The organism is Bradyrhizobium sp. 482_C4_N1_8 (genome assembly GCF_052075965.1).
Classification (GTDB): Bacteria; Pseudomonadota; Alphaproteobacteria; order Rhizobiales; family Xanthobacteraceae; genus Bradyrhizobium; species Bradyrhizobium barranii.
The window spans coordinates 7,204,706-7,261,252 of sequence record NZ_CP197231.1; the positions used below are offsets into that span (position 1 = coordinate 7,204,706).

Here is a 56,547-nt window from a genome sequence, read left to right on the forward strand (position 1 = left end):
ACAGCGCTGCCGTGACAAAGCTCGACACCGGCCGCGCCAGCATGATGCCCAGCATCAATCCGGTCGAGACATTGCCGACGACGCGGCCGCGAATGGCTTCCGGCGCAAGGTGTGCAGCGTAGGGAATGATGATCTGCACGGCGACCGAGCCGAGGCCGATGAACAGCGCGGCGATCAGGAACGGCAGCGCGTGGGTGGCGAACGCGGCGGCCAGAAGCGCCGCGGCGCCGAGCGTGATGACAGAGCAGATCAGCGCGCGGTTCTCGACGAGGTCGCCGAGCGGCACGATGAAGAGAAGCCCCACGCCGTAGCCGATCTGCGTCATGGTGACGATCAGCCCGGCCGCCGCATGCGAGAGGCCGAGCGCGGCGCTGATCGGGGCGATCAGCGGCTGGGCGTAGTAGATGTTGGCGGCGACCATGCCGCAGGCCGCGGCAAGCACGAAGGTCAGTCGCTGCGACACCGCATCCGGCCCGGGTGCGGTCTCGATCGTGGCATTCATCGTCATTCCAACAGACTCCAGATATCGGGAATGATCATTCCCTAATATGACACAAATTCAGTCGAGCAGTTTCATCGCGACGCCGACCAGGCGCTCGCCGTCGAGCGGCAGGCGCGCCTTGCCGACGACGCGCATTCCCTGCGTGATGCAGATCATCAGCCGCGCGGTGTCGTCGGTCGCAACATGGGCGGGAATCGAGCCATCGGCCTGGCCCTCGCGAATGAGGCCGGCGATGAAGGCCTCGTTGGTCTCGAGCTGGGCGTTGACGCGGGCACGGACGTCCGGATCGAGCGCGGCGAGCTCGACCGCGCCGCCGACCACGATGCAGCCGCGACGGCCCTCGATCCCCTGGGAGTGCTCGACATAGGACAGCAACATATGGCGCAGTCGCTCGCGACCGTTGGCGCCGCGCGCCGCCGCGCTGCGGGTCTGCTCCCGGCGCACCGCGGCATAGCGCTCGAAAGCGGCCAGGAACACGGCCTGCTTGTCGCGAAACGCCTTGTAGACACTGCCGGTGGCAAGCCGCATCGCGGCTGTCAGGTCGCCGATCGAGGTGGCATGATAGCCCCGCTCGCAAAATACGCGTACGGCGCGGTCGAGCGCGGTGTCCATGTCGAATTCCCGGGGACGGCCGGGTGGACGGGCAGCAGGCTGGGGACGGCGCGCGGCTTTTTGCATTGCGGGATAATAGGGAATGATTGTTCCCGAATCAAGGCACGGAGTTGTGAATGGGGGGTGGATGGAAGGCACGCTCTCTCCGCATCGTCATTGCGAGCGTAGCGACTTGTCCGCCGAAGCTTCAGCGAAGGCGGAAGCAATCCAGAATCCCTCCGCGGAAAGGCTCTGGATTGCTTCGCTGCGCCCGCAATGACGGAGCAAGGGGCATCGGCGTCGTCCTCCAAGTACCACAGTCATTCCCCGCGACCCGGCTACGCCAAGGCTTCGCCGGGGCTGAGGTCCAGGGCCGCCGAAGCTTTAGCGTAGGCGGCAAGCGGGGAATCCAGTACGCCGCGGCCTCTCGGCTCAATCACAGCCGTCTCTGCAATGCTGGATCGCCCGGTCAAGCCGGGCGACGACAGCGAGTGCCTGGTCGCAGACACGCCTTCGCATCCTCGCGGCCCAATTCGCCCGAGCTTTGCTTGGTCGCTCCACCCTCTCTAAGCCAAGAGGGCGCAGGGAAGGCCGGGTGCTGACCTCGCACCCGCGGTCCGCTGCGCGAAGATGGTGCGCAGGGAAACCGCACAGCAGCAGGTGGTGCCAATCACTCGGCCTTCCCTGCGCGATGGTTGGACGGCTTATGCCGTGCTCTCCCGGGAGCCGAATTCCTTCTGGCCTCCCTCACGCCTGCGAAAGTCACCAGCACCGCGCCGGTTGACGCGACTGCCGCATTCGCAAAGCACTTGACCGTAGCAACGACGGCCAGGACCACACGGTTTTGCCGTACGCACGGCCCGCCATTTCGCCGCAGTTTTTCCAGCCCTGTCGACGGAGCCGGAAACTTGCAGACGAGACGAACCTGACAGCGCCGCTCATCCGGCACGAAGTCTTGGGCTCACGGAGAGCAATCCGCCCTGCCCTTGGCCTCTCGCGCCCGACGCTGCCGCGTCCACCGCAAGCCCGGCTCGCGACAGTGACGACACAAGATCGCCCCTCTTGGTGAGCCGGGATGGGCGACACATACGCCAATTCCGAATTTCGGTAAAGTGGAATATTCTTGCAAGCGCAACTTGACACCGGCGCAGATCGGAATGACCCGGTGTTTTGCCCGACGGCCGGGGTCAGCGGGGCGTGACTGGCAGCACGCCTGTGCGAAGTGGCGGCGGCATGCCCCACCGCATCAACACCATCCTGCGTCTGTGTTGCGGACGACCGGCGCAGGATAGTCGGGAAACACGCCGGGCATCGGTGCGAGGTTGCCGACGTATCGGTTGGCGACGCGAAACAGTGCGGCGACGCAGCTTGGTTCGTCGCGATGCTGTAGAGGTTGCACATGCGGTTCGCGGGCTAACGCTTTTTAAAGTCCGTTAGCTTGCGCAGGTAGTAGCCTTGTCGCTGAACGGCGAGCTTAATGTTCTCACTGACGCTCGCTACTTTTTTCTTCTTATGCCATCTGCCTGACGCGTCGGGAAGCGGAATTGGCAAACCATTTCGCACAACCAACAGATCTCGCCTGGTGTTAAGATACACATCGAACATTCTAAGGCCCCCAGCCGATTGTCAGAGTATCGCGGGGAGCAGAAATAGCAAACAACTCCGCCCGGCCTACGATGGACTAGCACGCCGCTACAGATTGCGGTGGATGGCGTGCCGGCACGCCGGCACAACGGAGGCGACGTAGGACCTGTGTCGCGACTTGAGCGGCGGTCATCATGTGTCGTCATCCAGTGGCGGCTCACCTCACTTGTCGGCCATCTCCTGTTAGACCTTGGCAATCTCTGTGCGCACCTCGAACACACATGCTCGATGGCGCGCCGGGCCGCAAGATCGCTACGTCGCGCACCGTGCAGGATAGATGCCATCAAAACGGTGCCAGCAATGCCGCTTTAGCCACACTTACCGGTGAGGACCTGATCTTGAAACGTAGGAGAGTACGTCATTCCGCTGACCGATCAGTCGCGAAATTATGTTGGCGAACTGAACGAGAGAAAAAATTGCGAGGAATTCCAAAATCATTTCGAAAAGCCTCCGGGTTCGAAAATTCGCTGTCGTAAAACACGCCCCAGCCCGGAGACCGCAAATCTAAAACTGTTTGTTGCGGCGTAAACGCAAAATGGAACAGTTCAACGAAGAAACAATAAATCAGTTGCCTTTCGGCAACAGCATGAGGAGATTGCAGCGTTCTCGAAAACACGCTGTCATTGCCGCGCCGTGCGCAGCATCGGCTTCACTGCGCGACGATTGCCGCCGCTCGCGCCGCAGGTATCGCAGATAAGCGACGCGGCTCTGATCGAGCGGGAAGCCGTCACCTTGCCGCTGGATTACGCCTTCGGCTTCGAGCTTGCCGATGTAGGTCCGGCTGCAATCGAGGTGCTGCGCCAGCGCCGACGCGCTGACGGTCTCGGCGCTTCTGGATCGCGGTCGAGGAACAGGCTTGGCGACGGGCGCGACGGTTTCGGTCATCAGCGTCATTCCTGCTGCATCGCAGCGGGATAGCTCACTTTCGCTTCCGGCGGCAGAGCGGACCATATCCAGATTTGCTGCTGGTCGACCTTGGGCGCGATTGCGCCTAACCGGACCTTGCCATGCGGTCTTGAACTCATTCGTTGACGAGGGCGTGTATTGCCCCGTGACCCAAATCCCTTATGTTTATTCGTAGCAGTGATCGGAGCCGGCCCATGTTTCCGTTAATTGTTGCTGCAATCCTTTATCTCAGCCTCATCTCTGCGTGCGGGCACTATACTGCGAACTATGCCGAACAGAGGGGACGCTCTAGGGCCGCCTGGTTCATCTGGGGCGGATTGCTTTATCCACTCCCCTACATTGCGTTGGCACTCTTACCGCCAGTCCGCCGGGAGACGCCGGTCTAAGTCCGCCTCGCTTGGCGGCTTTTCTTGAGTGTCGCCTTTGGGCCCATCGCGTCATTTCGCTGCAAAGCGCTCGCTGCTCGCTATCGGCGCATAGCGAACGTTCCGGCGTCCCCTGCAACTGCAACCACGCATTTTCTCGCACCAGATATTCTCAATAGGTGCGGTGGCGCGGTCCCCGCGTTTCTTTTTGCCCTCTGAAGAACCCTGACGACCGATTGCGGAGGGACCGCCCATCCTTCGACGGTCGCCGCCAGCCATTGCGGGCATCACGTCATCACCACGACACGGTGCGAGCCATCGACGATGCCGCGTTCGGGGCCGACATTCGCTGGCTTTCTGACCCAAAACAACCGTAGGCATTATTCCGAGAACCGTGTAGCCTCCCCGCACCGTCACGCTCTTTGCTTGCCGGAAGCTGCTGCCCACAAAACGGAGAAACGCCGAACTCTCCGCTTCTCTTCAAATTGCAGCCTTGGTGCCATTGGCAGGCGCGATCTTCAGAACCAGCCATTCACAGATCACCAGCGTGCGCGTCGCATAGGCGCGCCCGACTGGCGGACACGATCAGATCAAAGAGGGCAAAGTCATGAGCAAAAGCTTATCGCTGCTGCTGGTGCTGTTGTTCGTCACTATCGGCCATGCGCGGGCGGACCCGCTCAATGAGGACATGACGAAACTCAATGCGCAATGGGATGCAGCGATCAACGATCCAAATTTCGATGCCTTGCTGCCAATGTATGCCACCGATGCCAGTCTAATCCCGCCCGGCGCACCGCCCGTTTCGGGTGCGACTGCGATACGCGACTTCTTTGCCAAAAGGGGAACGAGCGTCAGAAATCACAAGCTTGAACTTGTTGAGGTTTTGCCAATGGGGAACTACGCATACGTGACCTCCCGCTTCAAAGCTTCCTTGGTCAAAGGCGAGGAAACGACCAAGCTGTCCGGAAGCACCGTTAAGCTTTACGAACACCAGTCCAACGGCGAATGGAAGGTTAAGTCCCACATTTTCGTTCGGGAATAGCCAGCCAAACATTACGAGCCGAATGAGCCGGGATGGGCTACACATACGCCATTTCCGAAATTCGGTAAAGTGGAATATTTGGCGCGATTGGGTTGACAGCAAAGCGAAACACCCGGGCATGCCACCGTCATTCCGGAGCGCGGCGAAGCGGCGAGCTATGATGCGCAATTGCGCATCTGAGATCCCATGTCGCCGCGCAACTGCGGCCCGATGGATTCCGGGCTCAATGCTGCACATCGCCCCGGAATGACGAAGGGGAGAGTGTCACCGCTTCGGCCGCCCGGCAGGCCTTCGCCCTCAGCCGACGCGCTGGCACTCTCCTTGCTGCTCGCCCGCCAATCCCTCAGACCCGCAGTGGGTCTGTTTCATAGTGAGGCGATCCCATGCAATCGACGTCCCGTTTCGAAGCGACCATCCCGACACAGCTCCACGTCCTGATCTCCGATCTGCGTTGGCGCACGCAAATGCTCGACGCCGACATTCAGGAGGAAGAGCGGAGGGCCGGAATCTCCGATCCAAACAATCTCGCCTACCCGATGCTCGCGCAGAACCTGAGAGCCCGGCGCGACAATCTCCAGGTGAGCATCGCGATCCTGGAAAGCCGCATCGAAAAGCGATCAACCGAGTGGCCGAGCGCCGCCTGACGCGGATCGTGCCGGGCCCGACCAGGCACCGCGACGGCATCTACAGAAGGGCGCGGGCGATGGGCGATAGCCCTGTCCGCGCCGGTCAACGCGCAGGAACCCGCGTTGCCCTTTTGCAACGGTTCCCCGCCGTCTGAAGCCGGACAAAAGAAACTCCCATTCCAGCCACGAACCCCGCTCACAACGCCGTGAGACTAGCAGGGGAACTACGATGCGTGCACAGCGCGTTTGGAAAGTGAATGGGGCCGCCAGCATCGGGCAGCTCCAATCGAGACTGGATGACCTGAACAAGCGTCTCGGTCAGCTCGAAAGCCAGCATCCGGCGAACTGGAGGCTCGAAGAACTGAGATCCAGCGCGCTGAGCCTGTCGCGCGAGATCGACGACATCCGCTGCGCCGAGGCGACGGCGGCCTTGAGCGAGCTCTTGCGGAAGTAGAGCTTCGGGCGATTCGAGCGACGCGCAAGGAACCAACCTTCCTCGACGCCATTGCCATGCTGAGCATGGAGCAGAATCATGACCAGGCACCTGACGCGAGCCCATCTCGCGCGCGGGGTGGCCGGCGCGGTGTCCACGCTGGTCCTGTGCGCGACGGCAGCATTCACCATCGCGCACCACTTCGCGCTGTGAGGGATTTTGCATGACATCCGATCCCGAGGAGTCGGTGAGGCTGCAAGGTTTTGGTGAGATGACGTTGCGCACTGCTGTCGCGACGCTGATGGCGCTGGCGCCGCGCGAGCGATCCGACGCCGCCATCTTCCGTGTCCGCGACGACGTGCGTTTGGCCTCGAGCGAGATCGCCGAACTTGCCTCGGACTGGGGCATGACACCGATGGCTGAAGTCAGGTCTCCAAGCCTCGTCCCGGAGCAGCACTGGCCGGACATCGTTCGCGGCATGGTGCGCGAGGCGCCACTGCCGGCACTGATGGTGGCGTTCCTGGTGGGCGTGCTGGTGGCGCGGCGGTAGTCTACTGACCTACTGTCCAGCATCGGACCATCGGCCGGCGAATGTAGAGCCATGCCGCCGCGGCAGATGCCCCTGCCCAACCAAATCGGCCGTGGACCCGCCCCGAAAATCGTTGCAAAAAGGCACTCCCGAGGCGCTGGCGGCCGGTCCGCCAAGCCTCTGGAAAACGTCGACTTTTGGAAGAATGGTCGGAGTGGCAGGATTCGAACCTGCGACCCCTGCGTCCCGAACGCAGTGCTCTACCGGGCTGAGCCACACTCCGACAAGAAGGCGGCTTATAGCGTCGGGTTTGACGCACCGCAAGCGGCCGGCATGAGGAATTTTGTCCCTGTGAAAACGGGTCTTGAAACGCTGATTTTACCGGCCGGCGCGGCCGGCGCGGAAGCTGCCGCCCGGATTTTGGCCGCCGGCGGGCTGGTCGCGTTTCCGACCGAGACGGTCTACGGGCTCGGGGCGGACGCCGCCAATGCCACCGCGATCGCCCATCTTTACGCCGCCAAGGGGCGGCCGGCCTTCAACCCGCTGATCGCCCATGTCGCCGATCTCGCCGCCGCGCGCCGGATCGGGCGGTTCGACGCGCGTGCGTTGAGGCTTGCGGAAGCGTTCTGGCCGGGGCCCCTGACGCTCGTGGTCCCGAAAACGGACGACTGTCCGGTGGCCGAGTTGGCCACCGCCGGGCTCGACACGGTCGCGATCCGCATTCCCGCCCATCCGGTGGCGGAGGCGATCCTGCGCGCCTTCGGCGGGGCCGTGGTGGCGCCGTCGGCCAACATCTCCGGCCATGTCTCGCCGACACTGGCAGCCCATGTCGAAAGCGACCTTGCCGGGCGGATCGACCTGATCGTCGACGGCGGACCTGTTACGGTCGGCGTCGAATCGACCATCGTCGGCTGTTTCGACGCCCCGATGCTGCTGCGCCCCGGCGGGCTGTCGCGCGAGCGGATCGAGGCCGTGCTCGGCGCGCCGCTGGCGCGGCCGCCTGTAGAGGCCGAGAGCGACGACAGCCAGCCGCTGGCGCCGGGCATGCTGGCCTCGCACTACGCGCCGCGCGCCAGCGTGCGGCTCAATGCGCGTGATGTGGCCGCGGGCGAAGCGCTGCTCGCGTTCGGCCCCGATCGCCTGCCGGGCCTGGAGGCCGCCGCCGCTGTCATGAATTTGTCGCCCGCGGCTGATCTCGATGAAGCCGCCACCAATCTGTTCGGCTATCTTCGCGCCCTCGATGCGACGAGCCCGCGAGCGATCGCGGTGATGGCGGTGCCGGAAGAAGGACTTGGCGAGGCCATCAACGACCGGCTGCGCCGGGCCGCGGTCGCCCGATAGCGCATGATCCGGAAAAGTATGCAGCGGTTTTCCGATAAGATCATGCGCAAGAGATAAGAGCGAAGAAGAGACAAGAGCATGAACGTCAATAAATCTGCCACCCCGCCGCTTGCGCCAGAGCTGATCGAACAATTCCGCAAGATCGTCGGCGACCGACATGCCATCACCGACGCGGCCGACATCGAGGCCTACGTTACCGAGGAGCGCAACCTGTTTCACGGCCGCTCGCCGCTGGTCCTGCGCCCGGGCTCGACGGCGGAGGTCTCGGCGATCTGCAAGCTCGCCTCCGCGCACGGAATCGCGCTGGTGCCGCAGGGCGGCAACACCGGGCTCGTCGGCGGCCAGACGCCCCACAACGGCGAAGTGGTGGTGTCGCTGCGCCGGCTCGACAAGATCCGCGAGGTCGACACCGCCTCCAACACCATGACCTGCGAGGCCGGCGTCGTGCTCCAGGTCGCGCAGCAGAAGGCGGCCGACGTGGACCGGCTGTTTCCACTCTCGCTCGGCGCCGAAGGAAGCTGCACCATCGGCGGCAATCTCTCGACCAATGCCGGCGGCACCGCCGCGCTCGCCTATGGCGTGGCGCGCGAGATGGCGCTGGGGCTCGAGGTGGTGCTCGCCGACGGTCGCGTGCTCAACGTGTTGTCGAAGCTGAAGAAGGACAACACCGGCTACAATCTGCACAACCTCTTCATCGGCGCGGAAGGCACGCTCGGCATCATCACCGCGGCCACGCTCAAGCTGTTTCCGAAGCCGCGGGCGGTCGAGACCGCGTTCGTCGGGCTAAAATCGCCGGCGGCGGCGCTGAAGCTGCTGACCATCGCGCAAGGCGAAGCTGCGAACGCGCTGACGAGCTTCGAGTTGCTGTCGGAGATGGCGGTCGACTTCTCGGTCCGCCACGGCATCGACGTGCGCGATCCGCTCGAAGCAAAACATCCCTGGTACGTGCTGATGGAATTGTCCTCGCCCGGCGATGATGCCCGCACGCCGCTGGAGACGATCCTGACGCGCGCCATGGAAGACGAGATCGTCGACGACGCCGTGATCGCGGCCAACCTCACCCAGCGCAACGGCTTCTGGAAGCTGCGCGAGGAAATGTCGTCGGCGCAGAAGCCGGAGGGCGGCTCGATCAAGCATGACATCTCCGTGCCGGTCGCCGCCGTGCCCGCCTTCATCGACGAAGCCAATGCCGCCGTCGTGAAACTGATCCCCGGCGCACGGCCGGTGCCGTTCGGCCATCTCGGCGACGGCAATCTGCATTACAATGTCAGCGAGCCCATCGGCGCCAACACCGCGGACTATCTGGCGCGCTGGCATGAGATGAATGCGGTCGTGTTCGAGATCGTGCTGCGCATGGGCGGCTCGATCTCGGCCGAGCACGGCATCGGCGTGCTCAAGCGCGACGAACTGCCCGAGGTGAAGGACAAGACCGCGATCGAGCTGATGCGCGCGATCAAGGCGATGCTGGATCCGCAGGGCATCATGAATCCGGGGAAGGTGCTGTGAGCGTCTCCCTTACGATCGATGCGATCGATGATGCCGATGTCGAGCCCGTCGTCGCGCTGTGGCAACGCTGCGGCCTGACGCGCCCCTGGAACGATCCGCATGCCGACATCGCGCTGGCGCGGCGGCGCGACAATTCGACCGTTCTGATCGGCCGCGATGGCGGCACGATCGTCGCCACCGCCATGGTCGGCCATGACGGCCATCGCGGCTGGGTCTATTACGTCGCGGTCGATCCCGATGGGCGCAAACGCGGTTATGGCCGCGTCATCATGGCCGCGGCCGAGGACTGGCTGCGCCAGGCCGGCATTTTGAAGCTGCAGCTGCTGGTCCGCCGCGAGAACGCGCAAGCCAATGCGTTCTACCAGTCGCTGGGTTTCGAGGAATCGACCTCGGTGATGTTCCAGAAGTGGCTCGACGGCCGCGCTTCCACAACGTAGCCGGAAAACAGCAATGACCGTATCCGACCGCGTCCGCATCAAGGACGTCCGCGTGCTCTCGGACGGCTGGACCACGCTGAAGACCACGACGTTCGAGTACCGGCGCGCCAATGGCGAGTGGCAGACGCAGCACCGGGAAACCTATGAGCGCGACAACGCCGCCGCCGTGCTGCCGTATAATCGCGCACGGCGTACGGTGATCCTGGTACGCCAGTTCCGCCTGCCGGCCTTTATCCGCGGCTACGACGATCTCCTGATCGAAGCGGCCGCCGGCGTGCTGGACGATGCCTCCCCCGAGGTGCGCATCCGCGCCGAGGCCGAGGAGGAGACCGGCTATCGCCTGCACCACGTCCACAAAGTGTTCGAGGCCTTCATGAGCCCCGGCGCCATCACCGAGAAGCTGCATTTCTTCGTCGCCGAATACGAGCCGGAGATGCGGGTCAGCGACGGCGGCGGCCTCGAGCACGAAGGCGAGGACATCGAGGTGCTGGAGCTCTCGATCGACGAGGCCTTGGCAATGATCGCGGACGGCCGCATCATCGACGCCAAGGCGATCATGCTGCTGCAGTACGCGGCGCTGCATATTTTCAGGTGAGTTACGCTTTCTTCCTTCTCCCCCTGTGGGAGAAGGTGGCGCGAAGCGCCGGATGAGGGGTACGCGTCCGCAAATTCAGAAAGAGCGGACTCGCGGAGAGATACCCCTCACCCGTCTCGCCGCTCCGCGGCGAGCCACCCTCTCCCGCAAGGGGAGAGGGGAAGACAGCGCAATCGGCTCCACTAAGCCTGCAATTCTGCCCTGCGCCGCCCCGCCCCGGTTGAGCAACACCAAAACTATCTCTAGTCTGGCGCGAACCAAGAACCAGGAGACGCGCCCCATGTCCGCTTCGCGCGACGACGAATTCGGCTTTGCGCCCGACTACGACTCCCCCGTCCCCTATATGCAGCGCACGCGCGAATATTACACCGCGATCGGCTACACCACGCCGTATCGCTGGGCGCATTACACGCAGGCGCCGTTCCAGCCGCTGAAGAAACCGTTGGCAAAATCGCGCGTGACGATCATCACCACGGCCGCGCCTTACGATCCCACCAAGGGCGACCAGGGGCCGGGCGCGGCGTATAATGGCGGGGCGAAATTCTACCAGGTCTATGACGGCGACACCTCGAAGCAGCACGATCTGCGCATCTCGCACATCGGCTACGACCGCAAGCACACCACGGCGACCGACAACGGCACCTGGTTTCCGCTGCCGCAGCTCTTGAAGGCATCTGCCGTAGGCCGCATCGGCGAGGTGAGCCAGCGTTTCTTCGGCGCGCCGACCAACCGGAGCCATCGCGTCACGCTCGACACCGACGCGCCGGAAATCCTGGCGCGCTGCCTCGCTGACAAGGTCGATGTCGCCGTGCTGGTGCCGAACTGCCCGGTCTGCCACCAGACCACCGCACTGGTGGCGCGGCATCTCGAGGCCAACGGCATTCCGACCGTGGTGATGGGCTGCGCCAAGGACATCATCGAGCATGCCGCCGTGCCGCGCTTCTTGTTCTCGGATTTCCCGCTCGGCAATTCCGCCGGCAAGCCACACGACGTCGCCTCGCAGGCACAGACGCTGGAGCTCGCGCTGACGCTGCTGGAAAGCGCGAGCGGTCCGCAAACCACGATGCAGTCGCCGCTGCGCTGGAGCGAGGACGCCTCCTGGAAGCTCGACTACAACAACGTCGCACAGCTCTCGCCTGAAGAGCTGGCGCGCCGCCGCGCCGAATTCGACAAGCAGAAGGAGATCGCGCGCGGCAACCGCGCCGCCTGACGTCCTCCGACAACAACAAACTAAGGGGAGAGCGACGTGACGCGACCGTTCGAGGGCGTGAAGATCCTGGACTTCACGCAGGTGCTGGCCGGCCCCTATGCGAGCTACCAGCTCGCGCTTCTGGGGGCCGACGTGATCAAGGTCGAACGGCGCGAGGGCGAGGACATGCGCCGCACACCGCTCAGCCGCGAATGGGCCGAGCGCGGACTCGCGCCGGCGTTCCAGGCCATCAACGGCAACAAGCGCAGCCTGACGCTCGATTTGCAAAAGCCCGACGCGATCGCGATCGTGAAGAAGCTCGTGGCGCAAGTCGACGTCGTCATGGAGAACTTTCGCCCGGGCGTGATGGACAAGCTCGGCATCGGCTACGAGGCACTCTCCGCGATCAATCCAAAGCTGATCTATTGCGCCGTGTCCGGCTTCGGCCAGACCGGCCCGGACCGCCTGAGGCCCGGCTATGACGGCAAGATGCAGGCGCTGTCGGGCATCATGGCGATCACGGGACATCCCGAGACGGGGCCAACGCGCGCGGGTTTTGCGGTGTGCGACGTGCTGTCGGGCGCGACGGCCGCGTTCGGCGTGTCGAGCGCGCTGTACCAGCGCGACCGTACCGGCAAGGGACAGCTGATTGACGTCTCGATGCTTGAGGCGACGATGGCGTTTCTCTCGGGGCAGATCGCGGACTGGTCGGTCGCCGGCCATCGCCAGCAGCTGTCGGGCAACCAGGCCGTCAGCCGTCGGACCACGGCAAATCTGTTCAGATGCGGCGACGGCCACATCCTGCTCGCCGTCAACAACGAGAAGCAGTACCGCGCGCTGATGTCCGCGCTCGGCCGCGAGGACACGCTGTCAGACCCGCGCTTCGCCGACTGGTTCGCGCGCAACGAGAACGAGGGCGCATTGCGCGCCATCATCGAGGAGGCGCTGGCGGCCAGGCCTGCGCGCGAGTGGGAGACAATCCTGGAAGATGCCGGCGCGCCCTGCGCCAGCATCTGGAAGGTCGAGGAGGTCATCGATCATCCGCAAATCAAGGCGCGCGGCGCGATCCAGGAGCTGGATACGCCCTACGGCCGCCTGCGCTTTGCCGGCAGCGGCTTCAAGCTCGGCCATGGCGGCGGCCGGCTGGACCGGATGGCGCCGGAATTGGGTGCGGATACGGATGCGGTGCTGGGCGAGCTGGGGTTCGATGCAGCGGAGATCGCGGCGCTCAGGGCAAAAGAGATCGTGTAGATTGCGTAGGGTGGGCAAAGGCGCAACGCGCCGTGCCCACCGTCTACCCACTTGCTTGAAACACGATGGTGGGCACGCTTCGCTTTGCCCACCCTACGGCACCGCCGCCTAAAACAACGACCCCTGCCCGTCATCTGACGAGCTAGCAGCGACCTTCCGGGCCGCCTTCTTCGGTTTCGCCGCCTCAGCTTCCGCCTCCATCTCCTCCGCGCTGATCGGCAACACGAGCTGATCGTCGTCATTGGCGACGCGGTTGACGCGGGTGGAGACCGGGTGCCAGGCGAATTCACCGATGCGCGGGGTGGACATCAGCGGCAACACGGCATCGACATCGTCGCCGCGGCTGTCGAGCCAGCGCTCGAAATCGCGCGGGCTGATGGTGACGGGCACGCGGTCATGCAGCGCGGCGAGATCCTCGCCCGCCGCCGCCGTGACGATCGCGACGGTGTCGAGCTCCTCACCGTTCGGCCCGACCCAGGTCTCGAATACCGCAGCAAAGCCGAGCGGCTCGCTATCGGCGCGGTGGATGAAGAAGGGCTGCTTGCGGCCACCCTCCGCCTTCCATTCATAATAGCCGTCGGCCGGGATCAGGCCGCGGCGCCTCCGAATCGCGTTCTTGAAGGCGGGCTTTTCCAGCACCGTCTCGGAGCGCGCGTTGATCAGGAGCGTAAATCCCTTGGGATCCTTGACCCAGCTCGGCAACAATCCCCAGCGCATCAAGCGGAAATGGCGCGCGCCATTCTCGAGCAGCACGACCGGAATCGGTTGTGTCGGCGCGACGTTGTACCGTGACGGGAAATTCGGCTGCTCGATGTAGCCGAACAGTTGCCGTAAAGCCGCGGGGGCCGAAGTTATGACGAAGCGTCCACACATCCTTGGGGGCCTATATAGGGTCCGTTCAGGTCCTTTTAACCCCGAACGTTAACACTGCGGCAGATGAGCTCAACGGCCTCCCAACCCGCGCGGACGCATGTACAGACGGGCCCCGAGGCCGCCGCCTGGGCCGAGCGGCTGCGCGTGGCCAACATCAACCCGCGAACCGGGCTTGCCACCGACTATCTCAACCATTTCAATGAAGCCGTGATGCTGCTGGAAATGGTCCCGGACATGCCGGAATGCGCCGAAGATTTTTTGACCTGGTCGCCGCTGTCCTATGCCGAGCATTTCACCGCGTCGAATTTCAAGGCACGGGATCTGGCCATCGAAGCCTATGAGAAGGCCGATCCGAATGTGCGCGCCCAGTTCGACCACATCACTGATACCATGACCTCGATCCTGACAGCGGTCGGCTCGGCCATGCGCGAGGTCGAGAAGGACACGACCCGCGTCCGCCTCGCCGAGCAGGCCACGCTCTGGGTCAAGCCGCTGATCGCGGCCTGCGGCGGCATCATCAATGGCGGCGCGGAAGCCGACGTCGACACCATCATGGCGAATTGAGCCAAGGGCTGTTGAAGGGTTGTTGAAGATATGTCTGCGGTCATCCAGCCCACCCACCCCCAGATCGCGGTCAGCGCCGCCATCTTCCGCGACGGCAAGGTACTTCTGACCCGCCGCGCCCGCTCGCCCGCCAAGGGGTTCTATTCGCTGCCCGGCGGCCGGGTCGAGTTCGGCGAATCGCTGCACCAGGCGCTGGCGCGCGAGGTCGACGAGGAGACCGGGCTCGCCATCGAGATCATTGGCCTCGCCGGCTGGCGCGAGGTGTTGCCGGCCGCAGCCGGCGCCGGCCATTACCTGATCATGTCCTTTGCCGCCCGCTGGGTGGCCAAGGAGCCGGCTCTCAACGACGAGCTCGACGATTACCGCTGGATCGCCCCCGACGCCCTGGCGAGCCTCGGCGACCTCAAGCTGACCGGGGGGCTGGAGGAGGTCATCCTGTCGGCCGCCGGGCTGATCGGGCCCTGACCGCCCCGTCTTGCGTCCTCCGCTCCGAGGGGGCATACACCCCGCCGATGTCCACGCGATTTCTGGCCATTTTTGCCCTGATTCTCGCCTGCGCCTCCGTGCCCACAAGGGCCCAGGACGTGGCGGCGCCGTTTGACGCCGATTTGCAGCGGCTGGCGGAGATTTTGGGCGGCCTGCACTATCTGCGCGGCATCTGCGGGTCCAACGAGGGCAACAAATGGCGCAGCGAGATGCAGGCGCTGATCGATGCCGAAACCCCCTCGGGCGAGCGCCGCACCCGTATGATCGCCGGCTTCAACCGCGGCTATAACGGCTTCCAGCAGACCTATCGGAGCTGCACGCCGGCCGCGACGGTGGCGATCCGCCGCTATATCGAGGAAGGCTCGAAGATCTCGCGCGATCTCACGGCGCGTTACGCGAACTGAGCGCATCTCCTCATCCTGAGGAGCGCGCTCTTCGCGCGCGTCTCGAAGGATGCAAGGCCCCGCTGCCGCAGCACGGCCTCTATGGTTCGAGACGGCGCTAACGCGCCTCCTCACATGAGGGTTTGGCTGTCGAACGCGCATCTGGAACCCTGTCATCGACTTTGTTCACAGCCGTTAACCGTTCCTAAAGATGTGGCCTAGCGGGCGTTAATACGCGTGCTACACCTTTCGTACAGCGCATCGCCGTGGATCGCGCCCCAGCCCTGATCGAGTTTCATGAGCCATTCAGTGTCCTACGCCCCCGCCCGCGCGCCGCTGCCCGATCACGAGCAGAAACAGGCCGCGCTGAGCTATCTCAACGAGGCCTGGGCCGAAGCGCGCCATGATGGCGTCGACGGCGACTGCCTGGCGCAGGCGAGCCTGTTTGCGGCATTCGCCGAGCTCGTCGGTACCTACGGCGAGGATGCGGTGGCGAAATTCGTCGAGGGCTTTCCGGGCCGCATCCGCAACGGCGAATTCTCGGTCACTCTCGCAAGGCAGTAAGCTTCTTGCGAAAAATGACCCCGCCACACGGGCGGGGCCAGTCTACGGATGAATGACTTGGCGAACGGGATCTGGCGAACAGGTTCGCGAAGTCTGCCGCGTTTATCGCACGGAAGCCGCCTCCCCCAGACAAGCATTAGTCTCGCGATGACCGGGAGATATTCCCACTACGATCGGGAATGCACTCCCTCCTCCCTCACGGCGCGACCTTGAGCGTCGCTTTCATGTTGGGATGATAGCGGCAGTAATAGTCGACAATTCCCGCCTTCTTCAGAACAAACGTTGCCGACTTCTTCGGTGGCAGCATCACGTCGAAATCGCCGCTCTTCGCCGTGGCGGTGTGCGCGAACACGTCCTTGTTGATCCATTCGATGGTATCGCCGACCTTCGCGGACGTTTCGGCCGGTGAAACCACGAGATTGTCCATTATGATCTGCATGGTCGCGGCGCGCGCCGGGACGACGATCGACAGCAAGACGACCGCAAGCGCGATCGAAGCGAGGTGTCGCGGCTTCATCCCACACCCCCTATTTCAGCTCGGCCGCGACATGCTCGGCGTGCTGCTGGTGGCCCTGAAAAATCTTCAGGCCGGTCTGCAACAGGCTCTTGAGCTCGGCATTGCCGGCGGACGGGATGAGCTGGGTTTCCAGCGCGCCGTTGACCGCCTTGTGGTAGGCGACCTCGTTCGCGACATAGGCCTTGTCGAAGGCCGCGCCGCTCAGCTTGTCGAGCTCAGCCAGCTTGTCGCTCGCCTGCTTCGACAGCGTCTTGCTGGTATCGTTGTCTTCAGGCGTAACGTTCAGCTTCTTGACCAGCGCCAGCGCCTGCTTGTTGACCGCCTCGTGGTCGCGCAGCATGTCCTCGGCAAACGCCTTGACGTCCTTGTTCTTGGCCTTTTTCTGCGCCTGCTTGGCCGCGTTGATGTCGATCACGCCCGCGGTGTAGGCGATGTGAGCGATCTGCGGATCGGTGGGCTTGTCGGCTGCGCTCGCGCCTTGCAGTAGCGCCGGGCTCGACAACAGAATTGCCGCGGCGATCGCCGCGCTCCATCGGGTGAACATGTTTGAAACTCCTGTGCTGCCGGAGGGTTTGCCGGCGTTGCTTCACAGGCATTGGATGGGATTTTCGCGCAAACGTTCCCGAAAAACTTCAGCCGCCGCTGCCGAGCCGCTTCAGCACCGATACGGTCAGCCGCTCGCAGCGCCACCCGGCAAACGGGAACGCATCCATCATAACCGGACCGATCTCCTTCTCGACGTTCTCGCGCAACATGGTGCGCGCACGGTGCAGCCGCGTCTTCACGGTCTCGGGCTTGACGCCGAGCAGATCGGCGGTCTCCTCGATGTTCATCCCCTCCATGACGCGCGCGACGAAGACCATGCGGAACACATCCGGCAGTTCGTCGATTGCGCGTTCGACGACGCGCTGGATTTCACGTTGGGCCATGGTCCTTTCCGGATCGCCTGCGGGAGAAACGGGAAATTTTATGATCTGCGCGTCGAGCGCCCCTTCCGGCAGCGCGCTGAGCTCGACATGCGGCTTGCGGCTTCGCGCCCGGCCAAGCGCCTCGTTGATGGCAATGCGCGACAGCCAGGTCGACAGCCCGGACTCGCCGCGAAAGTCGTCCAGATGGGTAAAGGCCCGGACATAGGTTTCCTGCACCACGTCCTCGGCTTCGCTGTCGCTGCGCAGGATACCGCGCGCTAGACGGTAGAGCCTGCGGTTGTTGGCCTGCATGATCTCGCGCAACGCGGCCTCGTCACGGCCCCGCGCGCGATCGACCAGTTCGGCTTCCGATGCTCTAGCGCCGGCGGACAGGCCGGCTGCGGTCCGCTGCATGGTGGTCACCTGTTTCCATTCGTTCCGGACATTGGATGCAGGCCAGCGATAAAGGTTCCCGACTTTCTTACCCTCCCCTGGAGGGGGAGGGTCGATCGCGCGCAGCGCGAGCGGGGTGGGGTGACAGTCTATACCTTTGAGGCGGTGCCCGAGTGGAGAGATCACCCCACCCCGCTTCACCTCTCGCTTCGCTCGACGTGAAGCGACCCTCCCCCTTCAGGGGAGGGTAAGAGCTAATCCGTCTCGATCGGCAGTGCCGGATCCCTCGCCCATTCGCCCATGGAGGCATCGTACAGCGTCAGCTTGTCGTAGCCGAGCTGTGTCAGCATGAGCAGGTCGATCGTCGCCGAGATGCCGCCGCCGCAATAGCAGATCACATTCTTGTCGCGCGTAACGCCCTGGGCCGCGAACTTCGCTTCGGCGTCGGCAAGCGTCGTCAGTGTCTTGTCGGCCTTGGCAAGCGTGGCCGCGGGCACGTTGACGCTGCCGGGCACGCGGCCGGGCCGGCCGTAGCGGCTCGGCTCGAGGCCCTGATGAAATTGCGGCCCGAGCGCGTTGACGATCACGGTCGAGGGATCGCAGATCCGCGCCTTCACGGTGGTCTTGTCGACGAAGAAGCCCGCGTGCGACGCGGCCTTGAAGGTCGTGGCGGGATAGCCCTTCGGCGCGCCCGTCTCGACCGGCCGCCCCTCGTCCTTCCATTTGTCAAAACCGCCGTCGAGCACGCGCGCATCGACGCCGAGCGAGCGCAGCATCCACCAGAACCGCGTCGACCACATCATGGTGCCGATGCTGTAGAGCACGATGGTCTTGGATGCGTCAGCGCCGTGGCGACCGAAGGCGGCCTCTAGCTGGGGCACGCCAGCCATCATGAAGAGCTGTTGCGCGGAGGTGTCGGAGAACTCGCCTTGCAGGTCGAGGAAATCCGCGCCGGGGATGTGGCCGGCCGCGAACGTCTTGTCGCCGGGCACCGCGCGATAGGGCACATCGCTACCGGGCGGCACCGGCTCGTTATAGGTCGTGCAGTCGTAGAGGCGGAGGTTGGGATCGCCGAGAATCGCGGCGAGTTGCACAGTGGTGATGAGGGGCGTCGGTTGGGACATTGCTCTCTCCCAATTTGAGTCTACGCTTCCTGGCACTCTGTCATTGCCCGCGAAGGCGGGCAATCCAGTATTCCAGAGGCGGCGGTGATCGAACCGAGAAGCCGCGGCGTACTGGATGCCCCGCCTCCGCGGGGCATGACAGCGGAGCGAGAAGCGGGCCGCCCTCTACTGCTTCAGCGTCTCCAGAAACCGCACCGGCTCGCCCTGCGAGGCCGTCACCAGTTCGCCCTGCCACATCACGCGGCGGCCGCGGATGAAGGTGCCGACGGGCCAGCCGGTGACGCGGACGCCGTCATAAGGCGTCCAGCCGGCTTTGGACGCCACCCATTTGTTGGTGATGGTCTCGCTGCGCTTGAGATCTACGATCGTGAAATCGGCGTCGTAGCCTGCGGCAATGCGGCCCTTGCAGGCCATGTTGTAGAGACGCGCGGGGCCGGCGCTGGTGAGGTCGACGAAGCGCGCCAGCGACAGGCGGCCGGCGTTGACGTGGTCGAGCATGAGCGGCACCAGCGTTTGCACGCCGGTCATGCCGGAGGGCGAGGCCGGATAGGTCTTCGACTTCTCTTCCAGCGTATGCGGGGCATGGTCGGAGCCGAGCACGTCGATGATGCCCTGCTCGATGCCGCGCCAGATGCCGGCGCGGTGATCGGCCCCGCGCACCGGCGGGTTCATCTGCGCCAGCGTGCCGAGCCGCTCGTAGCATTCGGGTGCGACCAACGTCAGATGATGCGGCGTCGCCTCGCAGGAAGCGACGTCCTTGTGGTCGCGCAGGAACTCGATCTCTTCCTTGGTCGATATGTGCAGCACGTGGATGCGCTTGCCGGTCTCGTGCGCGAGCTTGACCAATCGCTGCGTCGCCATCAGCGCCGCGGTCTCGTCGCGCCAGACCGGATGCGAACGCGGATCGCCCTCGATGCGCAGCGACTTGCGGTCGTTGAGGCGGTATTCGTCTTCGGCGTGGAAGGCGGCGCGGCGGCGGATCACCTGGAAGATGCGGCGCAGGCTCTCGTCGTCCTCCACCAGCAGCGCGCCGGTCGACGAGCCGATGAACACCTTGACGCCCGCACAGCCGGGCGCGCGCTCCAGCACCGGCAGATCCTGCACGTTCTCGCGGGTGCCGCCGATGAAGAAGGCGAAATCGCAGTGCATGCGATGATGGGCACGCTTCACCTTGTCGGTGAAGGTAGCCTCCGTCACGGTCAACGGCGCCGTGTTCGGCATCTCGAACACGGCGGTGACGCCGCCCATCACGGCGCTGCGCGACCCTGTCTCGAGGTCTTCCTTCTGCTCCAGCCCGGGCTCGCGGAAATGCACCTGGGTGTCCATCACGCCCGGCAGGATGTGGAGGCCCTTGCAGTCGATCACCTCAGCGGCGGAGGCCTGCGAGAGCGGGCCCAGCTCCGCGATGCGGCCGTTGGTGATGCCGATATCGCGAACACCCTCGCCGTCCTGGTTGACGACGGTGCCGCCTTTGAGGATCACATCGAAGCGCTGGGTCATGGCTGAAGGCCTCTCTCATCCCCAAGCGCGGGGCTTGAGGTCTTGTCGTTTATGCCTTGCGGGCTTACGTTCCGGAGCAACATGTCGCAAGAGATTTTCACATGAAATCAGCGTTTCTTCCCGACCGGAGCGTGGTCAAGGTCGCGGGCGAGGACGCGCGCAACTTCCTCAACGGCCTGATCACGACCGATCTCGACAGGCTGAAGCCGGGCCTGGGGCGATTCGGTGCGCTGCTGACGCCGCAGGGCAAGATCATCGTGGACTTCCTGATCACAGAGGTGCCCGCAGGCCATGGCGGCGGGTTCCTGATCGACTGTCCGAAGGCGCTGGCCGAGGGCCTCGCCACCAAGCTGAAATTCTACAAGCTGCGCGCCAAGGTCACGGTGGAAAACCTCGATCTCGGCGTGCTCGCGGCCTGGGACGGCCAGCTTGCGGCGCAGCCGGACCTTGCGTTCGCCGATCCGCGCAATGATGCGCTCGGCACTCGCATCCTGATCCCCGAAGATCTCAAACAGAAGCTGTCCGATCTCATCGGCGCCGAGCTGGTCGATGCCGCCGAATACGAGGCCCATCGCATCGCGCTCGGCGTGCCGCGCGGCGGGCTCGATTTCATGTACAGCGATGCGTTCCCGCACGAGACCAACATGGACCGTCTTGCCGGCGTCGATTTCGACAAGGGCTGCTATGTCGGCCAGGAGGTCGTCTCGCGCATGCAGCATCGCGGCACCGCGCGCACCCGCAGCGTCAAGGTGCTGCTCGACGACCTCTCGCCGGAGGCCGGCGTCAGTGTTATGGCCGGCGACAAGCCGGTCGGCACGATGGGCTCGTCCGCACAGGGCAAGGGCATCGCGCTGGTACGCATCGACCGCGTTGCGGACGCGCTCGATGCCGGCCAGCCGCTCACCGCCGGCGGCCTCGCCGTGAGGCTCGCCGAACCCGACGTCGTCCGCATTCCCCTGAAGCAGCCCATCGCATGAGCCGAGCCCCCCGCCTGCATCCCGACGGAAAGACCCGCTGCCCCTGGCCCGGCGAAGACCCGCTCTATGTCGCCTATCACGACACCGAATGGGGCGTGCCGGAATATGACGACCGTGCGCTCTACGAAAAGCTGATCCTCGACGGCTTCCAGGCCGGCCTCTCCTGGATCACGATCCTGCGCAAGCGGGACAATTTCCGCAAAGCCTTCGATGATTTTCAGCCGGAGAAGATCGCGCGCTACAACGACAAGAAGGTGCACGCGCTGATGAACGATGCCGGCATCGTGCGCAACCGCGCCAAGATCGACGGCGCGATCCTGAGCGCGAAATCATATCTCGACATCATGGAGAAGGGCCCGGGCTTCTCGAAGCTGTTGTGGGACTTCATGGACGGCCGGCCCAAGGTCAACAATTTCAAGACCACTGCGAGCGTGCCGGCCTCGACGCCGCTGTCGACGCAGATCTCCAAGGAACTGTCCTCGCGCGGTTTCAAATTCGTCGGTCCGACCATCGTCTACGCCTTCATGGAGGCGACCGGCATGGTCAACGACCATCTCGTCGACTGCCATTGTCACGCGAGCTGCGGCAAGACGCAGCGCAAGCCGCGCCTCAAGGCCAAATGACCGCGAAGAAAACGGCACGCGACGTGGCATCCCGCGCCTGGCAACGCATGCTGTCGGGCCGGCGGCTCGATCTGCTCGATCCCTCTCCGCTCGATGTCGAGATCGCCGACATCGCGCATGGGCTGGCGCGCGTGGCGCGCTGGAACGGGCAGACCACCGGCGCGCACATCTTCTCGGTCGCGCAGCATACGCTTCTGGTGGAGACCGTGATGCGGCACGAGATGCCGCGCGTCGACGAGCGCATGCGGCTCGCCGCCCTGCTGCACGATGCGCCCGAATACGTGATCGGCGACATGATCTCGCCGTTCAAGGCCGTGCTCGACGGCCACTACAAGGCGGTGGAGAAGCGCCTGCTCGGCGCCATCCACATCCGCTTCGGCCTGCCGCCGGCGCTGCCCGAGGAGATCACGCAAGCCATCAAGGCCGCCGATCGCGGGGCGGCCTATCTGGAGGCAACCGAGCTTGCCGGCTTCAGCGAAAGCGAGGCGAAGCGCCTGTTCGGCAGGGACCCCAGCCTCTCCGACAGCGTCCGGCGCGACTACCTCACGCCCTGGACCGCGGCGCGGGCCGAGAAGCAGTTTCTGGAGCGGTTCAACGCGGTGTTCGCGTAGCATCATCCCTTCGTAGGGTGGGCAAAGCGAAGCGTGCCCACCAAACTAGCCGCGGTGTGCGCGGTGCGAAACGGTGGGCACGGCGCGATGCGCCTTTGCCCACCCTACGAGCGCTCGCTATAATCAGCGGCAAAAAGGTCCGCCATGATCCACGTCTGTTCCCTCGCCGCCCTTCCCGAAACCGTCCGCCTCACCAGGGCCAGCCATGTGCTGACCGTCATGGCCAATGTCGAGCAGGTGGCACGTCCGGTGTCGGTGCTGCCGGCCAACCATCTCAAGGTGTCGATGGACGACATCACCGAGGAGATGGACGGCTTCACCGCACCATCCGAAGCTCATATCGACCAGGTGCTGAATTTCGTACGCGGCTGGGACCGCAGCGCGCCGCTGGTGGTGCATTGCTATGCCGGCATCAGCCGCTCCACTGCGAGCGCCTTTGCGGCCGTCTGCGCCCTCAATCCGGATCGCGACGAGATCGAGATCGCCAAGAAGATCCGCGCGGCCTCCCCGATCGCCTCGCCGAACCGCCGCATCGTCGGTCTTGCCGACCGCGCGCTCGGACGCAACGGCCGCATGCTGCGCGCGCTCGACGAGATGGGCCCGGGCGCCATGATGGTCGAGGGCCGCCCCTTCGTGATCGAGCTCGAATGACAACTGCGACATCAGCCGCATGAGCGACACGCAGCTGACGCCGATCGAGATCGGCCTGACCGCGGCGATCGTCGCGATCGAGGATCATGAGCCGCTGATCCTCACCGCGCACAGCAGTGATGGGCTGGCGGGCCTGCCGTTCGGGCCGTTCGATGCGCCCAGCCATCGCACGTTCGAGATCGGCCTGCGCGCCTGGGTCGAGGCGCAGGCGGGCTTGCGGCTCGGCTATGTCGAGCAGCTCTACACGTTCGGCGATCGTGGCCGTCATGCCGAGGCCGGCGACACCGGTGCGCATATGGTGTCGATCGGCTATCTGGCGCTGACGCGCGCGGTGGGCGGCGAGCTCGCAGCGACCGGCGCGAGCTTCGAACCGTGGTATCGCTTCCTCCCCTGGGAAGACTGGCGCGAGGAGCCGCCTGCGATCATCGCCCGTGACATCATTCCGGCGCTGACGCTATGGGCCGAGGAGGAGACGCCGGAGACCACACGCGCGCTGCCGCGCCGGGATCGCGTGCGGTTCTATTTCGGCCTCGACGGCGCGCCCTGGGACGAGGAGCGCGTGCTCGACCGCTACGAGCTCTTGTACGAGGCCGGGCTGATCGAGGAGGCGCGGCGCGACGGCCGTCCTGCGGCATTGGCGCGCAAGCAGCTTCCCGCGCTCGGCACCTCCATGCGGTTCGATCACCGCCGGATTCTCGCGACAGCGATCGCGCGGCTGCGTGCAAAACTGAAGTATCGTCCTGTGGTGTTTGAACTTTTGACCGCGGAGTTCACACTCACTGAACTGCAGTACACGGTGGAGGCGATCTCCGGCCGGCACCTGCACAAACAAAATTTCCGCCGCCTGGTCGAAACCGAAGCCTTGGTCGAACCGACCGGGGTGATGTCGACACAGACCGGCGGACGGCCGGCGGCGCTCTACCGCTTCCGCCGCGACGTGCTCCAGGAACGACCCGCGCCGGGCTTGCGCGTACGCTCCCGGCGCTAGATCCTAGGATTTGCGTGACCGGCCCCTGCCCGCCGGTTGCCTGGAGGCTTCATGTCCGACGGCCCGTTTGACGTCTTTGCGCTGATCATTGCGATCATCGCTGTCCTGATCGCGATCAAGGCCTCCAGCCAGGCGGCCGAGCTGCGCCGCCGGCTGGCCTCGCTCGAAGAGATGTTTTACGCGCAGCGGCAGGTGCAGCCGCCGCCGCTGATGCCCACGCAGGTGCAGGCCGAGGCGCCCGCGACGACGGCCGCCGAGCCGCCGCCGCTCGCGCCCGAAGTCGAGGCAGCACCGCCTCCGCTCGTCACCGAAGAGGTTTCACCGCGGCCGCTCGCAGCGAGCACCGAAGCCGATGCACCGCCGCCGCTTGCGGCGAACACCGAGGCCTACGCACCGCCGCCTTTGCCCGCGCCGGCACCCGGCTTCGAGGAACGGCTCGGCACGCGCTGGGTGGTCTGGATCGGCGGCCTCGCGCTCGCGCTCGGCGGCTTCTTCATGGTGCGCTATTCGATCGAGGCAGGTCTCGTCGGCCCCGGCGTGCGCGTGTTCCTCGGCGGGCTGTTCGCAGCCGCGCTGCTGGGCGCCGGCGAATGGTCGCGGCGCAAGGAGAGCATCTCCAACATCGCGGCGCTGCCTATCGCCAACATCCCCGCGATCCTCACCGCGGCCGGAACGGCCGTGGCGTTCGCGACCATCTACGCGGCCTATGCGCTCTATGGCTTCCTCGTGCCCGCCACCGCTTTCGTGCTGCTCGGCATCGTCGCGATGGGCACGCTCGCCGCGGCACTGTTGCATGGGCCCGCACTCGCGGGCCTCGGCGTGGTCGGCGCGTTCGTGACGCCGATCCTCGTCTCCAGCGGCAAGCCGGATTATTGGGCGCTCTATATTTATCTTGCGATCGTCACCGCCGCGAGCTTCGGCCTCGCGCGCATCCGGCTGTGGCGCTGGCTCGCGGTGACCACCATCGCCTTCGCCGTGCTCTGGATCTTCCCGGGTCTCGATACCAGCGAGCTGCAGGTCGCGCCGCACACCTTCCATGCGATCGCGGGCTTCGTGCTCGCCGCCCTCCTCGTGGTCTGCGGCTTCATGTTCGGCCCGACCATCGAGGACGGCGAGATCGAGCCGGTGTCGTCGAGCTCGCTTGGCGCCTATCTGTTCGGCGCGATGCTGATCGTACTGTCGAGCGCGCATGCGGACCTTGCGCTGATCGCGTTCACGCTTCTCGTCGGCGCGACGCTGTTCGTCGCCTGGCGTGCGCCGGCGGCGACCGGCGCACTGGGCGCGGCCGCGGCAACCGTCTTCATCGTGTTCGCCGAATGGGCGGTGCGCGCCAATCCCGACATGCTGGTGCTGCCGGGCGGCCCGATCCCCGGCGTCGGACCGGTCGCCACCGACGGTTCGGTGACGCTGCATCTGGTGATGGCCGCGATCTTCGCTGCCGGCTTCGGCATCGCAGGCTTCCTCGCGCAGGGCCGCTCGAACTCGGCGGTCATTCCGGTGGTGTGGTCTGCGGCCGCCGTCGCGACGCCGATCGCGATCCTCGTTGCGCTCTACGCGCGCGTCGCCCATCTCGACCGCTCGATCCCGTTCGCGATCCTCGCGGTGCTGCTCGCCGCCGCCTTTGGCGCTGCGACCGAAGCGCTGGCGCGCCGCGAAGATCGGCCGGGCACTGCGACCTCTGTCGCGCTGTTCGCGACCGGCACGCTCGGCGCGCTGGCGCTGGCGCTGACCTTCGCCCTCGAAAAGGGCTGGCTCACCATCGCGCTGGCGCTGATGTCGCTCGGCACGGCCTGGATCTCGCTGCAGCGGCCGATCCCGGTCCTGCGCCGGCTCGCCGCCATCTTTGCCGCGATCGTGACCGCGCGCATCGGCTATGATCCGCGCATCGTCGGCGATGCCGTCGGCACCACGCCGATCTTCAATTGGCTGTTGTGGGGCTACGGCCTGCCGGCGGCCTCGTTCTGGGGCGCGAGCATCTTCCTGCGCCGCCGCGGTGACGATCCGCCGCTGCGCATCGTGGAGGCCGCCGCGATCCTGTTCACCGCGCTGCTCGCCTTCATGGAGATCCGGCATCTCGCCACCGGCGGCCGCATGACGTCGCCGCCCTCGCTGCTCGAATTTGCCCTGCAAGTCTGCGTCGCGCTCGCCATGGCGATCGGGCTGGAGCGGCTGCGGCTGAGGAGCCACAGCATCGTTCACAATGTCGGCGCGGTCGCGCTCACCGCGATCGCCGGGCTCATCAGCGTGTTCGGCCTGCTGATCCTGGAGAATCCGTGGCTGCTCTCCAGCGTCGATGTCGGCGGTCTCGTCTTCAACCTGCTGCTGCTCGGCTACGCTCTCCCGGCGGTGCTGATGCTGCTGCTGTCCTATGCGGTGGCCGGACATCGCCCCGTCGCCTATGCGAACACGATTGCCGGCGCTGCGCTGGTGTTCGCGCTCACCTATTTGACGCTGGAGATCCGCCGCTTCTATCACGGCCCGGTCCTGCTCTACGGCGCCACCACGGGCGCGGAGCAATACACCTATTCGATCGGCTGGCTCGGCTTCGGTGTGGTGCTGCTCGGCGTCGGCATTCTCGTCAACTCCGAGCGGGCACGGCTGGCGTCGGCCGCGGTGATCGCGCTGACGATCCTGAAGGCCTTCGTGATCGACATGTCGACGCTGACAGGCGTCTACCGCGCGCTGTCGTTCATGTGCCTCGGCATCGTGCTGGTCGCGATCGGGTGGCTCTACCAGCGCATCCTGTTCCGGCGGCAGATAGCACCGCCGCCGGCTCCGCAGGCGAGCACTTGAGGATCAAGCCGCGCGGACCGACTCCAGGAACTGCGCGACCTCGACTTTGAGCCGCGTGCTGTCGGTCGCCAGCGATTTCGCCGCCGACAGCACCTCCGTCGACGCCGAGCCGGTCTCGATCGCACCACGCTGCACGTCCGTGATGTTCATCGAGACCTCCTGCGTACCGACCGAAGCCTGCTGCACGTTGCGCGAGATCTCCTGCGTGGCCGCGCCCTGTTCCTCGACGGCGGCTGCGATGGCCGCCGCCACCTCGGACAGCCGCTCGATGGTGCCGCCGATCTCCTGGATGGCGCTGACAGATTCCTGCGTCGCGGACTGGATCCCGGAGACCTGCGCCCCGATCTCGCCGGTCGCTTTCGCGGTCTGCTCGGCCAGCGCCTTGACCTCGGAGGCGACGACCGCGAAGCCGCGGCCGGCTTCACCGGCACGCGCCGCCTCGATGGTGGCGTTGAGCGCCAGCAGGTTGGTCTGACCGGCGATGGTGTTGATCAGCTCGACCACGGCGCCGATACGCGATGCCGCCTGAGACAGCGCATTGACGCGGTCGTTGGTCCGCGTGGCCTGCTCGACGGCCTCTGCGGCCATCCGCGCCGAATCCTGCACGCGGCGGCTGATCTCGGTGATGGAGGACGACAGCTCCTCCGATGCGGACGCAACCGCCTGGACGTTGGTCGAGGCTTCCTCGGACGCCGCGGCGACCACGGTCGCAAGCTCCTGCCCGCGCTGCGCGGTGCTGCTCAGCGTGGTCGCGGAGGCCTCGAGCTCGGTCGAGGCCGACGACACGGTGCCGACGACCTCGCCGATCATGGCCTCGAACTTGCGGGTGATGGCGTCGACGCGGCGGCCGCGTTCGATCTTGGCCTCGGCGTCGGCCGCGGCGACTTCGTCGGCGGCCTTCTTGGCGATCAACGCCTCCTTGAAGATCTGGAGCGCATCCGCCATCGAGCCGATCTCGGTCTTCTCGCCGCGATGCGGCACCTCGGCGGAGAGGTCGCCTTCGCCAAGCGACTGCATCGGATGGATGATCGAGGCAATCCCGCGAGAAACGTCACGCACGAGATAATAGGCGGCACCGATCGCGATCACGACCGAGAACACGATGATGCCGACCAACACGCGGAAGATCGTGGCGTAGCTGTCGGCCGCCTGCTTCGTCTCCAGCTCGGCGCCCCGGTTGTTCATCTCGATGCCCTTCTGGAGCAGCGGGTCGGCGGCCTGGGCCATCTTCGCGACCTTGGTCTGCAACAGCTCGTTGGCATCGGCCGGGAAGCGACCGACGCCCTTGCGCGACAGCGCCATGACGTCCTGCACCCCGTTCAGGTACTCGGCCCATGCCTTGCTCCACTGCTCATAGAGCGAACGCTCCTCGGCTGAGGTGATCAGCGGCTCGTAGACCTTGCGGGTCTGGTCGATGCGCGCCTGCAGCGAGGCGAGGCGCTTCTCGGCGGCTTCCTTGCCCTCGGCGGTGTCCTGCATCAGGTGCAGGCGCAGCGCGACGCGCAGCTCGTTGATATCGGCGCGAAGCGAGCCGAGCGCACGCACGCTCGGCAGCCAGCTCTCCGCGATCTCGACGGTGTGGGAATTGATACTCTGCATGGTGCCGATCGCCATCACGCCGACGCCGGCGAGCGACAGCACGAGGACCGACAACACGGTCAGAAGCTTGAACACGATCGACAACTTCGACATCACAGCAAATCCCGATGAGACCTAGCAACGCGCAAATCACCTGCGCCGCCATCGTCACGACGGACGACAGGGCGGAAGTCAGTTCAACAATGCTGGCTGATTTTTATCCCGTAAGATTGCGCTCATAGTTGCAAACAGGCGTTAACAGGAACCTACGTGAAACTACGGAATTCGCTGTCGCCGCCGTTATATGTTCCGCAATTATTGGTTGCAGCGCAGCAGACATCGCGCGACGCCACACCGGCGCACCGCGATGCGCGGCTCGAACGGAGCAACTGACGACCTCAGGCCGCCCGGACCGACTCCAGGAAGCGCGCGACCTCGCTCTTAAGCCGGTTGCTCTCCTGAGACAGCGATTGTGCTGCCGAATGCACCTGGGCCGACGCAGCCCCGGTCTCGCCTGCGCCGCGCTGGACGTTGCCGATATTGGCGGAGACCTCCGAGGTGCCGTGCGCGGCATGCTGGATGTTGCGGGAGATCTCCTGCGTCGCGGCGCCCTGCTCCTCCACCGCTGCGGCGATGGCCGAGGAAATTTCCGACATCCGCGCGATGGTGTCGCCGATCTCCTTGATCGCACCGACCGAATCCTGCGTCGCGGTCTGGATCGCGCCGATGTGCTGGCTGATCTCGCCCGTGGCCTTCGCGGTCTGCTCAGCGAGCGCCTTGACTTCGGTCGCGACCACCGCGAAGCCCTTGCCGGCCTCGCCCGCACGTGCCGCCTCGATCGTGGCATTCAGCGCCAGCAGATTGGTCTGGCTGGCGATCGTGTTGATCAGCTCGACCACGTCGCCGATACGCCCTGCCGCCTTGGTCAGCTCCGCGACGCGCGCGTTGGTGCGCTGGGCCTGCTCCACCGCGACGTCGGCGACGCGGGCCGATTCCTGCACCTGGCGGCTGATCTCCGAGATCGATGTGGTCATCTCCTCGCTCGCGGACGACACCGACTGCACGTTCGCGGACGCCTCCTCCGAGGCCGCCGCCACCGCCGTGGCGAGCCCGTTGCCGCGCTCGGCGGCCTGGGTCAGCGTATTGGAGGACGCCTCGAGCTCGGTTGCCGCCGACGACACCGTGTCGATGATCTCGCCGACCGCGCCTTCAAACCCGTCGGCGAGGCGGTGCATGTCCGCCTTGCGCCGTTCGCGCCCGCGCGCGTCAGCCTCGGCCTGCTCCGCACGCAGCCGCTCGGCCTCCGCCATGTTGGTCCTGAACACCTCGACCGCACCGGCCATCTCGCCAATCTCGTCCTTGCGCCCGACGCCGGGGACGGAGATCGAAAGCTCGCCGCGCGCCAGCCGCGTCATCGCGCCGACCATGCCGGACAATGCCTTCGAGATCGAGCGCCCCAGCACGAAGCCGACCACGGCGAGCACGACGACGGTGAGCGCGAAGGCGATCATCATCCACAGGCGCACGGCATCGCGCGTTGCGGCTTCCGCGGCGTCGGCCTGCTTGTACATGGCGTCGACGGCGGTTCGCACCTCGACCATGGAGGGTTCGAGCTCGCGGAACGTCTTCATCATGCTGGCGTCCAGCGCAGCGCTCTGCTGCGCGGTCTCGGCCCAGGCCGCGAACTCGGACTGGTACTTCTGGAGCTTGGCCGTGATGTCGTTCATCACCGCCGTCGGGACTGCGACCACCTCGATCGCCTTGGAGAATTCGATCGCGGCCTTCTTCACCTCGGCGATGTATTTGGGGTCGCGCCGCAGCATGAAGTCCTTCTCGTGCCGGCGCATCATCAGCATCCAGCTCGTCGTCCTGGGATCGTCGATCTCCTTGAGCTTCACCTCGATGTCGTGCACGGCGGCGCGGAGCGAGCCGGACAGGCCAAGCGTCTCGTTCAGCCCGAGTCTGGTCTCGGCCACGACAAGCGCCTTGAAATCCTCGGCATAGCGTTTGAAGCCGTCATGTGCCTGCCTGGTCTTGTCGGACAGCGCGCTCATGCCGCCGGCCGCCATCAACCGCTCGACCTGGTCGAAATCGCGGTTGATCGGTCCCATCAGCTCGGCATGGGCCTTGGCGTAGCTTTCGTTGCGACGCTGCTGAAAATTCTTCTCGTTGCGGCGCGCCTCCAGCATCTCGATCGTGAGCTGCTTGTTGAGGTCAGCGATCGCGCGGGCGCGGTTGGCAACGGTGCGGGAGGCGTCCTGAGAGAGGCTGCCGATCTCGTAGATCGCGCCGAAGACGACGAGGCCGACAAGGCCGAAGAGTCCGATCGCCATGACCTTGTGGGTGAGGCGAATGGAGAAGCCGCTCATTGAATGTGCTCCGATACGTTCGATACGCAATACAGGGAGGGCGACTCGGCACCCGAATATTGCGAGATCATGACTGCATCGGTTTTCCGGAAGGTTAACCGTGCAGACCTTCTCACCGCGGCATCGGCTGTGGACGCATGCGAACCGCCACGCGTCCTCGCGCGGCGGTTGCAATCGGCGAATGATGGGTGAGGACGGGCGCCCTCAGGCGGCGCGCACCGTGGTGAGGAACTTGCCGACCTCGAGCTTGAGGCGGTTGCTGTCGCCGGACAGCGACTGCGCAGCCGAAAGCACCTGCGACGACGCCGAGCCGGTCTCGCTCGCGCCGCGCTGCACGTCGGTGATGTTGGACGACACTTGATGGGTGCCTTCCGCCGCCTGTTGCACGTTGCGGGAGATTTCCTGCGTCGCCGCGCCCTGCTCCTCCACCGCCGCCGCGATCGCCGAAGAGATCTCCGACAGGCGTTCGATGGTGTCGCTGATGTCCTTGATGGCGCCGACCGACTCCTGGGTAGCAGACTGGATGCCGGAAATCTGCTGGCCGATCTCGCCGGTCGCCTTCGCGGTCTGCTCGGCAAGCGCCTTCACTTCGGAAGCGACGACGGCGAAGCCACGGCCAGCTTCGCCGGCACGCGCAGCCTCGATCGTGGCGTTGAGCGCCAGCAGGTTGGTCTGGCCGGCGATGGTGTTGATCAGCTCGACGACGTCGCCGATCCGCGTTGCCGCCTTCGACAGTTCGCTGACACGTTCGGTCGTGGTGCGGGCCTGGCCGACGGCTTCGCTCGCCACGCGCGCGGATTCCTGCACCTGGCGGCTGATCTCGGTGATCGACGACGACAGCTCTTCCGTTGCCGAGGCCACCGACTGCACGTTGGCGGAGGCTTCCTCAGAGGCCGAAGCGACCACGGTCGCGAGCTGCTGCGCGTGCTCCGCGGTCGAGGTCAGCGTCGTCGCGGAAGCCTCGAGCTCGGTCGAGGCCGAGCTCACGGTCTCGATCACCTCGCCGACCGCGGTTTCAAACTGATCGGCAAGCCGGAGCATGTCCTGGCGACGCTGCGCCGCGCTGCGCTGCTCCATCTCCTTCTGCTCGGCTTCCATCCGAATCTTGGCAAGGCCGTTCTCCCGGAACACTTCCGCGGTCTTGGCGACTTCGCCGACCTCGTCCTTGCGATCAAGGCCGGCGATCTCGACCTGATAGCGGCCGGCGGCAAGCTCCTGGAGCACACCGACGATCATGCGGATCGGCCGCGCGATGCCGTACTGACCGATGATGAAGCCCAACGCGCCGCCGATGACGACACCGAGGCCTGCGAGGATGATCAGGAAGCGTGACGTCGATTCATACTGCTCGCGCGCTTCCTTGCTCTTCTCCTCGACGCGCGTATTCAGCCGATCGGCGAGTTCGCGGATCTTGCCTTGAAGGTTCTCCGCAGCGGTCCTGCTCTTCATCGCGATGTCGCGCAGCTTGTCTGCGCTGTCGCTGAGCTTCGCCGACTTCTCGGCATCGACGGCCGCGAGCGTCGTGTCCATCTGGCTCTTGTAGGCCGAGAACGCCTCGCGCACGCCCGGGAGCAGCGTCTTGGCCTTCTCGTCCGGGGTCTGGCTGACCTCGTCGAAACGCTCCTGATACTGCTTGAGCTGGGCGTTGATGACATCACGCGCGGCGAGGCGATTGTCGTCACGCGGATCGAGCGCACTGCGGAATTCAGCGCGGTTCAGCGCGATGACGTTCTGGTTGGCGCGCGCGGCGAGCAAGGCCCGCTTGGCCGCGGTCGACATCACGTCGGCCTTTTCGCTGAGATCGCTGAGGGCGGAGACGCCAATCCAGGCGATCGCGGCACCGATCCCGCACAGCAGGAGGACGATCCCGAGGATCTTGCTCAGGATGCGGAAGCGGCCGAGAAAATGCATGACTGGAACCCTTTATGGACGTTGCCGCTCAAGCGGCTGAATTCCCATGAACTTCGTCCAAAACCATTCCGCTTCCCTTAACCACGTTTGCCGTAGAAACACGGAGCTTTCACCGCGATCGACGCCGCTCTTGCATTCCGAGAGTTGCGCAGGGAGCAAGGCTCTCCCTGCGGTTTTGGTCAGGCCGCGCGAACGGTACCCAGGAACTTGCCGACTTCGAGCTTGAGGCGATTGCTGTCGCCGGACAGCGACTGCGCCGCCGCCAACACCTGCGAGGACGCCGAGCCGGTCTCGCTTGCGCCGCGCTGCACGTCGGTGATGTTGGACGACACTTGATGGGTGCCTTCCGCGGCCTGCTGCACGTTGCGAGAGATTTCCTGCGTCGCGGCGCCCTGCTCTTCGACCGCAGCCGCGATCGCCGAGGAGATCTCCGACAGCTTCTCGATGGTGTCGCTGATGTCCCTGATGGCGCCGACCGAATGCTCGGTCGCGGCCTGAATGCTGGCGATCTGCTGGCCGATCTCGCCGGTCGCCTTCGCGGTCTGCTCGGCGAGCGCCTTGACTTCGGAGGCGACCACGGCAAATCCGCGGCCCGCTTCGCCGGCGCGCGCGGCCTCGATCGTGGCGTTGAGCGCCAGCAGATTAGTCTGGCCGGCGATGGTGTTGATCAGTTCCACGACGTCGCCGATCCGCGTCGCCGCCTTCGACAGTTCGCTGACACGGTCGGTCGTGGTGCGGGCCTGGCCGACCGCCTCGCTGGCGACGCGCGCAGATTCCTGCACCTGGCGGCTGATCTCGGTGATCGACGACGACAGCTCCTCCGTTGCCGACGCCACCGACTGCACGTTGGTGGAGGCCTCTTCGGAAGCCGCCGCGACCACGGTGGTGAGCTGCTGCGTGCGCTCCGCGGTCGAGGTGAGCGTGGTGGCGGATGCTTCAAGCTCCGTGGAAGCCGACGACACCGTACCGACGATCTCGCCGACGGCGCCTTCGAAGCTGTCGGCGAGCTTGCGCATCTCGGACTTGCGCTGCTCGGCCGCGAGCTGATCCTGCCGCGACTTGGCTTCCGCGTCCTCCCGCGCCTTCTGTTCGGACACGATCTTGAATTTTTCGACGGCACCGGCGACTTCGCCGACCTCGTCCTTGCGGCCGAGGCCCGGCAGCACCACGGAGAAATCGCCGCCGGCGAGCTTCTCCATCGCCGCCGTCAATGCGCGCATGGGCCGCGCAATGCTGAAGACGGAGAAGATGCACGCCCCGATCAGAACCAGCGCGACCAGCACGCCGGCGACGAACGAGGTCCGCGCGACGGACGCGGCCTCAGCTTCGGCTTCGGCGCGGGCTTCGGAACTCTTCTGCTTGGCAAAGTTGATGATCTCGTTGGTCAGCTCCGATATCTCTTCGTTGATCGGCGCCAGCATCTCCTTGCGGATGCGGTCGACCTCGGCCACGAGCTTTGCGAGCGGTGCTGCCGCCTCGCCGTCCTTCTTCGCGCTCAGGGCGAGCTCCTGCTTGCGGATCGCTTCGATCTGCTGTTGCCCCTTGCTGAAATTGCCGACCAACACGACCAGGCGGTCGATCCGCTTGTGATTCTCCGGCGAGCGCGACAGCTTCGCCATCTCGTCCGCGAATTTCAGGGCCGCGGTCTGCCGATCGTTGAAATAGGTGACGGCCTTCTGCAACTCGGCCGGCGACGTGGAGCTCAGGATGTCACGAATGCCGATCTGCAACCCGCGGACCGACGCTTTGGCTTCCGCGGCGCTTTGCGCGATCGACTGCTGCCCCGATGCCCCATTGCTGAGCTTCTGAACCGCAGCGTCGCCGTTCATCTGGAGGACGATCATCAGCGCGACGAGCGCGATGGTGAGTGCCGAGGTCACAGCGAGCTTGGTGCCAATTCGCAGGTTCTGAATGAACATCATCGACATAATCCCCGGATACGCATTGCCGCGCCGACGCGCGTGAACAGTCCGGGAAGGCTAACCGCGAGGTTACTCATTAACGTTAAGGGTGGCCGCGGCAGCCTGGGTAGAAATACTGAAATCGTGCTTAAACTACTGCAGTTGCGCACTTTTCACGTGCAATGAAACGGAACTCGCGGATTTGCACGCGCTGGCGTCCGTTAACGGTTGCCCGTTCGCGGTCATCAGCACACGGTCTCACCGACCAGGCTGACGCGGAAGACCGGCTTCTTGTTCTCGTCGAGCAGCTCCATGCTCCACTTCGCGTTCGGCTTCAGGTTGCGCGCGATGCTGCCGAGCAGGTTGGCGCAGACCTCGCTCATCTCGGCCCAGGCGGCGGCGCGATCCTCGAACTCGTACGGCTGGTCGGCGGCGCCGGAATAACGACCGGTGCTGATGCGAAAGAAATACAACGACATCGTAGAATCCTTGCACCCCCCGGCCCTGCGCAAACTGGGACGCGAGTCGCTACCAAGGCATGAAAGCCGCCGTCCGTATGACTACGGCGCGGCGGCTTGGTGACCGATGAATATTTTCAACGACAAAATGCGCGGGCGGTCCCGCGCAGCCAGCTCACTGGGTCGAGCGGCGCAATTCCAGCGGAGCGTCGTTCCTGGCTGGCTCCGATTTGGCTTCGGACTTCACCGGCTCGAGCCGGCTGCTCTCGACACGCGGCGTCTCGACGCGCGCGGCGACTTCAGTGTTGGACGCAGCGACCGAACCGGTGCGCTCCGAAGAGCGCAGCGAACGCGGACGCGCCACGGCGCGGGCCATCAGCATCTGATTGCCGCCCTGGTGGTGGAAGTCGCAATAGGCGAAGCCCATGCCCGACACCGAGCCGCGGAAGCTGCGATCGTCGGTCTTTTCCAGGTTGAAACAGGGCTCGAACGGAATGCCCTTGATCGAGGCGCAAACGTTCTGCCCACGGATCTGGAGCGTGTTGCCGGGCAGGCGGAGATGCTTCACCGGGCCTGCGCCCGAGAACTGCACCGCGCCGGCGGCGCCGAGATCGTCCAGGATGCGGCCTGCGCCGCGGGTGCCGTCGAAACAAGTGAAGGCGAACACCTTACCGGCAACGAAGCGGCGCGCCTCGTCGGCGTTCATGCTTCCTGCAATGGCCGGCGCAAACGTCGCTGCCGCCGTGACAGCCCCCAACACAATACGCGCAAGCATGCTCAACTCCGAACCAACCCCAGCGCGGGCGATGCCTTATCTCTTTACCCGCTGCTTACCATACTAACCAAGGCAACATTGAAGCAGCTTGGTTGGTAAAGTCTGAACGCCGTTAGACAATTTTTACCACGATGCGGCCGCGGACCTGGCCGGCAAGGATTTTCGCGCCCCATTCCGAAACTTCCTCGAGCGGAATTTCATGAGTAATTTCAGATAGTTTTGTCCGATCCAGATCCGAGGCCAGACGCTGCCAGGCGGCTTTCCGCGGCTCGATCGGGCACATCACGGAATCGATCCCGAGAAGGCACACCCCGCGCAAAATGAAGGGTGCGACAGAAGACGGCAGGTCCATGCCGGCCGCCAGGCCGCACGCCGCGACCGCGCCGCCATACTTCGTCATCGACAGGAGATTCGCGAGCGTGGTCGAGCCGACGCTGTCGACGCCGCCGGCCCAGCGCTCCTTGGCGAGGGGCTTGGCCGCCGCCGACAATTCATTGCGGTCGATGATCTCGGCCGCACCGATCTCTTTCAAATAGTCGGCTTCCGAGGCGCGGCCGGTCGAGGCGATGACGTGATAACCGAGCTTCGAGAGCACGGCGGTGGCGACCGAGCCGACGCCGCCGGCCGCGCCCGTCACCACCACAGGGCCGCTCTTCGGCGACAGGCCGTGCTTCTCCAGCGCCAGCACAGACAGCATCGCGGTGAAGCCGGCGGTGCCGATCGCCATGGCGTCACGCGCCGACAGGCCCTGCGGCAAGGCGACCAGCCAGTCGCCCTTGACCCGCGCCTTCTCGGCATAGGCGCCGAGATGGGTCTCGCCCATGCCCCAACCGGTGCAGACGACCTTGTCGCCCGCCTTCCATTGCGGATGGGCGGAGGTTTCAACCGTGCCGGCGAAATCGATGCCGGCGATCATCGGGAAGCGGCGCACCACCGGCGCCTTGCCGGTGAGCGCGAGGCCGTCCTTGTAGTTCAGCGTCGACCATTCCACGCGGACCGTGACATCACCGTCCATCAGTTCGGCGTCGTCGAACTGCGTGAGTGCGGCGGTGGTGCCCTTGTCCGCCTTGTCGATCCGGATCGCCTTGAATGTGGCCACGACTGAACTCCCTGGACTTGTTTCAGGGGATGTTTAGCCGATCAGGCAGGCTGCGCAACCGCTCGCTGAACCGGTTTCTCCACGATCGGAAGATTGATCAGCGCGGAGAGCACGCCGAACAGGATCGAGAGCCACCAGATCGGCGTATAGGAACCGAACTTTTCGAACACGATGCCGCCGAGCCAGACGCCGAGGAAGCCGCCGACCTGATGGCTGACGAAGGCAAAGCCATAGAGCGTGGCGAGCCAGCGCGTGCCGAACATCAGCGCCACTAGCGCCGAGGTCGGCGGCACCGTCGACAGCCAGGTCAGACCGGAGACCGCGCCGAATGCGATCGCCGAGAACGGCGTGATCGGGAACGAGATGAAGGCGAGCGTCGCAAGCGCGCGCGTGAAATAGATCGCGGAGAGGATGTAGCGCTTCGGCAGCGAGTTCTGGAGATAGCCGACGCTCAGCGATCCCATGATGTTGAACAGGCCGATCGCCGCGATCACCCAGCCGCCGGTTTGAGTCGAGATGCCGCGATCGACCAGGAACGCCGGCAGATGCACGGTGATGAAGGCGAGCTGGAAGCCGCAGGTGAAGAAGCCGAGCACCAGCAACACATAGGAGCGATGGCCGAAGGCTTCGGCGAGCGCTTTCGTAAAGGTCTGCTCATCCGCCGGCGCCGCGTTGGCCGTGGTTGCGACCGGCGGCGTCGAGAGCGCCAGCGACAACGGGATGATCAGCAGCATCAGGAAGCCGAACACGGTGAGCGCCTGCTGCCAGCCGAAATTGTCGATCAGTGCGACGCCGATCGGCGCGAACAGGAATTGGCCGAACGAGCCCGCCGCAGTGCCGGCACCGAGCGCAAGGCCGCGCTTCTCCGCCGGCAACAGCTTGGTGAAGGCCGACAGCACCAAGTTGAACGAACAGCCGGCGAGACCGAAGCCGACCATGACGCCCGCGCCGAGATTCAGCGACAGCGGCGTCGAGGAATAGCGCATCAGCAATAGGCCGCCGGCGTAAAGCAGCGCGCCGACGCACATCACCCGGAATAGGCCGAAGCGATCGGCGACGGCGCCGGCAAGGGGCTGGCCCAATCCCCACAGCAAATTCTGGAAAGCGATCGCGAGACCGAACACGTCGCGGCCCCAGGCGAATTCGTGGCTCATCGGCTGCACGAAGAACCCGAGCGCCGAGCGCGGCCCGAAGCCGAGCATGCCGATCGCACAGCCGCAGAGAATGATGATCGCCGGGGTGCGCCAGGAGGAGGAACGCGAGTCCGGACCGAGTTCGCCCGCTTGAGTGGACATGGGTTCCTCATCAGTCACTGGCGGATCCGGGATAGGCAACCGCGAGTCACGCGTTTAATGCAGATGCATGAAGATCCCAAGTCAAAAATGATTGCGTTCCACGAAGGGCTGCCCATCGCGGCCCTCTCCGACGCGCCGAGCGCGATTTGACGGGAATGTGTGCGGCCGGGGCTAGCGGCCAGCTCGGGCGCGTGTTATCTTTGATTTACTCAGATTGAGTATATGTGAGCTCTAGCGAAACCCACCGGCCCTCTCGGCCGGATTTCTCAGACCCTATATATACTCGCATTGAGCATAATTAGCATTCACGGGAGGCTTCGATGCCCATCACTGGAATTTACGGCCCCGACGACTTTGCCAACCGGCCGCAGGGCCAAGTCCCCGCCCCTCCGCGCGCCATAGCAGCGCGAACCGGCCCCGCGCTGCCGAAGCCCTCACTGGAATGGACTGCGGACGTCGAGCGGGCCACTGCGCCGCTCTATGAGCGCGTGAAGCACGTGATCCCCCCGATCGAGTGGCCGCTGATGGCGCCGACGATCAAGGCAATCAACGAGCTGAAGCAGGCCCGGGGCGCGGTCATCCTCGCGCACAACTATCAGGCGCCGGAGATCTTTCATTGCGTCGCCGACATCGGCGGCGACTCGCTTCAGCTCGCGGTCGAAGCAACCAAGGTGAAGGCCGACATCATCGTGCAATGCGGCGTGCACTTCATGGCGGAGACGTCAAAGCTGCTCAACCCGGACAAGATGGTGCTGATCCCGGATAGCCGCGCCGGCTGCTCGCTCGCGGACAGCATCACGGGCGCGGACGTTCGCCTGCTCCGCGAAAAATTTCCGGGCGTACCGGTCGTCGCCTATGTCAACACCTCCGCAGAGGTGAAGGCGGAGGTCGACATCTGCTGCACCTCGTCGAACGCGGTGCAAGTGGTCGAGAGCCTGAACGCACCGACCGTGATCTTCCTGCCCGATCGCTACCTTGCAACGTATGTCGCCTCGAAGACCGACGTGAAGATCATCGCCTGGAAGGGTGCCTGCGAGGTGCACGAACGCTTTACCGGCGAGGAGCTGCGCGCCTATCGCGAGGCCGACCCGTCGGTGCAGATCATCGCGCATCCCGAATGTCCGCCTGATGTGCTGGCGGAAGCCGACTTCACCGGCTCGACCGCGCACATGATCAACTGGGTGCGCGAGCGGCGGCCGCGGCGACTCGTCATGATCACGGAATGCTCGATGGCCGACAATGTCCGCGCCGAGCTGCCTGATGTGGAGATGCTTCGCCCCTGCAATCTCTGCCCGCACATGAAGCGCATCACGCTCGCCAACATTCTGGACAGCCTGCTCACGCTTGGCGAGCAGGTCACGATCGACCCCGCGCTCGCGGAACGCGCGCGGCGCTCGGTCGAGCGGATGATCAATCTGAAGAATTGAGAGTGAAGCATGCAAGACAACATCCACAATCTCACCCGCAGCACCGATGACGTCGTCATCGTCGGCGGTGGCCTCGCCGGACTCTTTTGTGCACTGAAGCTCGCGCCGCGGCCGGTAACGCTGATCTCGGCCGCCCCGCTCGGACAGGGCGCGTCGTCCGCATGGGCGCAAGGCGGCATCGCAGCGGCCGTGGCTGAAGGCGATAGCCCGGAGGCGCACGCCGCTGACACCATCGCCGTCGGCGGCGGTCTTGTCGACGAGGCGGTCGCACTCGGGATCGCGCGCGAGGCCGCGCCACGAATCCATGACCTGCTCGCCTATGGCGTGCCGTTCGACCGCGACCTCGAAGGCCAGCTCGCGGTCGGCCGCGAGGCCGCGCATTCGGCGCGGCGCATCGTGCATGTGCGCGGCGACGGGGCCGGAGCCGCGATCATTGCGGCGCTGAGCGAGGCCGTGCGCCGCACGCCGTCGATCCGACTGATCGAAGGTCTCGTCGCCGAAGCGCTGTTGACCGAGGACGGCGCGGTCACGGGTATTCAATTGCGCGAGGCCGGCAATCCCGCTGCACGTCCGCTCCTGCTTGCCTCTCGCGCGATGGTGCTGGCGACCGGTGGCCTCGGCCATCTCTATGCCGTCACCACCAACCCGACTGAGGCCAGCGGCTCCGGCCTTGCGATCGCCGCGCGCGCCGGCGCCGTGATCGCCGATCCCGAGTTCGTGCAGTTCCACCCCACCGCCATCATGGTCGGCCGCGATCCGGCGCCGCTGGCAACGGAGGCGCTGCGCGGCGAAGGCGCGACGCTGATCAACGGCGATGGCGAACGTTTCATGACGGCGCTCCATCCGCTCGCAGAGCTCGCGCCGCGCGACATCGTGGCGCGCGGCGTATTCGCCGAGATCGCGGCCGGCCGCGGCGCCTTCCTCGATGCCCGGCAGGCGCTCGGCACACGCTTCGCCGACAAATTTCCGACCGTGCATGCAAGCTGCATCGCGGCCGGCATCGATCCCGCCACGCAGGCCATCCCGATCGCGCCGGCCGCGCATTACCACATGGGCGGTATCGCGGTGGACGAGCGCGGCCGCAGCTCGATCGACGGGCTCTGGGCCGGCGGCGAAGTGTCCTCCACCGGCGCGCATGGCGCCAACCGGCTGGCGTCGAATTCGCTGCTGGAGGCCGTGGTCTACGCCGCCCGCATCGCCGACGACATCGCCGGCCGCGCGATCCCCTCACCTGCCCGCCTTCCCGATGCGTTGGTGACGTCGCGCGGCGGCACGCCGGACGCTGCCGACGTGAAGCGGTTGCGAACGATGATGAGCGCGCATGTCGGCGTGATCCGCAACAGTGATGGGCTTGCGGAGGCCGTGCGCAACTTCGCCGCAGTCGAACGCGGGCCCGCAAGCATCGCTCTCCGCAACATGGCGGCATCAGCCCTGCTCGTCGCGGCTTCCGCGTGGAGGCGGCGCGAAAGCCGCGGCGCGCATTTCCGCTCCGACCATCCGGCGGATGTCCCCACGCTGGCACAGAGAACGATGACGACGCTCACGGAGGCACGTGAGATCGCGGAGCGCCTGAGCGAGCGTCCGCTGCCACGCACCGCCCGACCGATGATCGCCTGATGGAGTTCCCCATGATCACCCCGACGTCACTGCTCTATCCCGACGCCTTCCTGTCGCCGCTTGCGATCGACGAGGCCGTGCATCGCGCGCTCGACGAGGATCTCGGCCGCGCCGGCGACATCACCTCGCTTGCGACGATCCCGGAGGCGACCAAGGCGCAGGCCGTCCTGGTCGCCCGCCAGTCCGGCGTGATCGCCGGCCTGCCGCTGGCGCTGGCGACGCTGCAAAAGCTCTCGCCCGACATCGACGTGCGCGCGCATGTCCGCGACGCCGCACGGGTTGCCCGCGGCCAGCACGTGCTGACGATCACGGGCCCGGCGCGCGCCATCCTCACGGCGGAGCGGACCGCGTTGAATTTCGTCGGCCGGCTGTCGGGCGTCGCGACGCTCACGGCCGACTACGTCGCGCAGACCGAAGGCACGACAATGCGCATCTGCTGCACGCGCAAGACCACGCCGGGATTGCGTGCGCTGGAGAAATACGCCGTGCGCTGCGGCGGCGGCTTCAACCACCGCTTCGGGCTCGACGATGCGATCCTGATCAAGGACAACCACATCGCGGTCGCCGGCGGCATCGGTGCGGTGCTGGAGCGCGCCCGCGCCCATGCCGGTCATCTCGTCAAGATCGAGATCGAGGTCGATACGCTCGCGCAATTGCGCGAGGTGCTCGGCACCGGGCTCGCCGATGCCGTGCTGCTCGACAACATGGACCTTGCGACGCTGCGCGAGGCGGTGCGGCTCAACGAGGGGCGCCTCGAGCTGGAGGCATCCGGCGGCGTCACGCTGGACTCGATCGCGGCCATCGCGGCGACCGGCGTCGACTACGTCTCATCCGGCGCGCTGACACATTCGGCGCCGAATTTCGACTGTGCGCTGGATATCGAGGCGTGAGCCACACCGTCGTGGCCGGGTTGTCCCGGCCATCCACGCCTCGCCTCGCAACACAAAGAACGTGGATGCCCGGGACAAGCCCGGGCATGACGAACTTCCGTGAATGATTACCTTCGCTCGCTCACGCCCATCTCGGCGGAGCTCTTGGCTTCCTGGGCGAGCTCGGCAGAGAGCGCGGCGGTCTGGGCCGGGGTGCCCCAGCTCGGTTCTTCGCTGCCGTCGCCCCAGGCGCGCGGGCGATAGAAGGTGTGGACGCCGGTCTTGTACATCTTCTTCATCTCGGCGACCCAGGACGGACGCACCCAGTAGGCGTGGTAGTGCGTGGACTTGCCCACTTCGGGCAGCCAGATCTGGCCGTCGAGCATCGCCTTCGAAATCTTTTTCGCGCGCTCCCACATCTCGGGCTCGCGGATCACGTCGGCATTGTTGTCGCAGGCGAAGGTGAACTGACACGCCAAATGGCGGTGCTTGTTCTGATAGACCGCGCCGCACACGGTGTCCGGATATTTGCCGGAGAAGACGCGGTTCATCACGACTTGCGCAACCGCCATCTGGCCGCGCACGGCCTCGCCGCGCGATTCGAAATAGACGGCTTCGGCGAGACACTTCTCGGCCTTTGCGCGCGACTTGTCGTCGAGCGCGAGCCGCTCCGCCGGCGATCTGGCGCGCTGGTTGTCGGCGTTGACCTCGCCCTTCGGCGCGACGCTCTCGCCGCTTTCGATGTCCCTGGCGATCTCGGCCGACGGCGGCGACAGCGCGGCCGTCACCTTCATGTCAGGATCGGGCATCACGATCAGCGGCTCGGCGCCGGGCTGCCAGCTCTCGATGCTCTCGAGATTGCCGCCGAGCGAGGAGCTCCCGAAAAACAGGTTCGAGGTCTTGACGCGGAAGGGATCGCGCGGCGCCACGTCTGGAAGGGTCGCCTGCTTCAGCGCCTCGAGCGGCTGGACTGCGAACGCGCGCGCCGCGTCACTGGCTTGTGGCGGATTGGCATATTGCGGCAGCGGCGGCGCACGCAGCGCTTCCTGAAGCTCAGGATCGAGCGCCGCCGCGGACTCCGGCGACATGATTTGTGGCAACGCGGCGGTTTTGGCGCCGAACACCGAGCTGTTCGATGTCGCGGGATCTTGCAGCGCCGGCGCGGCCGATGGTGCGCTCGTCTCGGGAACCTGCGTGGGTGTGACGCTTGCGAGGCGATCCCCCTTCATGGAGCGATCGACCTTGGGAAAATCGGCGGCCTGGTAGCGCGGCGGCGCCTGAAGCGCAGGATTGCGGCTGATCGCGCCGGTGACGTCGCGACCATCGAGGCTCGCGAGGCGAACCATCGCGCTCTGCGGAAGCGACGTGCCGATCGGACGGGAAAAGCTGTAGGTGGCGAGCTGGATCGAGGACGCGGCAGAGAACACCTGCTTCTGCCAGCGCTCGGCGACGCCGGGCTGCCGCGCCAGCAACGACGCGATATCCTGATAACCGGTCTCTCTCGGCATCAATGCGAAGATGCAGAGACCGATTCCGAAGGACGCGAACCGCGCGCCCTTCGGATGGTTACGCAACACTGACATCGACACGCTCACGCTACGCTTACGCCAGAAAAATCGAACCGCAGTACGTCCGTACAATTCGATCTTTATCGTCAATATCCAATTTAGGTTGCCGGGGCGTTAATCGGCGTTGCGCGTGCGGCACACTCAAGCGATTGCAGGTGTTTTCACGGGCAATGATGCACGTTGGTAAACGCCGCCTCTCGTAAAGCGGTAAACATTCGGTCAACGCGAATGGTGAAGGAACTCTTGCGCGCGCGTCTCATTACGGGACGCGGGGGGCTCCATCGTTTACGGGAACCACGTCCCGCAAACACCGCTGTCATGCCCCGGCTTGACCGGGGCATCCAGTACGCCGCGGCTTCTCGATTCAATCACTGTTGTCTCGGAATACTGGATCGCCCGGTCAAGCCGGGCGATGACAGTGAGTGTGGGGCGCTCGCAATGAAGTGTGGGTGGAGTGTGCCTCAAATGAAAGAGGCGGGGTTTAGCCCCGCCTCTTCGCATTCAACACTTCAACGCTGCGCTTACGCCTGGCTCGCGATCGCCTTGCCGAGCGCCGCCTGCGCCGCGGCGAGACGGGCGATCGGCACGCGGTAGGGCGAGCAGGAGACGTAGTCGAGGCCGATATCGTGGCAGAAGGCGACGGAGGCGGGATCGCCGCCGTGCTCGCCGCAGATGCCGACCTTGAGCTGCGGGCGCGTCTTGCGGCCGCGCGCGACGCCGATCTTGACGAGCTCACCGACGCCTTCCTGGTCGAGCGCGACGAAGGGATCGACCGGGAGGATGCCCTTGGACACGTAGGTTCCGAGGAAGCTCGCCGCGTCGTCACGGCTGATGCCGTAGGTGGTCTGCGTGAGGTCGTTGGTGCCGAACGAGAAGAACTCCGCGCTCTCCGCGATCTCTGCCGCAAGCAAGCAGGCGCGCGGCAGCTCGATCATGGTGCCGACCTGGTAGGCGATCTTGGTGTTGGTGTCGCGCATCACGGCTTTCGCGGTGGCATCGATGCGCGCCTTGACGAGGTCGAGCTCGGCCTTGGTGGCGATCAGCGGCACCATCACCTCGAGGCCGACGGCCTTGCCGGTGCGCTTCTCGGCCTCGACTGCGGCCTCGAAGATCGCACGCGCCTGCATCTCCGCGATCTCCGGATAGGCGATCGCGATGCGGCAGCCGCGGAAACCGAGCATCGGATTGAACTCCGAGAGCTCGCGCGCACGGTCGGCCAGGCGCCGCGGGTCAGTGTTCATGGCGCGCGCCACTTCCTCGACCTCGGCATGGGTGTGCGGCAGGAATTCATGGAGGGGAGGATCCAGAAGCCGGATCGTGACGGGCAGGCCCTTCATGATCTCGAACAGCTCGACGAAGTCGGCGCGCTGCATCGGCAACAGCTTGGCGAGCGCGGCGCGGCGCGACTGCTCGTCCTCGGAGAGAATCATCTCGCGAACCGTGCGGATGCGCGTCTCCTCGAAGAACATGTGCTCGGTGCGGCAGAGGCCGATGCCTTCCGCGCCGAACTTGATCGCGGTGCGCGCGTCCTCCGGCGTGTCACCGTTGACGCGCACGCCGATCTTGCGGACCTGGTCGGCCCATTTCATCAGCGTGCCGAACTCGCCGGACAGCTCCGGCTCGATCATCGGCATGCGGCCGGCGAGCACCTGGCCGAGCGAGCCGTCGATGGTGATGACGTCGCCGGTCTTGAAGGTGCGGGAGCCGATGCTCATGGTGCCGCGGCCGTAATCGACGCGGATGGTGCCGCAGCCGGAGACGCAGGGCTTGCCCATGCCGCGCGCGACCACCGCCGCATGCGAGGTCATGCCGCCGCGGGTGGTCAGGATGCCTTCGGCGGCGTGCATGCCGTGGATGTCTTCCGGGCTGGTCTCGATGCGGACCAGGATCACCTTGCGCCCGTCGGCCTGGAGCTTGGCCGCCTCGTCCGAGGAGAACACGATCTCGCCGGAAGCCGCACCAGGCGAGGCCGGCAGGCCGGTCGCGATCACGTCGCGCTTGGCGTCGGGATCGATGGTTGGATGCAGCAGCTGGTCGAGCGAGGCGGGATCGATCCGCGTCACCGCTTCCTTCTTCGAGATCAGCCCTTCATTGGCGAGCTCGACCGCGATGCGCAGCGCCGCCTTGGCGGTGCGCTTGCCGCCGCGGGTCTGGAGCATCCACAGCTTGCCCTGCTCGACCGTGAACTCCATGTCCTGCATGTCGCGGTAGTGCTTCTCGAGCAGCGTGTAGATCCGCGTCAGCTCCTTGAAGGCTTCCGGCATCGCCGCTTCCATCGACGCCTTGTCGGAACCGGATTCCTTGCGCGCTTCCTCGGTGATGTCCTGCGGCGTGCGGATGCCCGCCACCACGTCTTCGCCTTGCGCGTTGATCAGGAACTCGCCGTAGAGCTTGCTCTCGCCGGTCGAGGGGTTGCGGGTGAAGGCGACGCCGGTCGCCGACGTCTCGCCCATGTTGCCGAACACCATGGCCTGCACGTTGACCGCGGTGCCCCAGGATTCCGGAATGTCGTGCAGCTTGCGATAGGTCACTGCGCGCGCGTTCATCCAGGATGAGAACACCGCGCCAATCGCACCCCAGAGCTGGTCGTGCGGATCCTGTGGGAAATCCTTGCCGGTCTCGCGCGCGACCGCGTCCTTGTACTTGCCGACCAGTCCGACCCAGTCCTCGGCGCTGAGGTCCGTATCGAGCGTATAGCCCTGGCTGTCCTTGAAGGTGTCGAGGATTTCCTCGAAGTGATGATGCTCGAAGCCGAGCACCACGTCCGAATACATGGTGATGAAGCGGCGATAGCTGTCATAGGCGAAGCGACGGTCACCCGACAGTTCCGACAGCGCTTCCACGGTCTCGTCGTTCAGGCCGAGATTGAGCACGGTGTCCATCATGCCCGGCATCGAGGCACGCGCGCCGGAGCGCACGGAGACGAGCAGCGGGTTTTTGACGTCGCCGAACACCTTGCCGGTCAACTTGCCGACATGGTCGAGCGCCTTCTCAACCTGCGACTGCAATTCCTTCGGATAGGATTTGTCGTGTGCGTAGAAGTAGGTGCAGACCGAGGTCGGGAGGGTGAAGCCGGGAGGCACGGGAAGGCCGAGATTGGCCATCTCGGCGAGGTTGGCGCCCTTGCCGCCAAGCAGGTCGCGCATCTCCGTCCGGCCCTCGGCCTTGCCGTCGCCGAACGTGAACACCCATTTGCCGGCCTTGGCCGCGGCTGGCGCCGCCTTGGCGGGCGCGGCCTTTTTGGGGGCGGGCTTCACGGCAACCTTCGGCGCAGCCGACTTGGTCGCAGCCTTCGCCGCGGGCTTCGCAGCCGGCTTTGCAGCCGACTTTACAGCCGCCTTGGCGACCGGCTTCGGGGCGCTCTTGGCGAGTGCCTTGCGAGCCGCCGGCGCGGCCTTCGCCGCGGCGGAGGACTTTGATTTCGCTGGCGTTTTCGCTGGAGTTTTATTGGGCTTCGAGGCGGCTTTGGCCATAGCTTGCACACAACCTGCGAGAGGAAAGGGAAATCGCGCGCCTTACACCACTTTGGGCAGGCCCGCGCAAGTCGAAGAGTTCCGGAAAATGAAGGCCTAGAGATGGAGCCACTTCAACAATCCGAGCCCGATCGCACCATTTATGATGAGAAAGATCGCGACGATCAGGTTGAGAAGGCGCGGCATGATCAGGATGAGCACGCCCGCAAGCAGCGACAGAAGCGGCGAGATGTGGGCGACGGTGATGTGCATGAATTGTCTTTCCGTGACGTGAGGCGAATCGCGGCTGGATCATACCGGACCGGGTTCCGCGGGTAGAGACGCACAAGGCGCGAACAGGTTCCCGGCTTCGCGAAAACTGCCCGAAATTGCCGCTGATGCGGCAGGGCTTTTCCCGGAACATTGCGAAGGGGACATGCATTGGCAACCGGTCGCGCCAGTAGCGCCGGCTGAAATCAGTTCGAAGGAGTTGCCCATGCGGAACAGGATTCTCGCCCTCGCTGCGCTTGGCGCCGCGCTCGGCTCGCCGATCGCAGCGTCTGCGCAATCCGGTCTCACCGTTGGCCGCGCGCCTGTCGTCGTCGACAGCGGCCCGACGATTGCGGTCGAACAGAGGCCGGCATTCCGCGAATATGTCGTCGAGCAACGTGTGCCGGCCTTCCGTGTCCCGGATCGCGTGGTGGTCGGCGCCACCTTACCTGAAAGCGGCGTCACTTATTATGACGTGCCGCAACGTTTCGGCGCCACCACCTACCGCTACACCGTCGTAAACGGCGCAACCGTGCTGGTCGAGCCGCGCTCGCGGCGCGTCGTCGAGGTGATGGATTAGATTCTCGTCTGAACGCGTTTTCTTCACGCGAACCGGTATCCACTTCGCTTGAAAACGCTTCCGATCAACTCGATGTCCGGCGTGTCACTTCAATCAGGCTGGCGCGCATCGCGTAGTACGGACATCAGGCCCCGCCCGGTTCTCCCCCCGCCGGGCGGGGCTTTTTTGGGCGTCGTCTGTGCACGCTCTCGTGTCCCGGGCAAGCGCAGCGCGACCCGGGACCCAGAAGCTACGAGCACGAGGTTAACATGGGCCCCGGCTCTGCAGCGCACCGCTGAAGAAGCGCTGCGCTGCGTCCGGGGCACGAGAGCCTCAATCCTGGATCTTCGAGAAATCCGCGACCGCACGCGTGGCGCTGCGGATTTCGTTGAGCAGCTTCAGCCTGTTCTCACGCACCTTCGGATCGTCGTCGTTGACACGAACCTTCTCGAAGAACGCATCGACCGGCGGACGCAGCTTTGCCATCGCGCTCATCGCGGCGGCAAAGTCTTCCCTGGCGACAGCGGCGCTTGCTTCCGCCTGCACTTCGCCGATCGCCTTCGCCAGCGCCTTCTCCTCATCGAGGCCATAGAGCGCAGCATCCGGCGCACCGTCGAACGCGCGCTTGTCCTTCTTCTCCTCGATGCCGAGGATGTTGCTGGCGCGCTTGATACCAGCGAGCAAGTTCTTGCCGTCATCGCTCTCGAGGAACTTGCCGAGCGCCTCGACGCGGCGGACGATCATCAGGAGATCGTCCTGGCCGCCGAGGGCGAACACGGCGTCGACGAGATCGTGCCGTGCGCCCTGCTCGCGCAGCTGGACCTTCAGGCGATCGGCGAAGAAGGCGAGGAGATCGCTTGGAAGCTTCTCCGCATCGGCCGACTTCAGCGACAGGCCCGCGAGTGCAGATGCCGCCACCTTCATGAGCGACAGACGCAGGTTGTTCTCAGCGATCAGCCTGATCACGCCCAGCGCCGCACGCCGCAGCGCATACGGGTCCTTGCTGCCAGTCGGCTTCTCGTCGATCGCCCAGAAGCCGACGAGCGTGTCGACCTTGTCGGCAAGCGCGACGGCGACACTGACCGAATCGGTCGGCACGCGATCGGTCGGGCCCTGCGGCTTGTAGTGCTCCTCGCACGCGGCGGCGACAGAGGCATCCTCGCCCTGGGCCAGCGCGTAGTACTTGCCCATCAAGCCCTGCACTTCCGGGAATTCACCGACGACTTCGGTCAGCAAATCGGCCTTGGCGAGATGCGCGGCACGCGTGGCCTTCGCGACGTCGGCACCGACCAAAGGCGCGATTTCGGCGGCGAGGCGTTCGATGCGCTTGATGCGTTCCGCCTGAGTTCCGAGCTTCTCGTGGAACACGATCTGCTCGAACTTCGGCAGGCGGTCTTCAAGCTTCGTCTTGAGATCGGTCTCATAGAAGAACTTCGCATCCGACAGGCGCGGACGGATCACGCGCTCGTTGCCTGATACGATAGTCTTGCCGCCGTCGGCCGCCTCGATATTCGCCGTGAGGACGAACTTGTTGGTCAGCTTGCCCGTCTTGGAATCCCTGACGACAAAGCACTTCTGGTTGTTGCGGATGGTGGCGCGGATCACCTCTTCCGGGATCGCGAGATATTCCGGCTCGAACGATCCCATCATGACGACGGGCCATTCGACGAGGCCCGACACCTCGTCCAGCAGCACCTGATCCTCGACCAGCTCGAACCCTTGCGCGAACGTCAGCTCCTTGGCATCGGCGAAGATGATGTCCTTGCGCGCCTGCGGATCGAGGATGACTTTTGCAGCCTTCAGCTTCGCCTCATAGTCCTCGAAGCGGCGTACGTTGATCGCCGCCGGCGCCATGAAGCGATGGCCGTAGGTGGTCTGGCCGGTCTCGATGCCGTCGACCGAGAATTTGACGACATCGGGCTCTTCAGTTTCAGGCCCGAAGGTCGCGGTGATCGCGTGCAGCGGACGCACCCAGCTCAGCGAGCCGGGCTTGCCGGAGCGCGCGCCCCAGCGCATCGATTTCGGCCAGGGGAAGGTGCGGATGATGACCGGCAGGATTTCCGCGAGCACGTCGATCGCGTCGCGGCCGGGCTTTTCGATCAACGCGATGTAGAAGTCGCCCTTCGGGTCGCGCTGGATCTTTGCTTCGTCGAGCGAGTTTAGACCTGTCGCTTTCAGAAAACCCTGCACGGCCGCATCGGGCGCGCCCATTTTCGGACCGCGGCGTTCGGTTTTCAGATCGGGCTGGCGCGCGGGGATGCCGTGCACGGTGAGCGCAAGGCGACGTGGCGTCGCGAACGCCTTCGCACCCTCGTAGACGAGGCCTTCGGCGACCAGCTTGTCGGTGACCATGCGGCGCAGATCGTCGGCCGCCTTGGCCTGCATGCGCGCGGGGATTTCTTCCGAGAACAGTTCAAGCAAAAGATCGGGCATCAGGCCGCTCCGCCCGCTTCAGTATGGATCCAGGCCTCGCCGCAGGCCTTTGCCAGCTCGCGCACGCGAAGAATGTAGCTCTGCCGCTCGGTCACGGAGATCACGCCGCGCGCATCGAGCAGGTTGAAGACGTGGCTGGCCTTGATGCACTGGTCATAGGCCGGCAGCGCCATCAGGTGCGCTTCGCGCTTGCCGTCCTTCCAGCCAGCTTCGAGGTATTTTCTGCACGCCGTCTCCGCCATCTTGAACTGCTCGAACAGCATCGCGGTGTCGGCGACTTCGAAATTGTGCTTCGAATATTCACGCTCGGCCTGCAGGAACACGTCGCCATAGGTCACCTTGGCGTCGCCCTCGCGGCCGTTGAAGTTGAGGTCGTAGACGCGGTCGACGCCCTGCACATACATCGCGAGGCGCTCGAGCCCATAGGTGAGCTCGCCGGCAACAGGCGCGCACTCAAATCCCGCGACCTGCTGGAAGTAGGTAAACTGGCTGACTTCCATGCCGTCGCACCAGCACTCCCACCCCAAGCCCCAGGCGCCCAGCGTCGGGCTTTCCCAATCGTCCTCGACGAAGCGGATGTCGTGCACGGCGGAATCGATGCCGATCGCGGCGAGCGACTTCAGGTACAGCTCCTGAAGGTTCGGCGGCGACGGCTTCATGATCACCTGGAACTGGTAGTAGTGCTGCATCCGGTTCGGATTCTCGCCGTAGCGGCCGTCCTTGGGCCGGCGCGAGGGCTGCACATAGGCGGCGTTCCAGGGCTTTGGCCCAAGCGCGCGCAGCGTCGTCGCCGGATGGAAGGTGCCTGCGCCCATCTCCATGTCGTAGGGCTGCAGGATCACGCAGCCCTGCTCGGCCCAGAACCGCTGGAGCGCGAGGATAAAGCCCTGGAACGAGCGTTCCGGGCGCATATGGGCGGGCAATGAGGCGTCCATCGTCAGATCAGGCTCTCGCGGGGGGTTTTGAATCGCGCGGGACCGTATCGACGGCGGGGATGGGAATCAAGGCAAAGGGGGCGGATTCGGGCCGATCGCCTTGGTCCGGAGACGGTGCGGTAGGGTGGGCAAAGCGAAGCGTGCCCACCATCGTCACCACAATTGCAAAGGGAATGGTGGGCACGGCGCAAGAGCGCCTTTGCCCACCCTACGGCAGCGCGGCCTAGCCGGGCCGATACGCTCCGGTCACGGGGTCACGTTTCAGCTTCTGAATATCCCCGGCATGGGCGGCTTCAGCGACGCGCGACAGGCGCATCTCCTCCAGCTCATGGTTGATCCGGACAGCGGTCTTGTAGGCCCAGCGGACCACGGCAAGCCCGCCCAGGACGCCCGCGAAAGCGACAAACGGCGGCATCGGTCGATCCTTGTCTAGTGCTCAGCCCCCACGCACATTCTTGCGCAGACCGGGCCGCGCCGCAATTGGCTCGGCCCGGACCAAATGGCGCGGGAGGGTGTCGCCTAGAACCCGAATTTCGCCCAAATCGCCCGCGTCTCGACCGCCGAGATCAACTCGTCCGGCAGGCCGGCCATTGATTCCATGGCCGAAAGCTGGCCCGCACCGGGCGATTTCCGCCCCAAAAGGCCCGAGAGCAGACCGGTCGGCTGCGCAATCACAGGGGTGAGAACCTTCTCGCCATAGCGGGCACGAAGAGTTGAGCGGAGATCGCCGATGCCGTCGGCAAGCCCCAGCGCGATCGAACTCTCGCCGGCCCAGTATTCGCCGGTGAACAGGGTGTCGTCGGCGCCCTTCAGCCGCGCGCCGCGGCTCTCCTTCACCAGCGCGATGAAGATCTGGTGGATTTCGCGCTGGAGCGCCTTCAGCCTCGCCACGTCGTCGGGGTTTTCCGGGAGGAACGGGTCGAGCATCGCCTTGTGCGCGCCGGCCGTGTAGAGCCGCCGCTCGATGCCGAGCCGCCTGATTGCCTCCTGGAAACCAAAACTGCCGCCGACCACGCCGATCGAGCCGAGGATGGAGGACGGATCGCATATGATCTCGTCGCCGGCGCAGGCGATCATGTAGCCGCCGGACGCCGCGACGTCCTCGACGAACACCAGCACGGGCAGCTTCTTCTCCGCCGCGAGCTGCTTGATGCGCAGATAGATCTGGCGCGACTGCACCGGCGAGCCGCCGGGCGAATTGATCACCAGCGCCACCGCCTTGGCGTTCCGGTACGAAAATGCCCGCTCCAGCACCCGCGCGACGCCCGCAAGCGTCATGCCCGGGCGCAGCGGCGTCACCGCACCGATCACACCGGACAGCCGCACCACCGGCACCACCGCGGTGCCGGGACGGAAGCGCGCCGGCAGATATTGCATGAGCTTGTCGGCCAGGCCGGAACCCTCACGATCGTTCAATTGTTCGGCCATGCCGTTACCTCTGCTTAACCATTTCTTATCACGCGACTGTCATTGGAAGTGCCCGGAACGTGTTTTGCAGATTCCCCGTTGGGAAGCTGCAATGAGGCAGCGGAGAACACCATGAAAATCTATCTGCTGTTGCTGCTGGTCGGTGCGCTGTTCATGGCGATCCGCCTGACGACCCCGCAAGAGCAGCAGTCGGAATCGCTTCCGCAGTAAGTCGTCGCGGCTCCGCCAGCGGCAAGAGCGCCCTCCCCTCCAGAATCTCCGTCACCTGATTTTTAGGCACGCCTGACTCGTCGTTGAGCATGAGGCCCGGCAGCAGTCGCGTCGGAGCCCGGCCGCCTTTGACGGCGCGCACCAGTACGCGGATCGCGGGCCGTCCCGCCTCGCCGTGAACCGGCAGGATCGACAGGCTGCCGAAGCCGCGTGACAGCGCAGTCAAGACCTCCGCGATCCCATCGGCGCGCCAGATCAGGGTCAGCGCGCCGTCCGATCGGAGGATGCGCCGCGCCGCATGCACCCATGCATTCAGCGTCTCCTCCCTCGCAACATGCGCGGTGCGGCGCGCCTGATCGGGCGAACCGCGATGGCGCGCGGGATCGTTGAAGGGCGGGTTCATCAGCACCACGTCGACGCTGTCGGGCGCGAGGCCATTAGCCGCAAACGCCTGTGCGTCGGCCGTAACGTCGAGCACGATCGTCTCGGCGGCGATCGCATTCGCCGCCGCATTGGCGCGCGCGAGTTCCGCCAGTTCCGGATCGATCTCGACCAGGCTGAGGCTGATTCCCGCGACGCGCCGGCCAAGCGCCAGCCCGGCGGTGCCGATGCCGGCACCGAGATCGACGACGCGGTCGCCCGCCCGCGCTTCCGTCGCCGCCGCGAGCAGGATGGCGTCATGCCCGGCGCGGTGGCCGGACCGCTTCTGCTTCAAGCGCAATTGCCCGCCGAGAAAGGCGTCCTCGGTGAAGTCTGTGACGACGTCAATCATCGCCGCGCAGTTCATGGCTGAGGCCGGCCTCGGTGAGGAGCTCCCTGGCCTCCTGGGCGTCATCCTCATGGACCAGGATCCGCCGTGGCAGGATACCCAGCGAGCCCTCGATAATGCTCATGTTCTGGTCCAGCACCAGATGATGGATGTTGGCGCCGTCGAGCAGCGCGCCGATCGCCGACACCAGCACCATGTCGTTGGTCCGAACCAGTTCACGCAAAACGCACGTCTCCTGCCTGAAAGGGGCTAAAGCGGCAAATGTCAATGGTTCCGCGGCACTTGCCGCATCCGCTGCCAGTTTCTATTGTATTTGCATCAGAATAGCCCCTCCGGGGCAAATATTGGAGACCGGCGTGGCCGTCATCGTACCTTTCGAAACTCCCGGCGCGTCGATCGAACAGCTGGTTGCCCTTGTCGCTGGTGACATGGAGCGCGTCAACGCCACGATCCTGTCGCGGACCGGCTCCGAGGTCACCATGATCCCGGAGGTCGCCAACCACCTCATCTCCTCCGGCGGCAAGCGCCTGCGCCCGATGCTGACGCTCGCCATGGCCAACCTCGCCGGCTACACCGGCGACGGTCACATCAAGCTCGCTGCCTCCGTCGAATTCATGCATACCGCGACGCTCCTTCACGACGACGTCGTCGACGAGAGCGAGATGCGCCGCGGCAAGCTGTCGGCGCGAATGCTCTGGGGCAACGAGGCGAGCGTGCTGGTCGGCGACTTCCTGCTCGGCCAGGCGTTCCGCATGATGGTCGAGGTCGGCTCGCTCCGCGCGCTCGACATCCTGTCCGCGGCCGCCGCCACCATCGCCGAGGGCGAGGTGATGCAGCTTGCCGCCGCCAAGAACACCGCGACCACCGAGGACGAATATCTCGCCGTGATCCGTGGCAAGACCGCGGAGCTGTTCGCGGCCGCCTGCGAGGTCGGCCCCGTGATCGCCAACCGCCCGAAGGCGGAGCAGACCGCCTGCCGCTCGGTCGGAATGAATCTCGGCATCGCCTTCCAGCTCGTCGACGACGTGCTCGACTATGGCGGCAAGAGCGCCAAGCTCGGCAAGAACACCGGCGACGATTTCCGCGAGGGCAAGATCACGCTGCCGGTCGTGCTCGCCTTCCGCCGCGGCAACGACACCGAGCGCGCCTTCTGGATCCGGGCACTTGAGCGCGGCGAGATCGGCGACACCGACCTCGACCACGCCCTCGGCCTGATGAACAAGCACCGCGCGCTGGAAGATACGCTCAGCCGCGCCCAGCACTACGGCGCCATGGCCGTCGACGCGCTGGCGCTGTTCCCGTCCTCGCCGATGAAGAGCGCGCTGGAGCAGGTGGTCGCGTTCTGTCTGGCAAGGTCGCATTAGGCGCGAGGGCCTGACGCTCTTTCCACGTCGTCATTGCGAGCGCAGCGAAGCAATCCAGAATCCCTCCGCGGGAACAGTCTGGATTGCTTCGCTGCGCTCGCAATGACGGAGAGCTAGGCAACGGCGCATTCCCTCTCTTGTCCCGGACGCGCTGCAGCGGGAAACGCTGCTGTGCAGAGCCGGGAAGCGACACGCAAGGCTCTCCGCAACATGGGCCCCGGCTCTGCAGCGCACCGCCAAGAGGCGCTGCGCTGCGTCCGGGGCACGATAGCGGCTATCCGGCGGCTACCTTAAATCCCACCACCAGACCTGCTTTCACATACTTACCGCTCGCCCGCCGCGCACCTCACCGCCAGCCCCACCTCCGCATCCTCACCGCTCACTCTACCCGCCGCCGCCTGCCCAGTGACTTGCATTTTGCAAGCCACTCTCCTACGTTCCCGCCATGCAGCCCAAATCCCCCTCCATCCTGGAATGCCCGGTCGGCCGCGCTGTTGAGACGGTCGGTGAATGGTGGAGCATCTTGATCCTGCGGGATGCGTTCCAGGGCGCGACGAAGTTCGACGAATTCTCGCAAGGTCTCGGCATCGCGCCGAACATCCTGTCGCGGCGCCTTGCCCATCTCACCGAGAGCGGCATGTTCGTCCGCCGCCGCTATCATGAACGGCCGCCGCGTTACGAATATGTGCTGACGGAGAAGGCGCGGGATTTCTTCCCTGTGGTCGTGGCGCTGCTGGCCTGGGGCAACAGGCATCTCGCGCCCAAGGGCGAATCCATCGTGCTGGCGAATCGGAGTGACGCTCGCCCGTTCGATCCGATCGTGGTCGATGCCGCCGAGATGCGTCCGATCACCCTCGCCAATGCGGTCGTCGTCCCGGGTCCCCGCGCCAGTCGCGGGATGCGCAAGCGGCTCGCCTCGCTCAAAGCCATGAACCCGGCCGTTGCGCCGGCTGGAGACTGACATGCGTCGTATCGTCGTGACGGGAATGGGGGCGGTGTCGCCGCTCGGCTGCGGTGTTGAACTGTCCTGGCGCCGGCTGCGCGCCGGCCAGAGCGGGCTGCGCCCTCTGCCGGAATGGTCGCAGGCACTGCCCGCGCGCATTGCCGGTCTCGTGCCCGACAAGGCCGACGATGCCGAAGGCGGCTTCGACCCCGCGCAAGCTGCCGCGCCAAAAGACCAGCGCAAGATGGACCGCTTCATCCTGTTCGCCCTGCTCGCGACCGCAGAGGCGGTCGCGCAGGCCAGATGGGCGCCGCAGGATGCGAGCGCACAGGAACGCACCGCGACGATCATCGCTTCCGGCGTCGGCGGCTTCCCGGCAATGGCGGAGGCGGTGCGCATCACCGA

53 protein-coding genes, 1 tRNA gene and 1 pseudogene (2 of these 55 only partly in view) are annotated in these 56,547 nt (G+C 65.3%); 26 read left to right on the forward strand and 29 right to left on the reverse strand.

Features of this window, described 5'->3' with window-relative positions; translation table 11 throughout:
• The 4 genes and pseudogenes from AB7Z56_RS34165 to AB7Z56_RS34180 all read right to left on the reverse strand — a co-directional run.
• On the reverse strand, window positions 1-508 hold the 5' end (the start) of the coding sequence (locus AB7Z56_RS34165) for an MFS transporter (protein WP_231144373.1). Its footprint begins 686 nt before the window's first position; the window shows 508 of its 1,194 coding nt (coding positions 1-508); it begins with the start codon at window positions 506-508; its stop codon lies off the left edge, out of view.
• A 51-nt stretch (window positions 509-559) separates the two neighbouring features.
• A complete protein-coding gene (locus AB7Z56_RS34170) occupies window positions 560-1,180 on the reverse strand; it encodes a TetR/AcrR family transcriptional regulator (RefSeq protein WP_063984971.1) in 621 nt (206 codons plus the stop codon).
• Window positions 1,181-2,289: 1,109 nt separating this feature from the next.
• Window positions 2,290-2,494 (reverse strand): annotated as a pseudogene (locus AB7Z56_RS34175) (SOS response-associated peptidase); the annotation flags it as partial.
• Between the two features lie 807 nt (window positions 2,495-3,301).
• On the reverse strand, window positions 3,302-3,622 hold the full coding sequence (locus AB7Z56_RS34180) for a hypothetical protein (RefSeq protein ID WP_155795367.1): 321 nt from the start codon (window positions 3,620-3,622) through the stop codon (window positions 3,302-3,304).
• A 993-nt stretch (window positions 3,623-4,615) separates the two neighbouring features.
• On the opposite strand from AB7Z56_RS34180, the gene AB7Z56_RS34185 reads away from it, so the two are divergent.
• On the forward strand, window positions 4,616-5,050 hold the full coding sequence (locus AB7Z56_RS34185; protein ID WP_063984987.1) for a YybH family protein: 435 nt from the start codon (window positions 4,616-4,618) through the stop codon (window positions 5,048-5,050).
• Window positions 5,051-5,514: 464 nt separating this feature from the next.
• On the forward strand, window positions 5,515-5,694 hold the full coding sequence (locus tag AB7Z56_RS34190; RefSeq protein WP_371496182.1) for a hypothetical protein: 180 nt from the start codon (window positions 5,515-5,517) through the stop codon (window positions 5,692-5,694).
• A 300-nt stretch (window positions 5,695-5,994) separates the two neighbouring features.
• Here the strand turns inward: AB7Z56_RS34190 and AB7Z56_RS34195 are convergent, their stop codons facing one another.
• Window positions 5,995-6,210, reverse strand: a complete 216-nt coding sequence (locus AB7Z56_RS34195; RefSeq protein WP_063984989.1) for a hypothetical protein — start codon at window positions 6,208-6,210, stop codon at window positions 5,995-5,997.
• Window positions 6,211-6,332: 122 nt separating this feature from the next.
• Between AB7Z56_RS34195 and AB7Z56_RS34200 the strand changes: the two genes are divergently transcribed.
• Complete coding sequence (locus tag AB7Z56_RS34200) at window positions 6,333-6,659, forward strand: hypothetical protein (protein WP_063984990.1); 327 nt, start codon at window positions 6,333-6,335, stop codon at window positions 6,657-6,659.
• A 185-nt stretch (window positions 6,660-6,844) separates the two neighbouring features.
• Here AB7Z56_RS34200 and AB7Z56_RS34205 read toward each other — a convergent pair.
• Window positions 6,845-6,921 (reverse strand) — tRNA-Pro (locus AB7Z56_RS34205).
• A 68-nt stretch (window positions 6,922-6,989) separates the two neighbouring features.
• Here AB7Z56_RS34205 and AB7Z56_RS34210 point away from each other — a divergent pair.
• The 6 genes from AB7Z56_RS34210 to AB7Z56_RS34235 all read left to right on the forward strand — a co-directional run bounded on the left by AB7Z56_RS34210 (window position 6,990) and on the right by AB7Z56_RS34235 (window position 12,957).
• Window positions 6,990-7,979, forward strand: a complete 990-nt coding sequence (locus tag AB7Z56_RS34210; RefSeq protein ID WP_063985075.1) for an L-threonylcarbamoyladenylate synthase — start codon at window positions 6,990-6,992, stop codon at window positions 7,977-7,979.
• Between the two features lie 78 nt (window positions 7,980-8,057).
• A complete protein-coding gene (locus AB7Z56_RS34215) occupies window positions 8,058-9,485 on the forward strand; it encodes an FAD-binding oxidoreductase (protein ID WP_063985076.1) in 1,428 nt (475 codons plus the stop codon).
• Window positions 9,482-9,922, forward strand: coding sequence for a GNAT family acetyltransferase (locus tag AB7Z56_RS34220; RefSeq protein ID WP_063985077.1), 441 nt, complete (start codon window positions 9,482-9,484; stop codon window positions 9,920-9,922). The genes AB7Z56_RS34215 and AB7Z56_RS34220 overlap by 4 nt, the downstream gene beginning before the upstream one ends.
• Window positions 9,923-9,935: 13 nt before the next feature.
• Window positions 9,936-10,517, forward strand: coding sequence for an NUDIX domain-containing protein (locus AB7Z56_RS34225; protein ID WP_063985078.1), 582 nt, complete (start codon window positions 9,936-9,938; stop codon window positions 10,515-10,517).
• Window positions 10,518-10,797: 280 nt separating this feature from the next.
• Complete coding sequence (locus AB7Z56_RS34230) at window positions 10,798-11,727, forward strand: glycine reductase (RefSeq protein ID WP_063985080.1); 930 nt, start codon at window positions 10,798-10,800, stop codon at window positions 11,725-11,727.
• Between the two features lie 36 nt (window positions 11,728-11,763).
• Entirely contained in the window at window positions 11,764-12,957 is a 1,194-nt protein-coding gene (locus AB7Z56_RS34235) for a CaiB/BaiF CoA transferase family protein (protein ID WP_063985081.1), read from the forward strand.
• Between the two features lie 108 nt (window positions 12,958-13,065).
• Here AB7Z56_RS34235 and AB7Z56_RS34240 read toward each other — a convergent pair whose 3' ends face one another.
• Complete coding sequence (locus AB7Z56_RS34240; protein WP_063985082.1) at window positions 13,066-13,830, reverse strand: SOS response-associated peptidase; 765 nt, start codon at window positions 13,828-13,830, stop codon at window positions 13,066-13,068.
• A gap of 63 nt (window positions 13,831-13,893) precedes the next feature.
• Here AB7Z56_RS34240 and AB7Z56_RS34245 point away from each other — a divergent pair, with 63 nt between their 5' ends.
• From AB7Z56_RS34245 to AB7Z56_RS34260, 4 genes are all read left to right on the forward strand, one after another.
• A complete protein-coding gene (locus tag AB7Z56_RS34245; protein ID WP_014497302.1) occupies window positions 13,894-14,394 on the forward strand; it encodes a hypothetical protein in 501 nt (166 codons plus the stop codon).
• 30 nt (window positions 14,395-14,424) lie between these two features.
• Window positions 14,425-14,859, forward strand: a complete 435-nt coding sequence (locus AB7Z56_RS34250) for an NUDIX hydrolase (RefSeq protein WP_063985083.1) — start codon at window positions 14,425-14,427, stop codon at window positions 14,857-14,859.
• Window positions 14,860-14,906: 47 nt separating this feature from the next.
• Window positions 14,907-15,284, forward strand: a complete 378-nt coding sequence (locus tag AB7Z56_RS34255; protein WP_011085347.1) for a TIGR02301 family protein — start codon at window positions 14,907-14,909, stop codon at window positions 15,282-15,284.
• 276 nt (window positions 15,285-15,560) lie between these two features.
• Window positions 15,561-15,827: a hypothetical protein gene (locus AB7Z56_RS34260; RefSeq protein ID WP_014497305.1), complete on the forward strand. Its 267-nt coding sequence runs from the start codon at window positions 15,561-15,563 to the stop codon at window positions 15,825-15,827.
• Window positions 15,828-16,023: 196 nt separating this feature from the next.
• Here the strand turns inward: AB7Z56_RS34260 and AB7Z56_RS34265 are convergent, their stop codons facing one another.
• The 5 genes from AB7Z56_RS34265 to AB7Z56_RS34285 all read right to left on the reverse strand — a co-directional run bounded on the left by AB7Z56_RS34265 (window position 16,024) and on the right by AB7Z56_RS34285 (window position 20,269).
• A complete protein-coding gene (locus AB7Z56_RS34265; protein WP_063985084.1) occupies window positions 16,024-16,344 on the reverse strand; it encodes a cupredoxin domain-containing protein in 321 nt (106 codons plus the stop codon).
• A 10-nt stretch (window positions 16,345-16,354) separates the two neighbouring features.
• Window positions 16,355-16,888 (reverse strand): DUF4142 domain-containing protein, encoded by a 534-nt coding sequence (locus AB7Z56_RS34270; RefSeq protein WP_063985085.1) that lies wholly within the window; start codon window positions 16,886-16,888, stop codon window positions 16,355-16,357.
• Window positions 16,889-16,976: 88 nt separating this feature from the next.
• On the reverse strand, window positions 16,977-17,666 hold the full coding sequence (locus AB7Z56_RS34275) for an RNA polymerase sigma factor (RefSeq protein ID WP_063985086.1): 690 nt from the start codon (window positions 17,664-17,666) through the stop codon (window positions 16,977-16,979).
• A 233-nt stretch (window positions 17,667-17,899) separates the two neighbouring features.
• Window positions 17,900-18,769: a sulfurtransferase gene (locus tag AB7Z56_RS34280; protein ID WP_063985087.1), complete on the reverse strand. Its 870-nt coding sequence runs from the start codon at window positions 18,767-18,769 to the stop codon at window positions 17,900-17,902.
• Window positions 18,770-18,934: 165 nt separating this feature from the next.
• A complete protein-coding gene (locus AB7Z56_RS34285; protein WP_063985088.1) occupies window positions 18,935-20,269 on the reverse strand; it encodes a dihydroorotase in 1,335 nt (444 codons plus the stop codon).
• A gap of 101 nt (window positions 20,270-20,370) precedes the next feature.
• Between AB7Z56_RS34285 and ygfZ the strand changes: the two genes are divergently transcribed.
• From ygfZ to AB7Z56_RS34315, 6 genes are all read left to right on the forward strand, one after another.
• Window positions 20,371-21,246: a CAF17-like 4Fe-4S cluster assembly/insertion protein YgfZ gene (ygfZ, locus tag AB7Z56_RS34290; RefSeq protein ID WP_028158166.1), complete on the forward strand. Its 876-nt coding sequence runs from the start codon at window positions 20,371-20,373 to the stop codon at window positions 21,244-21,246.
• Window positions 21,243-21,869 carry a DNA-3-methyladenine glycosylase I gene (locus AB7Z56_RS34295; RefSeq protein WP_063985089.1) on the forward strand — a complete coding sequence of 209 codons (627 nt, stop codon included), beginning with the start codon at window positions 21,243-21,245 and terminating at the stop codon, window positions 21,867-21,869. Before ygfZ ends, AB7Z56_RS34295 begins: the two co-directional genes overlap by 4 nt.
• Window positions 21,866-22,480, forward strand: a complete 615-nt coding sequence (locus AB7Z56_RS34300) for a YfbR-like 5'-deoxynucleotidase (RefSeq protein ID WP_063985090.1) — start codon at window positions 21,866-21,868, stop codon at window positions 22,478-22,480. The genes AB7Z56_RS34295 and AB7Z56_RS34300 overlap by 4 nt, the downstream gene beginning before the upstream one ends.
• Window positions 22,481-22,624: 144 nt before the next feature.
• Window positions 22,625-23,131, forward strand: a complete 507-nt coding sequence (locus AB7Z56_RS34305; RefSeq protein WP_028152156.1) for a tyrosine phosphatase family protein — start codon at window positions 22,625-22,627, stop codon at window positions 23,129-23,131.
• Between the two features lie 19 nt (window positions 23,132-23,150).
• Entirely contained in the window at window positions 23,151-24,119 is a 969-nt protein-coding gene (locus AB7Z56_RS34310) for an NUDIX hydrolase (protein WP_063985091.1), read from the forward strand.
• Window positions 24,120-24,170: 51 nt separating this feature from the next.
• On the forward strand, window positions 24,171-26,912 hold the full coding sequence (locus AB7Z56_RS34315; protein WP_231144355.1) for a DUF2339 domain-containing protein: 2,742 nt from the start codon (window positions 24,171-24,173) through the stop codon (window positions 26,910-26,912).
• Window positions 26,913-26,915: 3 nt separating this feature from the next.
• On the opposite strand, the gene AB7Z56_RS34320 is transcribed toward AB7Z56_RS34315, so the two are convergent.
• The 8 genes from AB7Z56_RS34320 to AB7Z56_RS34355 all read right to left on the reverse strand — a co-directional run bounded on the left by AB7Z56_RS34320 (window position 26,916) and on the right by AB7Z56_RS34355 (window position 38,298).
• Window positions 26,916-28,604, reverse strand: a complete 1,689-nt coding sequence (locus AB7Z56_RS34320; protein WP_063985092.1) for a methyl-accepting chemotaxis protein — start codon at window positions 28,602-28,604, stop codon at window positions 26,916-26,918.
• 284 nt (window positions 28,605-28,888) lie between these two features.
• Window positions 28,889-30,859 carry a methyl-accepting chemotaxis protein gene (locus AB7Z56_RS34325; protein ID WP_063985093.1) on the reverse strand — a complete coding sequence of 657 codons (1,971 nt, stop codon included), beginning with the start codon at window positions 30,857-30,859 and terminating at the stop codon, window positions 28,889-28,891.
• A gap of 204 nt (window positions 30,860-31,063) precedes the next feature.
• Window positions 31,064-32,770 (reverse strand): methyl-accepting chemotaxis protein, encoded by a 1,707-nt coding sequence (locus tag AB7Z56_RS34330; protein ID WP_063985094.1) that lies wholly within the window; start codon window positions 32,768-32,770, stop codon window positions 31,064-31,066.
• Window positions 32,771-32,949: 179 nt separating this feature from the next.
• A complete protein-coding gene (locus AB7Z56_RS34335) occupies window positions 32,950-34,692 on the reverse strand; it encodes a methyl-accepting chemotaxis protein (protein ID WP_441256742.1) in 1,743 nt (580 codons plus the stop codon).
• Between the two features lie 224 nt (window positions 34,693-34,916).
• Window positions 34,917-35,150 (reverse strand): DUF6894 family protein, encoded by a 234-nt coding sequence (locus AB7Z56_RS34340; protein WP_028152150.1) that lies wholly within the window; start codon window positions 35,148-35,150, stop codon window positions 34,917-34,919.
• Between the two features lie 154 nt (window positions 35,151-35,304).
• The gene (locus AB7Z56_RS34345) at window positions 35,305-35,904 is read right to left on the reverse strand and encodes a hypothetical protein (protein WP_063985095.1); all 600 of its coding nucleotides are present in this window, start codon (window positions 35,902-35,904) and stop codon (window positions 35,305-35,307) included.
• Window positions 35,905-36,016: 112 nt separating this feature from the next.
• Window positions 36,017-37,003, reverse strand: coding sequence for an acrylyl-CoA reductase (NADPH) (gene acuI / locus AB7Z56_RS34350; protein WP_063985096.1), 987 nt, complete (start codon window positions 37,001-37,003; stop codon window positions 36,017-36,019).
• 41 nt (window positions 37,004-37,044) lie between these two features.
• Entirely contained in the window at window positions 37,045-38,298 is a 1,254-nt protein-coding gene (locus tag AB7Z56_RS34355; protein ID WP_063985097.1) for an MFS transporter, read from the reverse strand.
• 320 nt (window positions 38,299-38,618) lie between these two features.
• Here AB7Z56_RS34355 and nadA point away from each other — a divergent pair, with 320 nt between their 5' ends.
• The 3 genes from nadA to nadC are packed head-to-tail and all read left to right on the forward strand — an operon-like array spanning window position 38,619 to window position 42,232.
• Entirely contained in the window at window positions 38,619-39,725 is a 1,107-nt protein-coding gene (nadA, locus tag AB7Z56_RS34360; protein ID WP_063985098.1) for a quinolinate synthase NadA, read from the forward strand.
• 9 nt (window positions 39,726-39,734) lie between these two features.
• Window positions 39,735-41,342: an L-aspartate oxidase gene (locus AB7Z56_RS34365; RefSeq protein ID WP_441256743.1), complete on the forward strand. Its 1,608-nt coding sequence runs from the start codon at window positions 39,735-39,737 to the stop codon at window positions 41,340-41,342.
• Window positions 41,343-41,353: 11 nt separating this feature from the next.
• Window positions 41,354-42,232: a carboxylating nicotinate-nucleotide diphosphorylase gene (gene nadC, locus AB7Z56_RS34370; protein WP_063986625.1), complete on the forward strand. Its 879-nt coding sequence runs from the start codon at window positions 41,354-41,356 to the stop codon at window positions 42,230-42,232.
• A 107-nt stretch (window positions 42,233-42,339) separates the two neighbouring features.
• Here nadC and AB7Z56_RS34375 read toward each other — a convergent pair whose 3' ends face one another.
• From AB7Z56_RS34375 to AB7Z56_RS34385, 3 genes are all read right to left on the reverse strand, one after another.
• Entirely contained in the window at window positions 42,340-43,794 is a 1,455-nt protein-coding gene (locus AB7Z56_RS34375) for a cell wall hydrolase (protein ID WP_063985100.1), read from the reverse strand.
• 506 nt (window positions 43,795-44,300) lie between these two features.
• A complete protein-coding gene (ppdK, locus tag AB7Z56_RS34380; RefSeq protein ID WP_063985101.1) occupies window positions 44,301-47,252 on the reverse strand; it encodes a pyruvate, phosphate dikinase in 2,952 nt (983 codons plus the stop codon).
• Window positions 47,253-47,348: 96 nt separating this feature from the next.
• Window positions 47,349-47,504, reverse strand: coding sequence for a DUF3096 domain-containing protein (locus tag AB7Z56_RS34385; RefSeq protein ID WP_014497329.1), 156 nt, complete (start codon window positions 47,502-47,504; stop codon window positions 47,349-47,351).
• 223 nt (window positions 47,505-47,727) lie between these two features.
• Here AB7Z56_RS34385 and AB7Z56_RS34390 point away from each other — a divergent pair, with 223 nt between their 5' ends.
• Window positions 47,728-48,081 (forward strand): DUF1236 domain-containing protein, encoded by a 354-nt coding sequence (locus tag AB7Z56_RS34390; protein ID WP_038944551.1) that lies wholly within the window; start codon window positions 47,728-47,730, stop codon window positions 48,079-48,081.
• A 312-nt stretch (window positions 48,082-48,393) separates the two neighbouring features.
• On the opposite strand, the gene glyS is transcribed toward AB7Z56_RS34390, so the two are convergent.
• The 6 genes from glyS to AB7Z56_RS34420 all read right to left on the reverse strand — a co-directional run bounded on the left by glyS (window position 48,394) and on the right by AB7Z56_RS34420 (window position 54,058).
• Complete coding sequence (gene glyS / locus AB7Z56_RS34395) at window positions 48,394-50,493, reverse strand: glycine--tRNA ligase subunit beta (RefSeq protein ID WP_063985102.1); 2,100 nt, start codon at window positions 50,491-50,493, stop codon at window positions 48,394-48,396.
• Window positions 50,493-51,428: a glycine--tRNA ligase subunit alpha gene (locus AB7Z56_RS34400; protein ID WP_063985103.1), complete on the reverse strand. Its 936-nt coding sequence runs from the start codon at window positions 51,426-51,428 to the stop codon at window positions 50,493-50,495. Before AB7Z56_RS34400 ends, glyS begins: the two co-directional genes overlap by 1 nt.
• A 223-nt stretch (window positions 51,429-51,651) precedes the next feature.
• A complete protein-coding gene (locus AB7Z56_RS34405) occupies window positions 51,652-51,843 on the reverse strand; it encodes a hypothetical protein (RefSeq protein ID WP_071916131.1) in 192 nt (63 codons plus the stop codon).
• Window positions 51,844-51,947: 104 nt separating this feature from the next.
• Window positions 51,948-52,856, reverse strand: a complete 909-nt coding sequence (locus AB7Z56_RS34410; protein ID WP_063985105.1) for a S49 family peptidase — start codon at window positions 52,854-52,856, stop codon at window positions 51,948-51,950.
• Window positions 52,857-53,007: 151 nt separating this feature from the next.
• Entirely contained in the window at window positions 53,008-53,838 is an 831-nt protein-coding gene (locus AB7Z56_RS34415) for a tRNA1(Val) (adenine(37)-N6)-methyltransferase (protein ID WP_063986626.1), read from the reverse strand.
• The gene (locus AB7Z56_RS34420; protein ID WP_014497336.1) at window positions 53,831-54,058 is read right to left on the reverse strand and encodes a putative signal transducing protein; all 228 of its coding nucleotides are present in this window, start codon (window positions 54,056-54,058) and stop codon (window positions 53,831-53,833) included. Before AB7Z56_RS34420 ends, AB7Z56_RS34415 begins: the two co-directional genes overlap by 8 nt.
• 133 nt (window positions 54,059-54,191) lie before the next feature.
• On the opposite strand from AB7Z56_RS34420, the gene AB7Z56_RS34425 reads away from it, so the two are divergent.
• From AB7Z56_RS34425 to fabF, 3 genes are all read left to right on the forward strand, one after another.
• Window positions 54,192-55,199 (forward strand): polyprenyl synthetase family protein, encoded by a 1,008-nt coding sequence (locus tag AB7Z56_RS34425; protein ID WP_063986627.1) that lies wholly within the window; start codon window positions 54,192-54,194, stop codon window positions 55,197-55,199.
• Window positions 55,200-55,644: 445 nt separating this feature from the next.
• Entirely contained in the window at window positions 55,645-56,160 is a 516-nt protein-coding gene (locus AB7Z56_RS34430) for a winged helix-turn-helix transcriptional regulator (RefSeq protein ID WP_063985106.1), read from the forward strand.
• A 1-nt stretch (window position 56,161) separates the two neighbouring features.
• Window positions 56,162-56,547, forward strand: partial view of a beta-ketoacyl-ACP synthase II gene (gene fabF / locus AB7Z56_RS34435; protein ID WP_063985107.1) — the beginning only. The gene runs 877 nt beyond the window's last position; the window shows 386 of its 1,263 coding nt (coding positions 1-386); the start codon lies at window positions 56,162-56,164; its stop codon lies off the right edge, out of view.

Coding starts and splice junctions, on each gene's coding strand:
- AB7Z56_RS34170 (WP_063984971.1), bottom strand. CDS start 1,180: ATGCAAAAAGCCGCGCGCCGTCCCCAGCCTGCTGCCCGTCCACCCGGC.
- AB7Z56_RS34180 (WP_155795367.1), bottom strand. CDS start 3,622: ATGACCGAAACCGTCGCGCCCGTCGCCAAGCCTGTTCCTCGACCGCGA.
- AB7Z56_RS34185 (WP_063984987.1), top strand. CDS start 4,616: ATGAGCAAAAGCTTATCGCTGCTGCTGGTGCTGTTGTTCGTCACTATC.
- AB7Z56_RS34190 (WP_371496182.1), top strand. CDS start 5,515: ATGCTCGACGCCGACATTCAGGAGGAAGAGCGGAGGGCCGGAATCTCC.
- AB7Z56_RS34195 (WP_063984989.1), bottom strand. CDS start 6,210: ATGATTCTGCTCCATGCTCAGCATGGCAATGGCGTCGAGGAAGGTTGG.
- AB7Z56_RS34200 (WP_063984990.1), top strand. CDS start 6,333: ATGACATCCGATCCCGAGGAGTCGGTGAGGCTGCAAGGTTTTGGTGAG.
- AB7Z56_RS34215 (WP_063985076.1), top strand. CDS start 8,058: ATGAACGTCAATAAATCTGCCACCCCGCCGCTTGCGCCAGAGCTGATC.
- AB7Z56_RS34225 (WP_063985078.1), top strand. CDS start 9,936: ATGACCGTATCCGACCGCGTCCGCATCAAGGACGTCCGCGTGCTCTCG.
- AB7Z56_RS34230 (WP_063985080.1), top strand. CDS start 10,798: ATGTCCGCTTCGCGCGACGACGAATTCGGCTTTGCGCCCGACTACGAC.
- AB7Z56_RS34240 (WP_063985082.1), bottom strand. CDS start 13,830: ATGTGTGGACGCTTCGTCATAACTTCGGCCCCCGCGGCTTTACGGCAA.
- AB7Z56_RS34245 (WP_014497302.1), top strand. CDS start 13,894: ATGAGCTCAACGGCCTCCCAACCCGCGCGGACGCATGTACAGACGGGC.
- AB7Z56_RS34250 (WP_063985083.1), top strand. CDS start 14,425: ATGTCTGCGGTCATCCAGCCCACCCACCCCCAGATCGCGGTCAGCGCC.
- AB7Z56_RS34255 (WP_011085347.1), top strand. CDS start 14,907: ATGTCCACGCGATTTCTGGCCATTTTTGCCCTGATTCTCGCCTGCGCC.
- AB7Z56_RS34260 (WP_014497305.1), top strand. CDS start 15,561: ATGAGCCATTCAGTGTCCTACGCCCCCGCCCGCGCGCCGCTGCCCGAT.
- AB7Z56_RS34265 (WP_063985084.1), bottom strand. CDS start 16,344: ATGAAGCCGCGACACCTCGCTTCGATCGCGCTTGCGGTCGTCTTGCTG.
- AB7Z56_RS34270 (WP_063985085.1), bottom strand. CDS start 16,888: ATGTTCACCCGATGGAGCGCGGCGATCGCCGCGGCAATTCTGTTGTCG.
- AB7Z56_RS34275 (WP_063985086.1), bottom strand. CDS start 17,666: ATGCAGCGGACCGCAGCCGGCCTGTCCGCCGGCGCTAGAGCATCGGAA.
- AB7Z56_RS34280 (WP_063985087.1), bottom strand. CDS start 18,769: ATGTCCCAACCGACGCCCCTCATCACCACTGTGCAACTCGCCGCGATT.
- AB7Z56_RS34285 (WP_063985088.1), bottom strand. CDS start 20,269: ATGACCCAGCGCTTCGATGTGATCCTCAAAGGCGGCACCGTCGTCAAC.
- ygfZ (WP_028158166.1), top strand. CDS start 20,371: ATGAAATCAGCGTTTCTTCCCGACCGGAGCGTGGTCAAGGTCGCGGGC.
- AB7Z56_RS34295 (WP_063985089.1), top strand. CDS start 21,243: ATGAGCCGAGCCCCCCGCCTGCATCCCGACGGAAAGACCCGCTGCCCC.
- AB7Z56_RS34300 (WP_063985090.1), top strand. CDS start 21,866: ATGACCGCGAAGAAAACGGCACGCGACGTGGCATCCCGCGCCTGGCAA.
- AB7Z56_RS34305 (WP_028152156.1), top strand. CDS start 22,625: ATGATCCACGTCTGTTCCCTCGCCGCCCTTCCCGAAACCGTCCGCCTC.
- AB7Z56_RS34310 (WP_063985091.1), top strand. CDS start 23,151: ATGAGCGACACGCAGCTGACGCCGATCGAGATCGGCCTGACCGCGGCG.
- AB7Z56_RS34315 (WP_231144355.1), top strand. CDS start 24,171: ATGTCCGACGGCCCGTTTGACGTCTTTGCGCTGATCATTGCGATCATC.
- AB7Z56_RS34320 (WP_063985092.1), bottom strand. CDS start 28,604: ATGTCGAAGTTGTCGATCGTGTTCAAGCTTCTGACCGTGTTGTCGGTC.
- AB7Z56_RS34325 (WP_063985093.1), bottom strand. CDS start 30,859: ATGAGCGGCTTCTCCATTCGCCTCACCCACAAGGTCATGGCGATCGGA.
- AB7Z56_RS34330 (WP_063985094.1), bottom strand. CDS start 32,770: ATGCATTTTCTCGGCCGCTTCCGCATCCTGAGCAAGATCCTCGGGATC.
- AB7Z56_RS34335 (WP_441256742.1), bottom strand. CDS start 34,692: ATGATGTTCATTCAGAACCTGCGAATTGGCACCAAGCTCGCTGTGACC.
- AB7Z56_RS34340 (WP_028152150.1), bottom strand. CDS start 35,150: ATGTCGTTGTATTTCTTTCGCATCAGCACCGGTCGTTATTCCGGCGCC.
- AB7Z56_RS34345 (WP_063985095.1), bottom strand. CDS start 35,904: ATGCTTGCGCGTATTGTGTTGGGGGCTGTCACGGCGGCAGCGACGTTT.
- AB7Z56_RS34355 (WP_063985097.1), bottom strand. CDS start 38,298: ATGTCCACTCAAGCGGGCGAACTCGGTCCGGACTCGCGTTCCTCCTCC.
- nadA (WP_063985098.1), top strand. CDS start 38,619: ATGCCCATCACTGGAATTTACGGCCCCGACGACTTTGCCAACCGGCCG.
- AB7Z56_RS34365 (WP_441256743.1), top strand. CDS start 39,735: ATGCAAGACAACATCCACAATCTCACCCGCAGCACCGATGACGTCGTC.
- nadC (WP_063986625.1), top strand. CDS start 41,354: ATGATCACCCCGACGTCACTGCTCTATCCCGACGCCTTCCTGTCGCCG.
- AB7Z56_RS34375 (WP_063985100.1), bottom strand. CDS start 43,794: ATGTCAGTGTTGCGTAACCATCCGAAGGGCGCGCGGTTCGCGTCCTTC.
- ppdK (WP_063985101.1), bottom strand. CDS start 47,252: ATGGCCAAAGCCGCCTCGAAGCCCAATAAAACTCCAGCGAAAACGCCA.
- AB7Z56_RS34385 (WP_014497329.1), bottom strand. CDS start 47,504: ATGCACATCACCGTCGCCCACATCTCGCCGCTTCTGTCGCTGCTTGCG.
- AB7Z56_RS34390 (WP_038944551.1), top strand. CDS start 47,728: ATGCGGAACAGGATTCTCGCCCTCGCTGCGCTTGGCGCCGCGCTCGGC.
- glyS (WP_063985102.1), bottom strand. CDS start 50,493: ATGCCCGATCTTTTGCTTGAACTGTTCTCGGAAGAAATCCCCGCGCGC.
- AB7Z56_RS34400 (WP_063985103.1), bottom strand. CDS start 51,428: ATGGACGCCTCATTGCCCGCCCATATGCGCCCGGAACGCTCGTTCCAG.
- AB7Z56_RS34405 (WP_071916131.1), bottom strand. CDS start 51,843: ATGCCGCCGTTTGTCGCTTTCGCGGGCGTCCTGGGCGGGCTTGCCGTG.
- AB7Z56_RS34410 (WP_063985105.1), bottom strand. CDS start 52,856: ATGGCCGAACAATTGAACGATCGTGAGGGTTCCGGCCTGGCCGACAAG.
- AB7Z56_RS34415 (WP_063986626.1), bottom strand. CDS start 53,838: ATGATTGACGTCGTCACAGACTTCACCGAGGACGCCTTTCTCGGCGGG.
- AB7Z56_RS34430 (WP_063985106.1), top strand. CDS start 55,645: ATGCAGCCCAAATCCCCCTCCATCCTGGAATGCCCGGTCGGCCGCGCT.